Source organism: Jiangella asiatica, assembly GCF_004349065.1.
Classification (GTDB): Bacteria; Actinomycetota; Actinomycetes; order Jiangellales; family Jiangellaceae; genus Jiangella; species Jiangella asiatica.
In genome coordinates, this window is record NZ_SMKZ01000059.1 from 1 (window position 1) to 40,446 (window position 40,446).

Genomic DNA, 40,446 nt, shown 5'->3' on the forward strand with positions numbered 1-40,446 from the left:
GGCCACGACCCACCCACACCACACACAACCCCAGTCAACGGCACCACCGGTGCCCACCGGCGGCCTATGCGGGCACGGCAGCGCGATCCCGCCGACCTGAGTTGGGCCACATAGGTGCGTAACTACCTGGTGGAGGCGGTCGAGTGCGGGTGGCTGGTCTCCGGTCGCGATGTAGCCGTCATCGACGGTGAGCGCAGCCCGGTGACGAAGATGCGCCCCTGACGTGCGGCACCGGCGGCTCAGCGCATTCCAGCCCGGCGGAGGCGTTCATGGGCTTCGTCGTGGGTCAGGACGGTAACTGGTTGTCCGGCAGCGTGCTCCTGCTTGGCGTCGAAGGCCCTCGTCCAGACGCCTGCGGCCCAGCAGCGCTGTAGCTCTCCGGGACTGAAGGGCCGTCCGCGGGCGGTGGCGTAGGCGTCGAGGAACTCGCGGGTCTCGGTCACGGTGGCCAGCGCCGGGTACAGGTAGATGGCCGCAGCCAGGCCGGCGATGACCGCTTCGCTGTCGGCGATCAGGCTGTCCCAGTCGTAGGCCACCAGCAACTGGTTGCCCTGCCAGCGCAGGTTGTCCGTTATCCAGTCACCGTGTCCGATCACGGTCTGGTCCTGTCCTTCCCGCAGCTTCTGCCAAGCAGCCTGACCCGCCGCATCGATCCAGCCCGGCCCATCCACCTGGTTCAGGTCCACGTCCAGGTCCTCGGGCCGAGGCCACAGCCCGCCCTGGCTGTGGTTCCATGCTGCCCACGGTGGCGCGGGCGCTAGGGAGGGCATTCGCCCGGGCCCGGGAGCCAAATCCACCAGTTGCGCGAGCGCTGCGGCAAAAGGCTGGGCGATGCGTCCGGAGTCGGGCAGCACGACCCCACCCGCGACGTGGCTCTCAGCGGTGGCCTCATACTCACCGAGCGGTGCCGGGCCAGCCAGCGGCCGCGGACAGGGATATCCGGAATCGAACAGGAGGCGCTGGACCTCGGTGCAGCCAGTGATCCGCGGCGCGGCCGGGCGGACTCTGACCACGACCTCGCGCCCGTCGGCCAGCCGTGTTCCGATCACGCGGGTGAGGTGACCGGTCCGGAACAGCTCGTTCTCCGCCGGACTGCCTAGATGCAGCTCGCACCACGTGGCCAGGCTCGCCGCATCGACCGCAGGTAGTTCGAATGCCATCTGGCCATTATTGTGAACCGTCGCACCAGGGCCTAACGCGCTCGATGTCCGCACCCCGACCCGTACCGCAGTCGCGCAGCACCGCCGCATTCGGCCCGACGCGATGCCGTCATCATGTTCGCTCGCGGATGTCTCCGATCCCGGCGCGACCGGGACGATCCACGCTGAGCTGCGTGACCGCTTCCGATGGGCACGCTCGGTGACGCCGGCATCGGCACCACCGGGTGCCGGCTGACACCAGTCTCACAGCGTCGGAGAGGGCGGTCTCCGGATGTCTGGCCGCACCACGGACGCTGGCAGCGTGGCGCACGCTGACCGGGGCGCGCAGGCGTCATGCGAGGGTCCGCGATTCCGCGGTGCATGGCGCCATGGTGTCCGGCGATCCGGGTACAGCCCCCACAGCGTCATTCCCGTGGCTGGGGCGGCCCGTGAGAGCCGCCTGCGCTGGACCATGCGCGGCACGTGGCGACACCGCTGCGGCGCTCTGATCGACCGCACGAGAGAATGGTGGCAACGACACGAGGAATGAGGAATCGTTGATGTCTGGTCGTGACCGCCAGGGTGAGCCGGATCCGTCGGAGGACGGCCGAGCTGGACGCGGCGGTGGCCGGGAGGGCGGCACTGGGCGCGGCGCCGGTGGACAACGCGGCACAGGCGGACAGCGAGGCTCTGGTGGGCGCGACGACCGTGCTGGTGGCCGGCGTGGCGGAGGCGATGGTGGCTCGCGAGGGACATCGGGCTCCGGAGGACGGCGCTCGGGCCCGACCGGCGGTGACCGTGACCGCTCGACGGGTGGGCGGTCGACCGGCGGGCGCCCCTCTGGCGGCGACCGGCGCGGCGGTGACCGCCGATCCGGTAGCGAGCGGCGACCCGACGGCGACCGGCGGGGGGTGAGGGGGTCTGGCGATGACCGGCGGGGCGGCCGGCCAGGCGGTGACCGCCGATCCGGCGGCACCGATGGCGAGCGGCCCGGTGCACGACGGTCCGGCCCAGCCGCTGCCGGCCGATCGGGCGGTGAACGACGCGGAGGTCCGCGCTCGGGGCGCACGGACGGCGAGTGGCGCAGCGGCGATCGTGCGCGGGGCGAACGGCCCGGCGGCGCACGACGCGGCGACCGCTCGGCCGACGATCGCGACGGATCGCCTCGCCGTCCGCGTGACGGCGGTGAGCGTGGCCGCGCCGACGGACCGCAACCAGCTGGCGCGCCCGCGCAGTCGCGCGTACCTGACCCCGTCGTGGACGAGGACGTGACCGGTCGCGAGCTCGACCAGGAGATCAGGGACGAGCTCAGCGCGCTGTCCGGTCCGGCAGCGGCCGCAGTGGCCCGCCACCTGGTCATGGCGCAGCGGCTGCTCGAGGACGACCCGCAGCAGGCCTACGAGCACGCCATGGCGGCTCGTCGCCGGGCCGGGCGCATCGGGGTGGTCCGCGAGGCTGCCGGCGTCGCGGCGTACCTCGCCGGCAAGTACGCCGATGCGCTGGCCGAGCTGCGTGCTGCTCGGCGGATCACCGGCTCGGCGGAGTACCTGCCGATGATGGCCGATTGCGAACGCGGGCTGGGCCGGCCGCGTCGCGCGCTGGACCTCTCGCACGACCCCGCCGTCACCGCCCTGGACACCGCGGGTCGCGTGGAGATGCTGATCGTCGCGGCCGGTGCCCGGCGCGACCTCGGCGAGGACGAGGCCGCGGCGGTGTCCCTGCAGGTACCGGAGCTGCGGTCGACGGCGCGGGCGGAATGGGTGGCCCGGTTGCGCTACGCGTACGCGGACGCGCTCCTGGCCGCGGGCCGCGACAAGGAGGCGCTGCGGTGGTTCATGCGAGCCGCCGACGCCGACCTGGAAGGCGAGACCGACGCGGCCGAGCGGGTCGCCGAGTTGAGCCACGACAACGGCTGACGAGCCGGTTGTGCGGCACTCGACCGGATCGGCAAGGACCACTCTGACGACTGTTGTCCACAACCCCTGCGAGCTGGGCCTCGTCATCCACAAATCGGCTCCGCGTGGGTGCGCGGCCCTGGCGTTCGGCCCACCATGGGTGTCAGATCCCGACCCCGTCGAAGGAGCTCTCCCATGAACACGACATCGGTGCCGATCGTCGAGCACTCCAACGAGGTCCGGCTGGTCGGCCGGGTCGCGGCCGAGCCAACCGTAGTGCTGCTGCCCAGCGGCGACCAGCTCGTCACCGCGCGCCTGGTGGTTCAGCGCCCGCGCCCGCCGGCAGGGCTGGGCAGCCGGCGCGGCGTCGACACCATCACCTGCACGGCGTGGTCGCCGCACCAGCGGCGCCGCCTGCGCGTCTGGAACGCCGGCGACACCGTCGAGGTCACTGGCGCGCTCCGGCGCCGGTTCTGGCGCGGCTCCGCCGGCCCGCAGAGCAGGTTCGAGATCGAGGTCGAGAGCGCGAAGCGGCTGGCCAGATGCCCGCCGGAGGAACGAGGAGCACGACTGAGGCTGGAGAGCGTGCCGTGAGCGCGTCACCAGGCCGCTGCGCCGGTGGGCACCGACGGCCCACCGGCCCAGCCGGAGCAGCCCTGAGGGCTCGAGACGGGCGTCGCGGTCCCGCCCGCGCCGCGCAGCTCAGGTGTCGTCGGCTGCGAGGTCGCGCATGAGGAGCCCGGTCCAAGGCTTCGGCCCGAACGACGTCGACTTGCGCGGCATGCGCGCGCCACCGTCGGCCAGCGCCAGCACGTCGGCCAGAGCGGGCGGCCGCACCAGCACGGCCACCCCGCCGGTGCGCTGCGACATCCGCAACGCGTCGCCGATGTCGTGGTGGTAGCTGACGCGTTCGTCGGCGTCGTCGATGTTCCATAGGTGAGCCAGCACCACGTCCACGAGCACGGCGGAGTCCAGGTGTCGCCATCGGTCCGGCCGCCCGGCCGGGATCGCGTCGTCCAGCACGCCCGGACGGGCCGACCGCAGCAGCACTCGCCGGTCTCCGGTGCCGACCAGGAACGCGGTCGAGCCCTCGACGCTCAGCCGGCCCAACGGGTCGTCCGACGCCGCGAGAGGGACCACGTCAAAGCCCTTGGCGGCGCCGGCAACGGCGTCGTCGAAGGACAGCCCGGCGATGCTGCGGTGGACTCCGCGCAGCTCCAGCGGGTGCCGGGTCGCGTCCACCAGCAGCGCGAGGCCATACCCGGACCCGGGCTCGTGCGGATGCGCGGCGTGCACGGCGCGGTATGCGGCGAACCGATGATGTCCGTCGGCGATGAGCGCGCTGCGGTCGGCCAGGTCGGCGGACACGTCGGTCAGCGAGTCCGCATCGCTCACCCGCCAGATGCGGTGCACGTCGGCGCCGACGCTCACCTCGAGGTCGGGAGCGGCCGCCGCCGCGGCGTCCACGACGTCGCTGGCGGCGCCATCGCCGTCGTAGGTCAGCAGGATCGGCTCGAACTGGGCTCGAGTCGCGGTCATGAGTGCGGCCCGGTCGGCGACCGGGCCGGGAAAGGTGTTCTCGTGCGGGAGGATCGGTCCGTCCAGGCCCACGCCGCCCACGAGCCCGATCGCGGCGGCGCCGGTGGCCGTGCGGTGCTCGTAGACGTAGAGCGCGGGCGAGGTGTCCCGGCGAAGCACACCGGCGCGCCGCCAGCGTCGCAGCTGCTCGGCGGCGAACAGGTAGCGATCGCCGTCCGCCGCGCCGGGCCGGGGCAGCGTCAGGTGGACGATGTTGTGCGGGTCCGCGGCCTCGAACTCCTCGAGGGCCCGGCTGCCGATGACGTCGTACGGCGGGCAGATGACGGCGGCGAGGTCGGTGCCCGGCGCGTAGCTGATGGCTCGGAACGGCATCAGCCGCAGCGCTCGCCTGGCATCGCTCACCATGCGCATGCTACGCCGCGGGGCCGGCCCGCCGCGCCGTCGGTGCGGGGCGGGCTGCGAGGATGACACATGTGCAGTCGCTGAGCCAGATCTACGACGTGGCCCTGCTGGACCTCGACGGTGTCGTCTACGTCGGTGCCCATCCGGTGCGGCACGCGCCGCAGGCACTGTGGGCGGCGCGCCACGCGGGCATGCGGTTGGCTTTCGTCACGAACAACGCCTCCCGGCCACCGGACGTCGTGGCCGCGCACCTGGCCGAGATCGGGGTCGAGGCGTTACCCGCGGAGGTCGTCACCTCCGCGCAGGCGGCGGCGCGGATGCTCGCCGAGCGGTTGCCGGACGGCTCGAAGGTGCTCGTCGTCGGCGGCGAAGGGCTCGAGGTCGCGCTGCGCGAGCGCGACCTGGTCCCCGTCGCCACCGCCGACGATGGTCCCGCGGCGGTCGTACAGGGATTCTCGCCGCGGGTGGGTTGGCCGATGCTGGCCGAGGGCACCTACGCGGTCGCGGCTGGCCTGCTGTGGGTGGCCACCAACCTCGATCCGGTGGTACCGACCGACCGCGGCCGGGCTCCCGGCAACGGCACCCTGGTCGACACGATCCGGACCGCCACCGGCCGCGAGCCGCTCGTGGCGGGCAAACCCGAGCCGCCGATGCACCGCGAGGCGATGCTGCGCTCGAACGCGACGCGGCCGCTCGTGGTCGGCGACCGTCTCGACACCGACGTCGAGGGCGCCAACGCCGCGGGGGCCGACAGCCTGCTCGTGCTCACTGGCGTCACCGATCCGGAGGAGGTGGTCCTCGCGGCGGCGCACCTGCGTCCGACGTACGTCGGCACCGACCTGCGGGCGCTGCGCGAGCCGCCCGAGCACCTGACCGTGCGGACGGGGGAGGCCCGGGCCGGCGCATGGCGGGCCGCCGTGGTCGACGGTGCGCTGCGGCTGACGCGCGATGCCGCGCCGGCCGAGTCCGCTATGCGCGACGTAGCGGTGGGCGAGGTCGCGGTGGGCGAGATCGTGACGGAGAGCCAGGCGCCGGCAGACAGTGGTGCCGACGGGCTCGCGCCGCTCGATCCGGCCGACCAGGACGCCCTGGACGCCCTGCGGGCTGCCTGCGGTGCGGTCTGGGCCGCCGCGGACCAGGCAGGCGGCAGAGTTGCGGGCCGGACAGGCGACCGGCCTACGGTGCAGGCAGCCGGCGGCCGCACCGACAAAGCCGTTGGCGGTGCCGACGGGGCCGCAGCCCAGTACGTCGACCCGGCCAGCGTGCGTGCGGCGCTGGACGCGGCCCGAATCGCCCGTGGCCGGGCGTCGTCGTACTAGCGTTGTCGTCATGCGGGAACTGACCGACGAGGGCCAGGACGACACCGGCGACGCGCGAGTCGACGAGGCGCTGCGGGCGCTGGAAACGCTCGACCGGGTGCCGGTGCACCAGCACGCGGACGTGATCGACGACGTTCATCGAGCCCTGCAGGATCGGCTCGCCGCCGACCCGACGGCCGAATCGCCGCCCACCGACGCGGGGCCTGGCGACGTGCCGCCTGGAGACCTGCGCGCCGACGCGGAGGGCTGAGGCCGGTGCCGCCTCGACGCCGCCTGGACGCCGAACTGGTTCGGCGCGGGCTGGCCCGCTCCCGGGACCACGCCGCATCGCTGGTCGCCGACGGACGGGTGCTGGTGAGCGGTCGTGCCGCCACGAAGCCCGCCACGGCGGTCGACCCCGCCGACGCCGTGCTCGTCACCGAGCCGGCCGAGGGCGACGAGTACGTCTCGCGGGGCGGGCACAAGCTGGCCGGCGCACTCGACGTGTTCGAGCCGCGCGGGTTCGGCGTCGCCGGGCGGCGGTGCCTCGACGCGGGCGCTTCCACCGGCGGCTTCACCGACGTGCTGTTACGGCGGGGCGCGGCCGGGGTGGTCGCGGTGGACGTCGGGTACGGGCAGCTGGCGTGGTCGCTGCGGTCCGATGAGCGGGTCCGGGTGCTCGACCGCACGAACGTCCGCGACCTCACGCCGGAACGGGTCGGTGAGCTGGTCGACGTCGTCGTGGGTGACCTGTCGTTCATCTCGCTGCGGCTGGTGTTCGCGCCGCTGCGCGCCGTCAGCAGCCCGCAGGCCGATTTCGCGCTCATGGTGAAGCCGCAGTTCGAGGTCGGGAAGGACCGCGTCGGCAAGGGCGGCGTCGTCCGCGACCCCGAGCTGCGCGCCGAGGCCGTCCTGGAGGTCGCCGACGCGGCCGCCGGGCTCGGGCTGGGCGTCGCCGGTGTCACCGCGAGCCCGTTGCCGGGGCCGTCCGGCAACGTCGAGTACTTCCTGTGGCTGCGGGCCGGCGCGCCCGCGGTCGATCCCCACGAGGTCAGGCGCGCCGTCGCGGAAGGACCGCAATGACCAGGACCGTCCTGCTCGTCACGCACACCGGGCGCGAAGAGGCCCGGCAGGTGGCCGGCGAGGTGGTCCGGCGGCTGGGCGAGGCCGGCATCGGCGTGCGCGTCTTCGCGGACGAGCGGAGCGAGCTCGGGCTGCCCAACCCGCTGGACGGCACCGTCACCGTCGTGCCGGACGGCCTCCAGGACGCCGCGGCGGGCTGCGAGCTCATCGTCGTCATCGGCGGCGACGGGACGATCCTGCGCGGTGCCGAGATGGCCCGGCCGTCGGGCACCCCGATCCTCGGCGTCAACCTGGGGCACGTCGGCTTCCTGGCCGAGGCCGAGGTCGACGACCTCAGCTTCACCGTCGACCACATCGTCACCAGGAGCTACGCGGTCGAGGAACGCATGACCGTCGACGTCACGGTCCGGCACGACGGAACCGTGACCGCGGACAACTGGGCGCTGAACGAGGTGAGCGTCGAGAAGGCCAGCCGCGAGCGGATGCTCGACCTGGTCGCCGAGATCGACGGGCGGGCGCTGTCCCGGTGGGGCTGCGACGGCGTCGTCATGGCCACGCCCACCGGATCGACGGCGTACGCGTTCAGCGCCGGCGGCCCGGTGGTGTGGCCGGAGCTGGAGGCACTGCTCATGGTCCCGATCAGCGCCCACGCGCTGTTCGCCCGGCCGATGGTGGTGGCGCCGTCGTCGGAGCTGGCCGTCACGGTACAGCCCCGCACGCCTGGCGCGGTCCTGTGGTGCGACGGCCGGCGCGCCGTCGAGCTGCCGCCCGGCGCCCGGATCGAGGTACGGCGCGGCGCCAAACCGGTCCGGCTCGCCCGGCTGCACCATGCACCATTCACCGACCGGCTGGTCGCGAAGTTCGCGCTTCCGGTCGAAGGTTGGCGAGGCGCGCGGGCATGACATCCCGGACCACAGCGGCACACCTCGATAGGCTGAGGTCCCGTGCTTGAGGAAATCCGAATCCGTGGTCTGGGCGTCATCGACGACGCCCAGCTCGAGCTGGGCCCGGGGCTGACCGTCGTCACCGGCGAGACCGGCGCGGGCAAGACCATGGTGCTCACCGGCCTCAACCTGCTCATGGGCGGCCGCGCCGACGGCGGCGCCGTCCGCACCGGCGCCGGCAAGGCCCTGGTCGAGGGCCGCGTCAGCCTCCCGGCGGGCAGCCCGGTCGCCGAACGGGCCGCCGACGCCGGTGCCGAGCTCGAACCGGCCGGCGGCGACGACGTCGAGCTGCTGCTCAGCCGGACCGTCATGGCCGAGGGACGGTCGCGAGCGCACGTCGGCGGCCGCAGCGCACCGGTCAGCGTCCTGACCGAGCTGGCCGAGGGCCTGGTCGCGGTGCACGGGCAGAGCGACCAGCAGCGGCTGCTGCGCCCGTCCCGGCAGCTCGGCGCCCTGGACCGGTACGCGGGCGCGGCCGTCGCGGAGCCGCTGGCCGACTACACGACGCGGTACGCGCGGCTGCGCGCCGTCGAGGCGGAGCTCGACGAGGTCACGTCGAAGGCACGGGAACGCGCGCAGGAGGCCGACCTGCTGCGCCTCGGCCTGGCCGAGGTGGAGGCCGTCGACCCGCGGCCGGACGAGGACGAAGCGCTGCGCGCGGAGGAGGGACGGCTGGCGCACGCCGATGCCCTGCGCACCGCCGCCGACGCCGCGCACCAGAGCCTGTCCGCCGACGACACCGTGCCCGACCAGCCCGACGTGCTCAGCCTGCTCGCGCACGCCCGGCAGGCCCTCGAGGGCGAACGCGAGCACGACCCCGAGCTGGCGGCGCTGGCCGACCGGCTCGCCGAGGCCGCCTACCTGGTGGGCGACGTCGCCGCCGACCTCGCCTCGTACGGTGCCGCCATCGACACCGACCCGGAGCGGCTGGCGGAGGTCCAGCAGCGCCGTTCCGCACTCACCGCCCTCACCCGGAAGTACGGCGAAACCATCGCAGCGGTGCTGACCTGGGCGGAGGCCGGCTCGCGCCGGCTGCTCGAGCTCGACGGCGACGACGACCGCGTGACGGCGCTGCGCGAGGAGAAGGAGACGCTGCTCACGCAGCTGGGCGACCTCGCCGCCGCCATCACCAAAGCCCGCACCGAGGCCGCCGCCAGGTTCTCCGACGATGTCAGCGTCGAGCTGACCGCGCTGGCCATGCCGCACGCGCGCATCGTCGTCGAGGTCCGTCCGCGCGACGGATTCGGCCCGACCGGCGTCGACGACGTCGAGATCCTCTTCACCGGGCACAACGGCGCCCAGCCGCGGCCGCTGGACAAGGGCGCCTCCGGCGGCGAGCTGTCCCGGCTGATGCTCGCCATCGAGGTCGTGTTCGCCGGTGCCGACCCGGTGCCCACGTTCGTGTTCGACGAGGTCGACGCCGGTGTCGGCGGCAAGGCGGCGGTCGAGGTCGGTCGCCGGCTGGCGATGCTGGCCAAGCACGCACAGGTGCTCGTGGTGACCCATCTGCCGCAGGTCGCCGCCTTCGCCGACCAACACCTCAAGGTCGTCAAGTCCGACGACGGCCGGGTCACCAGCAGCGGGGTGGAGGCGCTCGACGACGCCGGGCGCGTCGGCGAGCTGTCCCGGATGCTCGCCGGACTGGAGGGGTCCGCGTCGGCGCGGGCGCACGCCGAGGAACTGCTGGAGACGGCTACCAGCTCCAAACGCGACGTCTGACGCCTTCAGGCGAGTCCGCGCCCCGCTCCACGGCCGCGGTCTATCGTGATCACAGGTGGCGTGGGGAACGGCGTGCCAGCGACTGGACCCAGGGGGCGTCCATGGTCTCGGCTCTCATCGCCTACGCGGTGCGCAACGGGTTCGCCGCCCAGGCGGTCATGATGGAGGACCGCGGCGCGAACGACGCGTTCCGGCGAAGCCGCGCGGTGGTCCGTGGCCAGTGGTGGCGGGCGACGGCGGTGGCGGCGCTGGTCGTCGGGCTGGGCGCGATCACCGGGCCGCTGGTCGGTGTGATCCTGCTGCTCGTCTCCGACGGCTCGTTCGACCTGATCAACCTCATCACCGCCGTCGTCTACGTGGCGACGATCCCGTACGTCGCCCTCGTGCTCGGATACCTGTACCTCGACCTGTCGATCCGCGCGGAGGAGGACGACGTGGCGCGCGAGGGCGGCCCGTCGCCGGCGCCGGTGTCGCCGTCACCGCCGCCGGCGGCGGAGGTCACCTCATCCGGGTGATGCCGTCGGCCGGCACCGCGCGCCAGTCTGGCGCGGGGAGGCGAGGTGACGCCGATGCACCCGGACGCGACGGACGCTGCCGCCTGGCCGCTGCCGCTGCGCGCGCTGGACCGCGCCGGCACGGTCCTCAGCGGCGGCGCCGGCCTCCTGCTCCGGGCCGGGCGGGTGGCCCTCCACACCGACGACGACGGCGACGGTGTCGGCTCGCGCTCCCCGCCGCTCCACGGCGCGGCCGGCCGGGCGTTCACGGTCGTCGGCGACGCCGCATGGGGCGTTGGGGCGATGGCACAGCGGCGCACGTTCGACGTCGCCGCGGCGGCGGCGCTCCCCGTCCAGGCAGCCGGGGCCGTGCTGCTCCGGCTGGCCGGCAAGGCCGCGCAGCGGGCCGGAGTCGCGACACCCCTGCGCGAGCTGGCCCAGGGCGGCCGCGAGGTCCGGCGGTACAACGAGGGGGAGGCCGCCCGCGCCGCGCGCGGCGCCGTGCGGCGGATCGTGGCCGCCGCGAGCGCACAGATGGACGTGGACCAGGTGGTCGCCCGGGTGGACCTGGACGCCGTGATCGCGCGGCTCGACGTCGTCGAGATCGTGGACCGGGTCCTCGACGACGTGGACCTCAGCCGGATCGTCCGCGAGTCCAGCACGACGATGACCGCGGAGACCGTCGGAACCGTCCGGGTGCAGAGCCGGCGGGCCGACCAGGCGCTTGGCCGGTTCGTCGACCGGGTGCTGCGGCGGGACGCGGCGTGAGCGCCGTCGCGCCGGCCGTGGACGCCCGGACCGGGCGGGCGGGCCTGGTGTCGCGGCTGCTGGCCGGCCTGCTCGACCTCGCGGTACTGACGACGGCGAGCGCGCTGGTGGTCTTTTTTGTCAGCGGTGCCCGGTACGTGCTGGGCGGGCCGCCCTTCGGCCTGCCGGAGCTCCCCGGCTGGGTGCTGGGAGCGGGGCACTCGCTGCTGGTGGTCGCCTACCTGGTGACCTGGTGGGTGATCACCGGCGCCACGATCGGCCAGCGGGTCCTCGGGCTGCGAGTGGTCCACGCGTCCCAGCTGGGCGAGGCGCCGCGACCGGTCCAGGCGGCGCTGCGGGCCGTGGTCTGCGTGGTGTTCCCGATCGGGCTGGTGTGGGTGGCGGTGAGCCGGCGCGGTGCCGCCGTACACGACCTGGTCGCGCGGACCGCGGTGATCTACGACTGGACCGGCTCGGGGGAGTGACGAGGTCCACCATGGAGCCCAACCGCCGTCGCATCGCCGCCCACGTTTTGCGCAGCGTCGCGACGCTGGCGTGCGCCCTGCTCGTCTACTACGGACTGCCGCTGCGCGGGTTCGACCATCCGTCAGCGGCGGCGGGGCTGATCCTGCTGGCGGCGGGCATCGCCGGGCTGGTGTGCCTGGCCGCCCTCCAGGTCCGGCGCTTCGTTGCCCGGCCGGAGGACACCGGGCTCCGGGTGGCGAGCCTGTTGTCGGTGCTCTACGTCGTCGTGGTGTTCTTCGCCGCGGCCTACTACCTGATCGAGCGGACCGATCCGGCACAGTTCGACGGCCTGGACACCCGGACCGACTCGCTGTACTTCGTCGTGGTCACCCTGGGCACGGTCGGGTACGGCGACGTGCACGCCGCCGGCCAGGTGGCCCGGGCGGCGACGATGATGCAGATCGTGTTCGACCTGGTGGTGATCGGCGCCCTCTTCGCGGTGATGTCGTCGCAGATCGCGCGCCGGCTCGACCGGGCGCGCGTCCAGCGCGACGCGGCCGGCACCGACCGATGACATGTCATGACGTACCGGTTTCACCCGTTCAGGGTGAGGATCCCGGCCCGTCCCGGCGCGATCGTGGTGCTGCGCCGCGACGCGCGGCGTGACGGGCGCGCGGGCCGGTGCGCCGGCGTCGTCGCCAGACCAAAGGAGTCCCGATGGACGACTATCCGCTGCTGGAGCTGTTCTGGACGATGCTGTGGTTCTTCCTCTTCGTCGCCTGGATCTGGCTGCTGATCTCGCTGCTGACCGACATCTTCCGCAGCGACGACCTTTCCGGCTGGGCCAAGGGCCTCTGGACGCTGTTCATCATCGTCCTGCCGATTCTCGGCGCGCTCGTCTACATCATCGCCCGCGGCACCGGCATGACCGAGCGGCAGCTGGCTCACTACCAGCGTCGCGAAGAGGAGTTCCGCGAGTACATCCGCGACACCGCTGGCACGTCGTCGAACTCCGGTGGCGCACCGGGCGGTCCCAGTACCGCGGACGAGTTGACCAAGTTGGCCCGCCTGCGCGACGAGGGCGTCATCAGCGTTGACGAGTTCCAGACGCAGAAGACCAAGCTGTTGGCCTGACAGCGGTGCTCCGGCTGTCAGGGCGGCGACGGTCATCTCGACGGTCGGCCAAAGCCCCCCGACCGCCAACACGCGGCGCACCGATGCGACATTGCGGCGCCGGGCATGGCAGGATTCGGCTAGTGAGGATGCCTGCACTGCGCCGCCGCAAGCCCGATGACCTGCCCGGGGTCAGCGGCGTGGTGCGTCTGGACCACCGCACCAAGAACCTGACGAAACGGCTCAAACCCGGCGAGATCGCCGTCATCGACCACCTCGACCTCGACCGCGTGAGCGCAGAGGCGTTGGTCGCCTGCCAGGCCGGTGCCGTCGTCAACGTCCGCCCGTCGGTCAGCGGGCGCTACCCGAACCTCGGCCCCGACATCGTCGTCCGAGCCGGCATCCCGCTCATCGACGATGTCGGGCCCGACCTGTTCAGCGCGCTACGCGAGGGCGAGCGAGTCCGCGTCGACGGCAACACCATCTACCGCGAGGGCAACGGCGAGGCCACCGGCGTCGGCATCCGCCACGACGAGGAGACCCTCAGCAAGCTGATGGGCGCGGCCCGCGAGGGGCTGTCCGCCCAGCTCGAGGCGTTCGCGGCCAACACCATGGAGTTCCTCAAACGCGAGCGCGAGCTGCTGCTCGACGGCGTCGGCGTGCCGGACATCCGCACCGACCTCGACGGCCGGCACGTGCTCATCGTGGTGCGTGGCTACGACTACAAAGAGGACCTGGCCACGCTGCGGCCCTACATCCGTGAGTACAGCCCGGTCCTGATCGGCGTCGACGGCGGGGCCGACGCGCTGCTCGAGGTCGGCCTGAAGCCGGACATGATCGTCGGCGACATGGATTCCGTCTCCGACGACGCGCTGTCCAGCGGCGCGGAGCTGGTGGTGCACGCCTACCGCGACGGCCGGGCGCCGGGGCTGGGCCGGTTGGAGCGCATGGGCCTGTCCGGTGTGCCGTTCGCCGCCACCGGCACCAGCGAGGACATCGCCATGCTCCTCGCGGACGACAAGGGCGCCAGCCTCATCGTCGCCGTCGGTAGCCACGCCACGCTCGTCGAGTTCCTCGACAAGGGCCGCTCCGGGATGGCCAGTACGTTCCTCACCCGGCTGCGGGTGGGCAGTAAGCTCGTCGACGCCAAGGGTGTGAGCCGGCTCTACCACAGCCGAATCCCGGTCTGGATGCTCGCCGTGCTGGTCATCGCCGGCATCATCGCGGTCGGCGCCGCGATGTACTCCACGCCGACCGGCCGGGCCTACCTCGACATCGTCGGCTCGTGGTGGGACCGCTTCTACTTCTGGGTGCAGGGGCTTTTCTGACGTGATCGACTTTCGATATCACCTGGTCTCGATCATCGCCGTCTTCTTCGCGCTGGCGGCCGGCATCGTGCTGGGCGCTGGGCCGCTCGGCGAGACCGTCGACGACAACCTGGCCGAGCAGACCTCGGCGCTACGCGACGAGAACCGCGAGCTGCGCGAACAGCTCGATGCCGCCCAGACCGACCTCGACTTCCAGGAGCAGTTCATCCAGGAGGTCATGCCGCGGTTGGTGGCCGGCCAGCTGGACGGCGAGCACGTCGGCATCATCGCGATGCCCGGCGCGGACGAGGACACCGTCGCCTCCGTCCGCGAGACGTTGCAGACCGCCGGCGCTACCGCGGACCTCACCGTGCGCATCGAGCCCACCTGGACCGATCCCGACTCCGAGCCGGTCCTCGACGAGCTGGCCAGCGAGCTGGTGACGTCGGGCACCGAGCTGCCGACCGAGGGCGGCGGCTACACGCGCGGCGCGACGGTTCTGGCCGCGGCGCTGCTGGCGCAGCCGAGTGGCGAGCCCGGCGGCGGCGCGCACGAGACCGTCGACACCGCCGCCGTCACCGCGTTCCAGGAGTCCGAGCTCATCGTCCTGGAGCAGGACGCCTCGGTGGCGCCGACGCTGGCGGTCATGGTCGCCGGTTCGGTCTCCGGCGACGACGCCGAGGAGCGGCTGGGCCGGCTGACCGACCTGGCCGCGCAGTTCGACGCTGCCGGCGCCGGCAGCGTCGTGGCCGGGCCTGCTTCCACCGCGGAGGACGGGGTGGTCCAGGCCATCCGCGAGGGCGGCGACATCGCCGACGCCGTGTCCACGGTCGACTCCGCGGACCTGCCCAGCGGCCGCGCCGCCATCGTGTTCGCGCTGAACGAGCAGGAGGAGGGCGGCGCCGGACACTACGGTGTCGTCGGCGAGACCGACGGCGTCCTGCCGCCGGTGCCCGAGACGCCCGGTGCCGACCCGACCGAGGAGGAGAGCTCGTGATGAGCGGACTGGTCGGGAAGCTCGTCGCCGCCGGGGTGGCCGGCGCCGGCGCGGCGCTGGTCGCCCGCCGGATCGGCGCCACGTTGCCCGGCGGCAAGGAGCGCTGGGAGCGCAAGAACTTCCGCGGCTCGACGGTGACGCTCGCCGGCGGTCCCGCGGTCGCCGCCGGTGCCGCTGCCGGCATCGCGCTGGCGCCCGGGCTGCCGGCCCGGGCTCGCACCGCCGGCGTGGCCGCCGCGGTCACCGTCGGCGCCGTCGGACTCTACGACGATTTCGCCCCCGTCCTCGAGGGGACAACGTGTCTCGGCCGGTTCGCTGGCACGACGTCCAGCAAGGGCCTGCGCGGTCACCTCTCGGCGCTGCGCGAGGGCGAGGTCACCAGCGGCGTGGTGAAGATCGGCGTCATCGGCGCGGCCGGCCTGGTCGGCGCCGCGCTGGTCAGCGACAACGCCGTCGACGCCGCCATTGGGGGCGCCGCGGTCGCCGGGCACGCCAACCTGCTGAACCTGCTCGACCTGCGGCCAGGACGGGCCAACAAGGCCGTGCTGCTGCACACGCCCGCGGTGCTGGCCGGCCCGGCGGCGCCACTCGGTGCGGCCGCGGTGGGTGCGGCGCTGGCCAGCCTCCCCGACGACCTCGGCGAGCGCATCATGCTCGGCGACTCCGGCGCCAACGCGCTGGGCGCCCTGCTCGGCCTGGCGCTGATCGCCCGCGAGGGCCGGCTCGGCCGGCTGGCCCACCTCGCCGCTGTCACGGGCCTCACCCTGGCCAGTGAGAAGGTCAGCTTCACGAAGGTCATCGAGAGCACCCCGGTCCTGCGGGAGCTCGACGGCCTCGGCCGGCTGCGCTGAGCCGACCGAGACGACGGTGAACGCACGCCGTGTCGCCACCGGGGCCGCGGCCGGCATCGCCGGGGGAGCGGCGCTCATCGCCGTCGTCGGCGTCCTGTCCCGAGTGGTCGGCTTCGGCCGGCAGCTGGTGTTCCAGTCACAGGTCGGCGAGACGGTCCTGGGCAGCGTCTACGCCACCGCCAACGCCGTTCCCAACGTCGTCTTCGAGATCGTCGCCGGCGGCGCGCTGGCCAGCGTCGTCGTCCCGGTGCTGGCGGCGGCAGCCGGCCGCGGCGACACCGAGCACGTCCGCCAGACCGTCTCCGCTCTGCTCGGCTGGACGCTGACCCTGCTGGTGCCGGTGGCGCTGCTGGGGGTGTTGGTGGCCGGCCCCGCCATGGAGCTGATGCTGCGCGGCACCGGCGGCGACGAGGGCGCCGACGTCGGCCGCGAGATGCTGCTGCTGTTCCTGCCGCAGATCCCGCTGTACGGCATCGCGGTGGTGACCGCCGGCGCCCTGCAGGCGCACCGCCGGTTCCTGGCCGCCGCGCTGGCCCCGGTGCTGTCCAGCATCGTGGTGGCCGGCGCGTACGTGACGTTCGGCCAGGTCTTCACCGGCGACGCCGACGACCTCAGCGCGTTGGACCGCGGCAGCGAGCTGGTGCTGGCCGGCGGCACGACGCTGGGTGTGCTGGCCCTCGCGCTGGCGACACTGCTGCCGATGTTGGCGCGGGTCACCGGCATCCGGGCGACGCTGCGGTTCCCCGACGGGGTCGGGCGGCGGGTCGCGCGGCTGGCCGGTGCCGGCCTGGTGACGCTGGTGGCGCAGCAGCTGGCCTACCTGACGTCGTACCTGATGTCGAACGAGCACGCCGGCAGCGGCGGAGCGGTCACCTACCTGAACAGCTGGATGGTCTTCCTGCTGCCGTACGCGGTGCTGGCGGTCCCGATCGCGACGGCGGCGTTCCCGCGGCTGTCGGAGGTGGCCGGCACCGATCGGGACGCCTACGCGGCCACGCTGGCCCGGTCTACCCGGGCGGTCGTGCTGGTGTCCCTCCTCGGCGCAGCGGTGCTCGTCGCGGTGGCCTGGCCGGTGGCGCGGTTCTTCGGGCTGATCGGAGCGGGGGAGGCGCCGCCGGACCGGATGGCGTGGGCCCTCATCGCGTTCGCACCCGGCCTGGTCGGGTACGGGCTGGTAGCGCACCTGGGCCGGGCGTTGTACGCGCGCGGGCGGGGCCGCGCCGCGGCCGCTGCAACGGCCGGCGGCTGGCTCGTGGTGGTCTTGGTCGCCGTGGTGCTCACCGGCCTGGTGGCGAGGGAGCGGGCGACGGCCGCGCTGGGCCTGGCCCACACCGTCGGGCTGACGCTCGCCGGCGTGCTGTTGGTGACCGGCGTGTTGCGCGACTCCGGCCGGCCCGGGCTGACCGGGGTGGGCCGCGCGACGGTGGTGGGCGCGGCCGGTGCCGGGCTGGGCGGCGCGGCGGGCTGGGCGGTGGCAGCCGCGTTCCCGGCCGACTCGGTGGGTGTGCAGGTGCTCGCCGGGGTGGCGGCCGCGCTGGCGGTCGCGGTGGTGGCGCTGGCGGTGTGCTGGCCGTTCCTCCGCGGCGACCTTCGCGCCTTGGTGCCCCGCCGCTCGGCGGATCCCGATGATCACCAGTTGGGTAGAGAGGACGAGGACTGATGAGGCTGACGATCGTCGTCGGGATGACGGCCGGCGGCGTGGGCGCTCACGTGCGCTCGCTGGTGGAACGGCTCGGCGACCACGGGGTGACGGTGGGCGTCGCCGGGCCGGCCGAGACCCAGGAGCGGTTCGATTTCGTCGGTGCCGGCGCGCGGTTCGCCCCGATCGAGATCGGCAGCGCGCCGAACCCGCCGGCCGACCTGGCCGCGGTCCGCGGCCTGCGCCGCGCGTTCACCGGCACCGACGTGGTTCACGCGCACGGCTTCCGGGCCGCCGCGCTGTCCGGGCTGGCGCTGGGCCGACGCCGTCCGGGCCGGGCACCCCTGCTGGCCACCTGGCACAACGCCGTCCTGGCCGGCGGGGTGAAGCGGGTCCTGCTGTCCGGGCTGGAGCGGCTGGCCGCCCGCCGGGCCGACGTCACCCTGGGCGTGTCGTCGGACCTGGTCGCGCGGGCCCGCGAGCTGGGCGCCCCCGACGTGCGGCTGGCGCCCGTCGCCGCACCGGTCGTCGCCGCGCCGACCCGCGACCGCGACGCCGTCCGCGCGTCGCTGGGCGCGGGCGAGCGCCCGCTGGTGCTCGCGGTGAGCCGGCTGGCCGAGCAGAAGGGCCTGGACACCCTGCTCGCCGCGGCCGCCCGCTGGCGTGCGCGGACGCCGTCGCCGCTGGTCGTGGTGGCCGGTGATGGGCCGGAGCAGGCCCGGCTGCAGCAGGTCATCGACCGCGACGGGCTGCCGGTGCGGTTGCTCGGCCGACGCGCCGACGTGCCCGACCTGCTGGCCGCGGCCGACCTCTACGTGCTGACGTCGGTGTGGGAGGGCCGGCCGCTGGTCATCCAGGAGGCGATGCAGGTCGGGCTCCCGGTGGTGACGACGGCTGCCGGTGGCGTTCCGGAGCTGGTCGGCGACGGCGCCGAGGTGGTCCCCGTCGGCGACGTCGCGGCGATCGCGGACACGGTGAGCCGGCTGCTCGACGATCCGGGACGCCGGGCCGATCTCGCTAAGCGGGCGCTTGCGCAGGCGGCCACCTGGCCGGATGAGGACGACAACGCCCGACTGGTGGCGGAGTTGTGCCGGGAGCTGCTCGGCAGCCGCTGACCGTTCGAAGAAGGTCCGCCCCCGCCAGCCGCGAGTCCGGCGGGGGCGGTGGCCACCACGGGGGAAAGTGGCCGAAGTCAAACGTACCGGATCAAGATCGGCAAGCCACCCCGAATGGAGAAAGATCTCATCAAGGTTCAGCCTCGATCACACGGCGGCGCCCCTCGGACCGATCGCGCGCCGGCCGTGTCCGGCGCGTCGGCACGGCCGGGCTCCCGGAACTGTTAGGCTGGAGGTCCGTGGGAACAGCTTTGGGGCGTCCTCGCGCCAGGGCTGCACAAGCAGACGGTTGGCCCGAAGACGGGTCGAGCCGACCAGAGATTGACCACGGGAGCCCTCCTTGGCCTTGCAGCCGACCACCCATGTGTTCGTGACCGGAGGCGTCGCCTCCTCTCTCGGTAAGGGGCTCACGGCCTCGTCGCTGGGGAGCCTGCTCACAGCGCGTGGCCTCCGGGTCACCATGCAGAAGCTCGATCCGTACCTCAACGTCGACCCCGGGACGATGAACCCGTTCCAGCACGGCGAGGTCTTCGTCACCGAGGACGGCGCCGAGACCGACCTCGACGTCGGCCACTACGAGCGCTTCCTCGACCGCGACCTCAACCAGTCGGCGAACGTCACCACCGGTCAGGTGTACTCCGACGTCATCGCGAAGGAGCGGCGCGGTGAGTACCTCGGCGACACCGTCCAGGTCATCCCGCACATCACCAACGAGATCAAGGACCGCATGGTCGCCATCGGCGACGGCGAGGTCGACGTGGTGATCCACGAGATCGGCGGCACGGTCGGCGACATCGAGTCGCTGCCGTTCCTCGAGGCCGCCCGGCAGGTCCGCCACGACGTCGGCCGCGACCGCTGCTTCTTCCTGCATGTCTCGCTGGTGCCGTACCTCGCGCCGTCGGGTGAGCTGAAGACCAAGCCGACGCAGCACTCCGTCGCCGCGCTGCGTCAAGTGGGTATCACCCCGGACGCCATCGTGTGCCGCTCGGACCGGCCCATCCCGGCCGGCGTCAAGCGCAAGATCTCGCTGATGTGCGACGTCGACGCGGAGGCCGTCGTCGCCGCCGTCGACGCCCCGTCCATCTACGACATCCCGAAGGTGCTGCACGCGGAGGGCCTGGACGCCTACGTCGTCAAGCGGTTGGGCCTGTCCTTCCGCGACGTCGACTGGACCGCGTGGGACGAGCTGCTGCGCCGGGTCCACCACCCGCGGCACGAGGTCACCGTCGCGCTGGTCGGCAAGTACGTCGACCTGCCCGACGCCTATCTGTCGGTCACCGAGGCGCTGCGCGCCGGGGGGTTCGCCAACGACGCCAAGGTGCGCATCCGCTGGGTGCCCTCCGACGAGTGCGAGACGCCCGAAGGCGCGGCCGCGCGGCTGCACGACGTCGACGGCGTCGTCATCCCGGGTGGTTTCGGCATCCGCGGCATCGAGGGCAAGATCGGGGCCATCCGGTACGCTCGCGAGCACCTCGTCCCGGTGCTCGGGCTGTGCCTGGGCCTGCAGTGCATGGTCATCGAGTACGCGAGGTCCGAGGCGGGGCTGCCGGAGGCGAGCTCGGCCGAGTTCGACCCGGACACCCCGGCCCCGGTCATCGCGACCATGGAGGACCAGAAGGGCATCGTGGCCGGTGACGGCGACCTCGGTGGCACCATGCGGCTGGGCTCCTACCCGGCCGCGCTCGCGGAGGGTTCGCTGGCCCGCGAGCTGTACGGCAGCAACCGGGTCACCGAGCGGCACCGGCACCGCTACGAGGTCAACAACGAGCACCGCGACCTTCTGGTCAAGGCCGGTCTCGTGGTGTCGGGCACGTCGCCGGACGGCAACCTCGTGGAGTTCGTCGAGCTGCCGCGCGACGTGCACCCCTACTTCATCGCCACCCAGGCGCACCCGGAGCTGAAGTCGCGACCCACCCGGCCGCACCCGCTGTTCGCCGGGCTGGTCGCCGCGGCCGTCGACCGGCAGCAGGAGACCCAGCTCCCGGTCGACGTCGAGCCGGCGGTCGTCTCCTAGGAGGCTCCGGCGGCGGCCTCGGCGACCAGCCGGACCCGGAGCGCATCGAGCAGCGCCGGGTCTGGCATCGGCAGCCCGGCCAGCGCGCTGAGGTAGAGCCCGTCGCCGACCAGCCGGACCAGTTCGGCGGTCACCGGGTCGGCGACGTGCTCGCGCAGGATCTGCGCCCAGCGCACGAAGCAGTAGATGACGAGGTCGCGCGCTTCGTCGCTGGCGATGTCGTTGCTGCGCAGCGCGGCCAGCAGCGACCAGTAGACGGCGCCGTCGGTGGACGTCGGCACGGACGTGCGCAGGAAGAAGTCGACGACGTCGTCGGATTCGACGGCCTGCTGGAACTCGGCCTCGACGGCGTCGGCCAGGCGCCGGGCGAGCCCGGTGATCAGCGCTTCCTTGGTGGGGAAGTGGTAGAGCAGGCCGCCCTTCGAGACACCCGCGACGCTGGCGACGTGCTCCAGCGTGACCGCGTGCAAGCCGGTGTCGACGAGGACGCGTTCCAGCGCGTCGAGGATGCGGTCGCGCGAGGAGGGGCGTGGCACGGGGAACAACCTTAGTGTGTGAGCCTGTTACTGTACCGTCTGGACGGTCTATTTTAGCGTGAAGGCGGGCGAGATGACGACGATGGAGCAGACGAGGGCGCCGGCCGGGCCGCGCGAGTGGGCGGCGCTCGTCGTACTGATCCTCCCGGTCCTGCTGATCTCCATCGACATGACCGTCCTGAGCTTCGCGGTGCCGCACCTGAGCGAGGACCTGGCGCCCAGCGGCACCGAGCTCCTCTGGATCGTCGATGTCTACGGCTTCATGATCGCTGGGCTGCTGGTGACCATGGGGACGCTCGGCGACCGGATCGGCCGCCGGAAGCTCCTGCTCACGGGCGCGACGGCGTTCGGCGCCGCCTCCGCGCTGGCCGCCTACGCCTCCGACCCGGCGACCCTGATCGTGGCCCGGGCGCTCCTGGGCGTCGCCGGCGCGACCCTGATGCCGTCGACGCTCTCGCTGATCCGCAACATCTTCCACGACGTCCGGCAGCGCACGCTGGCCATCGCGATCTGGGCGACGATGTTCTCCGCCGGTGCCGCGCTCGGCCCGATCGTCGGCGGCTGGTTGCTCGAGCACTTCTGGTGGGGCTCGGTGTTCCTGGTCGCGCTGCCGGTCATGGCGCTGCTGTTGATCCTCGGCCCGTTCCTCGTTCCGGAGTCGCGCAACCCGCACCCGGGCCGGTACGACCTCGCCAGCGCCGCGATGTCGCTGGCCGCCATGCTGCTGATCGTCTACGGGCTCAAGGGGCTCGCGGTTCACGGGCTGTCGTGGACCTATTCGCTGGCACTGCTCGCCGGCATCGGGGTCGGGGTGGCGTTCGTGCGCCGGCAGCGCCAGCTGGAATCGCCACTGCTGGACCTGGCGCTGTTCGCGCGCCCGGCGTTCAGCGCCTCCGTCGTCACCAACCTGATGACGACGTTCGCGATGATCGGCGCGCTGTTCTTCATGACCCAGTACCTGCAGCTGGTGCTCGACCTGAGCCCGCTGCGGGCGGGGTTGGTTCTGGTGCCCGGCCTCGCGCTGGCCATCCTGACCGGCCTGGCCGCCGTTCCGCTGACGCGGCGGCTATCGACACCGTGGCTGCTGTTCGTGTCGCTGTCGACGGTGGCTGCCGGTTACCTGCTGATGACCCGGGCCGGGGCAGACGCCGGCGCCGTGCTCATCGCCGTCGCGTTCGTGCTGGTCGGCGGTGGCGTCGGTCTGGTGCAGACCATCACGAACAACATCATCATGAGCTCGGTCGACCCGAACCGGGCCGGCGCCGCGGCGGCGGTGTCCGAGACCGCGTACGAGGTCGGCGGCGGCATGGGCACGGCCGTCCTCGGCAGCGTGCTGACCGCCGTCTACGCTGCCGGGCTCGGGCCCGTCAACGGGGTCGACGCGGACGCGATGGACCGTGCCCGGGACACCCTCGGCGGCGCGGTCGACATCGCCGCGACGCTCGACCAGTCGTCGGGGCCGGCACTGCTGGCGGCCGCGGAGTCGGCGTTCACCACGGCCGTGCACGTCACCAGCATCATCGGCGCCGTCGTCGTGGCCGCGGCCGCCGTCCAGGCCCTCGTGGTGCTGCGCCGCGCCCCGTCCGAATGATCGCCTCGAGCAGCGGCCCAGCCGCGCCGGGCCCGACTCCGCACGTCGCCCGACGAAAGCGGCGATAGCTCAGGATGCGTCATCCGATCGCCCGGCTTCGAGTCGTGCCCATTGGGCGATCGGCCGCCCGTCCAGACGGTACGGGTGCGGGTGCCCGCCCTTGCTCTCCTCCAGGTTCGGATTCGACCACGTTTGCGGCCACCCGGCCGGGGAGTCCTGCCAGAGTTCCTGGCGGCCGTAGACGGTGAGGTCCAGCAGCCGGTAGCTGTTGTCCATCGCCTCGACGCCTCGACCGCTGGTGGAGTACGTCTCGAACACGCGGTCACCGCTCCGTAGGTAGCAAACCAGGTAGAACATGCCAACGTGACGTCCGGCCAGGAGTTCCCCCACGGACTCCTGCGCCGAGTACCAGGGCACATCCCAACCCATGAAGTCCCGATAGCGGACGCTCTCCTGGTACGGCCCTTGGCAGAGCACGGCGAAGGTCGTATCGCGCGAATGCAGGATGGACAGCTCGCGAACCTGGCCGGTGTAGAACGTGCAGCCCTCGCACACCTCGGCGGTCGTGGCATCCCCATGCCACATGAAGTAGTACGCGATGAGCTGGCGACGCCCTTCGAAGGCATCCAGCAGAGTGGTCGGCCCGTTCGGTCCGACCAGCGCGCTGCCCGCGCCGACCTCGACCATCGGTAGCCGCCGACGGGCCGCGGCGATGGCGTCGCCCTCCCGGCTATGCGCCTTCTCACGAGTCCGCAGCTGCTCCAGTTCAGCCTGGAAGGTTGCCCGGTCGACGATCACCGGCTGGTCGAGGTCTGCAGTTTCGTTCGTCATGACGTGTCTCCTTCTTCAGACTTCCTCGCGCCGCTTGCCGCGGACGAACCCGGCGACGGCGGTCGCCAGACCGAGGGCGGTGAGGACGGCGATGATGGCGAAGGCCGTGTGGAAACCGTGGATGCCGGATCCTGCGACCAGCGCGGTGGATACCCCGGCGACTCCGGCGGCGCCGCCGACCTCGCGCGTGGTCTCGATCAGGCCGGACGCCAGGCCCGAGTCCGATTGAGAGACGCCGGTCAGGGCGCCGATCTGAAGCGCTGGCTCGACCAGTCCGAAGCCGATGCCGGCCAGCAGGAAGGCCGGCAACACATCGGTGACGTAGCTAGCGTCGCCCGGGATCCGGGCCAGCCACAGCGCTGCGACCGCAAACAGCGAAAGCCCTGTGATCAGAAGTCGACGCACGCCCACCTTGGCGGCCAGCCGGCCGCCGGTCATGGCGACCGGGAAGATGGTAGCCGTCGTGGCCAGCCATGCCAGACCGGTCAGGATCGGCGAATAGCCCAGCGCCTGCTGCATCAGCAGTGAGCCGATGAAGATGAACGCGAGGAACGCGCAGCTCGCCAGGAACGCGGTGAGGTTGGCGGCGACGAGCGACCGATTCCGCAGCGTTGCGGGCGGAATGAGCGGGGCCACGGTGCGTGCTTCGATCCGCACCAACGCCGACAGCAGTACGGCAGCCGCTGCGAACAGCGCCAGTGTCGACCCCGCAAGCCAGCCATCGCTGGCGGCATGGTGCAGCGCGTAAACGCACAGCAGCAGACCTCCCGTCACCGTGATCGCGCCGGCGAGGTCGAGTCGTGCGTTACGGTCGCCGGCCCGTTCGGGAGCGAAAACCACCGCGAGTCCGATCAACAGCAGTCCGGCCGGAAGGTTGATGTAGAAGGCCCAGCGCCAACCCGGTCCTGCGGTCAGCAATCCACTGGCGACCACGCCCACCGACGCGGCAATGCCGCCGACGGCGCCGAAGAAGCCCAAGGCCCGGTCACGCTCCGGTCCCTCCGCGAACGTCACGGCGATCAACGACAGGGCCGCCGGGACGATCAGCGCCGCACCGAAACCCTGCACGGCGCGGGCCGCGATCAACACGCTGGCCTGTTGCGCTGCTCCGGCCAGAAACGACGCGCCGGTGAAGACCGCCAGCCCGACGATGAAGATGCGCCGGCGGCCCAGCCGGTCGGCCATTCTTCCGCCGAGGAGGAGGAAACCGCCGAGCAGCAGGCCGTACGCGACGACGACCCACTGCAGGGTGCTGTGTTCGACCCCGAACTCGCGCTGCATCGATGGCAGAGCTACGTTCACGATCGCCATGTCGAGGCCTGCCATCGCCATGGCCGCACAGGCCATGGCCAACACGAGGCTTCGTCTGATCCGCTGTGCCGGTTCGGCCGCGGTGATGATCCTGGGTTGAGTCGCTACCTGTGCCATCGGTCCGTTCCTCGTCTCGCCGGTTTTGACCCACCGACGAAGAAGACGAGTCGGGATCGACATCACGCCGAAAAATTCTCAAAGATCGTGCATGCGGCCCGTCAGATAACGGCGCTCGGCCTCGGTCGGCGCCAGGCTGAGCGCCTCCTCGTATGCCAGCTTGGCCTCGGCCATCCGGCCGTCCCGCCGGAGCAGGTCGGCGCGGGTCGCGGGCAGCAGGTGATATCCGTCGAGGCGGCTGGACTCGGCAAGCTCGTCCACCAGCGCGAGTCCGGCAGGAATGCCGTCGGCCATCGCTATCGCCACAGCGCGGTTGAGCTCGACCACCGGGGACGGCGCCAGGCGGCCCAGCTCGCCATAGAGTGCCGCGATCCGGGGCCAGTCGGTGCTTCCCATATCTGGTGCGGTCGCGTGGCAGGCGGCGATGGCTGCCTGCACCTGATACGGCCCAGTTCCCTGCATGGTCAGCGTCTGATCGAGGATCGCCATCCCCTCCTCGATCACGGAACGATCCCACCTGGCCCGGTCCTGATCTTCGAGCGGTACCAATATGCCGTCCTTGGTACGTGTCGCTCGGCGCGCCTCGTTGAGCAACATCAATGCCAACAGGCCACGCGGCTCGGGTTCGTTGGGCAGCAGGCCGATGAGCACCCTGGCAAGGTGGATCGCCTCAGCCGTGAGCGCCCGGCGACCGTCCTGCTGGTCGTAGCCCTCGTTGTAGATCAAATAGAGTACGGCCAGCACCGCGGCTAGTCGCTCGGGGAGCAGCTCGGCGGGTGGAACGCGGTACGGGATACCGGCGTCGGCGATCTTGCGTTTGGCTCGGACCAGCCGTTGCGCCATCGTGGTTTCGGAGGTGAGGAACGCCTTCGCGATCTCCGGAGTGGTCAACCCGGCGAGGGTGCGCAGCGTGAGCGCGATCCTGGCCTCGAACGGAAGCGCCGGGTGGCAGCAGGTGAAGATCAACCGTAGCCGCTCGTCCGGAATCTCTTCCAGATTCGGCTCGTCCGGAGCATCGCGGGCCAACACCGCCAGCTCGCGAAGCTTTGCCTTGCCGGCCATGTCGCGCCGTAGCCGGTCGGTCGCACGGTTGCGTGCGGCCGTAGTGAGCCAGGCGCCCGGCCGGCTCGGTATGCCGTCGCGGCGCCAGGTCGACAGCGCGGCCGCGAACGCGTCCTGGGCGCAATCCTCGGCCAGATCCCAATCACGGGTCATGCCGATCAGGGTCGCGACCACCTGACCCCATTCATCGCGATACGCCGCGTCGACCGCGGCTCGTACCGCATCGTCGGGAGTCGTGGCGTCGTCGGAAGCGGTCATTCCCAAACCGGGCGGATCTCGACGCTCCCGTGCAGGGCATACGGGTGACCTTTGGCGATCTCGATCGCCTCGTCAAGATCGGCGCACTCGATGAATACGACGCCGCCGACGAAGTCCTTGGTCTCCGCGAATGGGCCGTCGGACACCAAGGTTTCACCGTTGCGCACCCGGACCGTCGTCGCGTTGGCGACCGGCCGCAATCGGGCGCCGTACAACTCGGCGCGGCGCCGGTCCAGATCCGCCGACCAAGCCTGGTGTACCGGATCGGCGTTCAATTCGTCCATGCTCGGTGAGATCGACTCGTCATTGCAGATCAACAGGGCGTATCTCATGCGCGAGAGTCTGGCACGCTCACGACACCGCCTGCGAGCTCAACCGAAGGCTCACACCGCCGCGGAGGCGGCCACGGCGCTGAGCGACCTGCCCGTCGGCAGTGTCGGCACCACGACCGATCGCTGAGCGTCATACCGGTAACCTGGGCGGTCGTGGGTATCCAGATCGCGCCGAGCATCCTGTCCGCCGATTTCGCGAACCTCGAGTCCGAGATCGCCCGCATCGGCGACGCGGACCTGGTGCACGTCGACGTCATGGACAACCATTTCGTGCCCAACTTGACGCTGGGCCTGCCGGTCGTCGAGGCGATCCTGGCCAGCACCACCCTGCCGGTCGACTGCCACTTGATGATCGACGACCCGGACCGCTGGGCGCCCGGGTACGCCGAGGCCGGCGCCCACAACGTCACGTTCCATGCCGAGGCGGCCGCCGCGCCGGTGCGGCTGGCCCGCGAGATCCGCCGGCACGGTGCCCGGGCCGGGGTGGCGCTCAAGCCGGCCACCCCGGTCGAGCCGTTCGAGGTGCTGCTGCCCGAGATCGACATGCTGCTGGTCATGACCGTCGAGCCGGGCTTCGGCGGCCAGGGCTTCCTCGACGTCTGCCTGCCGAAGATCCGCCTGGCCCGGGAGATGGTGTCTCGGTCCGGCCTCGACGTCTGGGTCCAGGTCGACGGGGGCGTGTCCGGCGAGACGATCGAGCGCTGCGCAGACGCCGGCGCCGACGTGTTCGTGGCGGGCTCGGCCGTCTACGGAGCCGACGACGCGGCGAAGGCCATCGCGGACCTCCGCCGCCTCGCCGCCGACGCCGCCGACCGGACCGATCCCGCCTGACCGGGGCCGACGTCTACTTCGTGGTGCCGAAGACGGGGCGGTTGGGCGAGACGTCCTCGTCGTCGGGCACGCCCATGTTCTGGCAGGCGGTCAGGAGCCACCGGCCCTCTTCCTTCGCCAGGATCCACAGCGGGGAGCCGACGTCCACTCCGTCGGGGGTCTGGTACACCTGACGCAGCTTGACGGCGGCGACGTCCGCGCGGATGAACAGCAGGTGCTCCAGTTCGAACGTGACCGTCTGGTCCCGCATCCCGCCGGGAAGCACCTGACGGGTGAACTCGGCGATCGCGTCGAGGCCGAACAGGCGCTTCCCGCCGCCCGTGGTCCAGATCGCGTCGGGTCGGAACAGGGCGAGGAACTCGTCGGGGAGCTCGTTGTTCTGGGCGTGTTCGACGGTGGCGATCACCTGCTTGATCGCTTCGGTGTCGGCGGCGGTGGTCGAGGCGTCGATGTCGGTGCTCATGGGCGACAGTCTTGTACCTCAACCAAACTTGAGGTCAAGCCGGACTCATGCGGAACGCCGGCGACGTAGCACTGTCGGCCGTCGTGACCCGGTCCGGGAATGCGTCGCGAGCGGGACCGGTTTACTCTGGACGAGACACAACGCGTGCTCCGGGGTCGGTGAAAGTCCGAACCGGCGGTGACAGTCCGCGACCCGGCCGTCGTCATCACGAGGCGTCCGGTTGACCCGGTGGAACTCCGGGACCGACGGTGAAAGTCCGGATGGGAGGAAGCACGCGCGGCCGTCTCGGCTGGTCGCGCCCTGATGCGCGCCCGGCCGGCTCGGCCGTACGCGGCGCCTGTCCGCGCCTGCCCCGGAGCTCGCTCGAGACGAGCGAGGAGGGGCCGTGGCCACCGAGGCCGAGCTGACGGCGATGCGCCGGGCCGTGGCGCTGGCGGCGCGCGGCGCCCTCACCACGCCCCCCAACCCCGATGTCGGCTGCGTCGTGCTCGACGCGGCCGGCAGAGTCGTCGGCGAGGGCTGGCACGAGCGCCCCGGCGGCCCACACGCCGAGGTCGTCGCCCTGCGATCCGCCGGCGACGCGGCCCGCGGCGGCACCGCGGTGGTCACCCTGGAACCGTGCGACCACACCGGCCGCACCGGGCCGTGTACGAGCGCGCTGATCGAGGCAGGGGTGCGCCGGGTCGTGATCGCCGTGGCCGACCCGAACCCCGTCGCCGCCGGCGGGGCCGCCACACTGCGCGCGCACGGCATCGATGTCGAGCTCGGAGTCCTCCAGGACGACGCCGAGCGCATGAACGCGCGCTGGCTCACCCCGTTCCGCACCCGCCGGCCGTTCGTGGTCTGGAAGTTCGCCGCGACGCTCGACGGCCGCAGTGCCGCCGCGGACGGCACCAGCCGCTGGATCACCGGTGCACAGGCGCGCGCCGACGTCCACCGGCTGCGGGCGTCCGTCGACACCGTCGTCGCCGGGGTCGGCACGGTGGTCGCCGACGACCCCCAGCTCACGGCCCGCCCCGCGGACGAGCACGTGCCACCAGGCCAGCCGCTGCGCGTCGTCGTCGACAGCGACGGCCGCACGCCCGCCACCGCCCGAGTCCGCGACGGCTCCGCACCCACCTGGATCGCCACCGCCGACGAGGTCGGTGCCGGCGCCGACGGCCGGGTCGACCTCGCCAAGCTGCTCAGCATGCTCGACGAGCGCGGCCAGCGGTACGTGCTGCTCGAAGGCGGACCGACGCTCGCCGGCGCGTTCTGGCGGGCCGGGCTGGTCGACCGGGTCGTCGGCTACGTGGCGCCCGCGCTGCTCGGTGCCGGCGACGCCGTGCTGGCCTGCGCCGGCGTCACCACCATCGGCGAAGCCATCCGCCTCGACGTCAGCGACGTCGCCGTCGTCGGCGGCGACATCAGGATCACCGCAACACCGCGAGAACACAGGAAGGCGTGAGGCATGTTCACCGGGATCGTCGAAGAGCTGGGAGAACTGGTCGCTGTCCGAGGCGACGCGGCCGACGGCACGCTCACCGTCCGCGGCCCGAAGGTCGTCAGCGATGCCGTGCACGGCGCGTCCATCGCGGTCGACGGGGTCTGTCTCACCGTCGTCGACGTCGACGGTGACAGGTTCACCGTCGACGTCATGCGCGAGACGTTCGACCGCACCACCCTCGCGAAGCTCTCGACGGGCGACGTCGTGAACCTGGAGCGGGCGGTGAGAGCGTCGGATCGGCTCGGTGGCCACATCGTCCAGGGCCACGTCGACGGCGTCGGCACCGTCGTGTCGCGCGAGCGCGGCCAGCGCTGGGACGTCGTGCGGGTCCAGGCGCCGCCGGGGTTGATGCCCTACATCGCCGAGAAGGGCTCCATCGCCGTCGACGGGGTGTCGCTGACGGTGTCCGCGCTCGGCCCGGACTGGTTCGAGGTGAGCCTGATCCCGACGACGCTGCAGCTCACGACGCTCGGCCGGCGGCAGCCCGGCGACCAGGTCAACCTCGAGGTCGACGTCGTCGCCAAGTACGTCGAACGGCTGCTCGGCGCGGGAGCGACGGCATGAGCGGGCCGACGAGGGACGTGCGGCTGGACACCGTCGAGCGGGCCATCGCCGACGTCGCGGCCGGCAAGGCCGTGGTCGTGGTCGACGACGAGGACCGCGAGAACGAGGGTGACCTGATCTTCGCCGCGGCGCGGGCCACCCCGGAGCTGATGGGGTTCACCATCCGGCACACTTCGGGCGTGATCTGCGTGCCGATGCTCGGCAGCGAGCTGGACCGGCTGAAGCTGCCGCCCATGACGGCGGTGAACGAGGACCGCAAGGGCACGGCCTTCGCGGTCTCCGTCGACGCCCGCCACGGCATCACCACGGGCATCTCCGCCGCCGAGCGGGCACACACGGCGCGCGTACTGGCCGACTCCGCGACCGAGGCGTACGAGCTCAGCCGGCCCGGCCACGTCTTCCCCCTGCGGGCCAGGGAAGGTGGCGTGCTGCGCCGGCCCGGGCACACCGAGGCCGCGGTCGACCTCGCGCGGCTGGCGGCTCTGTCGCCCGCGGGGGTGCTCTGCGAGATCGTCCACGACGACGGCTCGATGATGCGGGCGCCGGCGCTGCGCGAGTTCGCCGACGAGCACGGCCTGGCGATGATCTCCATCGCCGACCTCATCCGGTACCGGCGGCGCACCGAGCGGCAGGTGGAACGGGTCGCCACCACCCGGCTGCCCACCGCCCACGGCACCTTCGCCGCGCACGCCTACCGCGACGTCCTCGACGGCACCGAGCACGTGGCACTGGTGATGGGCGACGTCAGCTCCGAGACCGTCGGCGACGACGCGGTCCTGGTGCGGCTGCACTCGGAGTGCCTGACCGGAGACGCGCTCGGCTCGCTGCGCTGCGACTGCGGCCAGCAGCTGCGCGCGGCCATGGACCTGGTGGCGCGGGCCGGCCGCGGCATCGTCGTCTACCTGCGCGGGCACGAGGGCCGCGGCATCGGGCTGGTGCACAAGCTGCAGGCCTACGAGCTGCAGGACGGCGGGCTGGACACCGTCGACGCCAACGTCGAGCTGGGACTGCCCGCGGACGCCCGCGACTACGGCACCGGCGCGCAGATCCTCGCCGACCTCGGCGTGCGCACCATCTCGCTCATGACGAACAACCCGGCCAAGCTGACCGGCGTCGAGGGCTACGGGCTCAAGCTGGCCGAGCGGGTGCCGCTGCCGGTCTCGGCGAACCCGGAGAACCTGCGCTACCTGACCACCAAGCGGGACCGGATGGGACACGACCTCGGCGACCTGTCGGGGCCGGACGAGACCGGCGACGCCGGTGACGCGGAAGGGAACCTGGCATGAGCGGTGAGGGCGCGCCGGAGCTGCGCGTGGAGAACGTGGGCGACCTCCGGGTCGCGGTCGTGGCCGCGCTGTGGCATCAGACGGTCATGGACGGGCTGGTCGCCGGTGCTCGCCGGGCTCTGGAGGAGGCCGAGGTCCGCGACGCGCTCGTGCTTCGCGTACCGGGGTCGTTCGAGCTGCCGGTCGCGGCGGCCCGGCTGGCCCGGGCCGGATACGACGCCGTCGTCGCCCTGGGGGTGGTCGTGCGCGGTGAGACGCCGCACTTCGACTACGTCTGCCAGGCCGCCACCGACGGCCTGACCCGGGTCACCGTCGACACCGGGGTCCCCGTCGGATTCGGCGTGCTGACCTGCGACGACGAGGAGCAGGCGCTCGCTCGTGCCGGCCTGCCGGGGTCCAAGGAGGACAAGGGCTACGAGGCGACCCAAGCCGCGCTGGCCACCGTCGTGGCGCTGCGCGACAGCTACGCCTGAGCGTCTCGCGCACCGCTGGGCGGCGTCCAGATGGCGGGCCGGCGTGTCCGGCCCGTGAACATCGTGCGCGGCGCGGCGGCGCGTTTCCGTACCCTTGTGCGACGTGAAGAGTTTCGAGGACCTGTGGGTCGAGCTGTCCGCCAAGGTGGAGTCCGGTGACCCCGGCTCCGGCACGGTCGAGGCGGTCCGCCATGGCGTCCATCACGTCGGGAAGAAGGTCGTGGAGGAAGCCGCCGAAGCCTGGATGGCGGCCGAGCACGAAAGTGCCGAGCGGGCCGCCGAGGAGATCTCGCAGCTGCTCTACCACGTCCAGGTCCTGATGTTGGCACGCGGCGTCACCCTCGACGCCGTGTACGAGAAGCTCTGAGAGGCGTCACTCCCATGTCCACGACCCTGCGCATCGCCGTGCCCAACAAGGGCTCGCTGGCCGGGCCGGCCGCCGAGATGCTGCGCGAGGCGGGCTACCGCCAGCGCACGAACGGCGCCCGCGACCTCGTCCTGCGCGATCCCGACAACAACGTCGAGTTCTTCTACCTGCGTCCCCGCGACATCGCCGTCTACGTCGGCTCCGGCACCGTCGATGTCGGCGTCACCGGTCGCGACCTGCTGCTGGACTCCGGGTCGCCGGCCGAGGAGGTGCTGGCGCTCGGCTTCGGCGGGTCGACGTTCCACTTCGCCGCCCGCCCCGGTACCGCCGAGAAGGTGTCCGACTTCGCCGGCCTGCGCGTCGCCACGTCGTACGCCGGACTGCTCGAGACCTACCTGGCCGAGCGCGGCGTCGACGCCGCGGTGATCCGGCTGGACGGCGCGGTCGAGACCGCCGTTCAGCTCGGTGTCGCCGACGTCATCGCCGACGTCGTCGAGACCGGGACGACGCTGCGGCAGGCCGGCCTGGAGATCGTCGGCGAGCCGATCCTGAAGTCCGAGGCGGTGCTGGTGGCCCGCGCCGACGGCGCTCGCCCGCCTGCCGTCGAGCTGCTGCTGCGCCGGCTGAACGGCGTCATGGTCGCGCGCGAGTACGTAATGATGGACTACGACATCCGCGCCGAGCGGGTCGAGGAGGCCAGCGCGCTCACCCCCGGCCTGGAGTCGCCGACGGTGTCGCCGCTGCACCGCGAGGGCTGGGTGGCCGTGCGGGCCATGGTGCCGCGCGCGGAGGCCCAGCGCGTCATGGACGACCTGTGGGCCATCGGCGCCCGCGCCATTCTCGTCACCGACATCCTCGCCTGCCGCATCTGACGGTCTGCTCCCCGTGATCATCAACGGTTGGCGACGCCATGGCGTCGCCAACCGTTGATGATCACGGGGTCTCTCGCGCATGCAACCCGGAACCGGCCGCCGTCCGTCACTATGGTGAGGTCGGTTGGGGGAGGGCGGGTAGATGCTTGCCATCGACGAGGCGTCGTATCGCGAGTTCGTCACGGTGCGCCGCCGTGCGCTGCTGCGCACGGCGTACCTGCTGACGGGCGACTGGCACGCCGCCGAGGACGTCGTGCAGGAGACGCTGGCCAAGCTCTACGTCTCGTGGCGGCGGGTGCGCCGGCGCGAGGAAGCCATCGGCTACGCCCGCAGGACCCTGCTCACCACCTACATCGACAGCACCCGCCGGCCGTGGCGGCGCGAACATACCGTCGACGCCCTGCCTGACCTGGTCGGCGCCGGCGACCCGGCCGACCTCGGCGCGCCCGACACCCGCCACCGGCTCATGGCCGCGCTGGCCCGGGTGCCCGCACGGCAACGGGCGGTGGTGGTGCTGCGGTTCTGGGAGGACCTCTCCGTCGAGCAGGTCGCGGAGCTGCTGAGCTGCAGCTCCGGCAACGTCAAGAGCCAGACGGCGCGCGGCTTGGAACGGCTGCGCGAGCTGCTGGGCGCCGACGACCTCATGGCACTGAGGGATGCGGTATGACCGACGCGAAGCTGAAGGAACTGTTCACGCAGGCACTCGCCGACGAGCCTCGCGCGCTGCCCGCCGTGGACGACGACATCGCCCGCGGTCGTGCTCTGCGCTCCCGGCGCCGGCGCACCCGCATCGGCGGGGGAGTGGCACTGCTCGCCGTCGTGGGCGCTGGCGTCCTGGTGGTGCCCGGCCTCCTGCCCGACGGCGACGGCGCGCCCGCGGCGTCCGACCCCAGCAACCAGGTGTGGCCCTACGAGACGCCCGCCAAGATTCAGGAGCAGCGGACCAGCGGCCTACTCGAGGAGCTGGCGCAGGCCGAGTCCGGTGGCGACGAGACCGCCGAGGTCTTCACCGACTCCGCGGTCAGCGTGGGATCGGTCATCGAGCAGGAGCTGTGGGCGGCGGTCGAACCGGTCCTGCCCGACGACCTGGTGCTCGAGAGCTCCATCATCGCCCAGGGCGGGATCGGCACCGAACACGCTCTCAACTTCGCGGCCGTGCGCGGGGACACGACCTTCTCCATCGACATCGTCCTCCAGGAGTCCCGGCCGGACCTGCCGGAGTTCCAGCCGTGCCGCGAGCCGGCGGAGATTCCCGACGGCGTCGCGCAGTGGGCCCCGTGCCAGCAGGGTTACGACGACCAAGATCGCTGGCGCATCGTCGGCCAGGCCGGCGATCACACGGGTGTCGCCGTCGCCGAGGGAGGCACTGCCGCCGCTATGGTCGAATGGAGCTCGACGATCCACGACGTCGGCACCGCCACGGACACTGTCGGCGACTTCGCGGACACGCTGACCTTCGAGGAAGCGAACGCCCTGGCCGAGGCGGCCTGGTCGGTGGGTGCCGAGCACGACGAAGCCGAGCTGGTCAGCGGATGGGACATGGCGGCGGCGGCCCGGGATGCCTGGCCGCGGATCAAGTCGGCCGTCGAGCACGGCCTGGGTCTGGGACCGCTGGCTCAGACCGGTTTCTACACAAGCGACCCGTCGACGATCGTCGCCCAGTTCCGCACCGTCGACGATGTCCGGATCGACCTGGCGATCTGGCAGGACGACCGGTTCTACGAGAACCTCTGCACCGCCTCCGCTTCGGGGGTGTGCGAGTCATGGGTCGGGAGCGTGTCCTACTTCCAGCAGATGAACGACGACGAGGCGGCGATGATCGGTGGCGGGGGGCTGGGCCTCGGTCACTACGACCTCATCGTGGGGACGGGCGCGACCCTCGACCCCGATCGCCACCTACCCATCGGGGACGCCATTCCCCAGCATCGTGTGCCCGCAGTTCCGGCGTCGAACGAGGATTGACGCCGGCCAGGCCGTGCAACCGGACAGCCAGGGCACTCCGTGGACGGGGTGAGAACCTGGTGACCGGTGGAGGGCTGACATGCTGGCGAACGACGAGGCGTCGTTCCGCGAGTTCGTCGACGCCCGCAGCACCCGGCTGCTGCGCACGGCGTTCCTGCTGACCGGCGACTGGCACCTGGCCGAGGATCTCGTCCAGGAGACGCTGGTCAAGCTCTATGTCGTGTGGCGGCGGGTCACGCGGCGCGACGACAACGAGCCCTACGCCCGCAAGACGCTCGTCAACACCTACATCGACAGCACTCGCCGGCCGTGGCGGCGCGAGCACGCCGTCGAGGCCGTCCCGGACCGGATCGGTACCGGCGATCCGGCTGACCGCGGTGACCCCGGGACGCGGGACCGGCTGCTCGCGGCGCTGGCCGGGGTGCCGCCCCGGCAGCGGGCGGTTCTGGTGCTGCGATTCTGGGAGGACCTCTCGGTCAACCAGGTCGCCGAGCTGCTCGGCTGCAGCTCCGGCAACGTCAAGAGCCAGACTGTGCGCGGCCTGGAACGGCTGCGCCAGGTCCTCGGCCCGCAGGTACTCGCGACTCTGGAGGAGCAGCGATGACCGACCCGGTGTTGAAGGGGTTGTTCAGGACGGCTCTGTCCGACGACCCGGTGCCCGAGGTGTCAGCGGACGAGATCATCGCCCGCGGGCGGGCGCGTCGTCGGCGCAACCGTCGTGGATGGACCGCTGCTGGAGGTGCACTGGCCGTGGCGGCCACGGCAGCCGCTGTTCTGGTGGCGTCGTACCTGCCCGGTCCGGTCGACGGCCAAGTGGCCCGGCCCCCGGCCGATCCGCGTCCGGACGCGAGCGTGGATCCGTCCGTGAACGCCGACCCACTCCGTGCCGAGCTGTGGGAGGCGGTGGCCGGCGCACTCCCAGAGGAAGCCGACGACATCGCCGTGACCGCGCACCCGGGTGAGTTGGGGCTGCAGCTGAACCTCACGGTGTTCGGTCAGCTGGTGGTCATGGAGGTCTTCCTGCAGGAGGCACGGCCCGACCTGGAGCCGCTTGACTGCGACCAACTGCGGTCCGTCCCATCGGTGGAGGAAGGCTCGTGCGAGGACGGACGTGACTCCGAGGACCGCTGGCGCGTGTCGTTCGACGGGCTGCACCAGTTCACCCTCCTCGAGGGAGGGTCGGCCGCGTCGGGTGTGACCTGGGACGTGATGCCGGCGCCCGACACGATAACCGAGCCGGCCGTCGCGGAATCGGCGGGCGATCCAACGGAGCCGGCCTTCACCAGCGAGCAGGCGGACGCCGTGGCGGACGCCGCCTGGTCTGTCGGCGCACAGCACCCTTCCGAGGAGCTGATCCGAGGCGTCGACCTGGAGGCCACCGCCGCCAACTGGTCGGTCGCCCGGGCGACCCTGGAGGCAGACATCGGCCGGGGACCGCTCACCTACGTGGGTCCCGGCGGCACCGAACCCGCCGTGGAGATCACCGACCCGGAGCACCAGGTCGGGACCGTGTCGGCCACCTACCGTGCCGAGGACGGCACCGAGGTCGAGCTCGTAATCCGCCAGGTGCCGCGCTTCTACGACGAAATCTGCTACGAGGAGATCGCGGTATGCGACCGGCTCACCAACTTGTCCTACGCGACCGGCGACCCGGTGATCGACGAGTCGCGGACCGGGAGGCTGGCGGTCGGCCAACGCTCGGCAGCCTGGCTGTACGTCACCGCGCCTGACGTGCTGGCGATCGAACTCTGGTCAGCGGTGTCCAACGCGGAGGTGTGGATCGGCGAGTGACCGGGTGCCGATCAGCCGGCGAGCAGCTCGACCTCGTCGCCGACACGGATGACGCCGGTGCCGTCGGGGACGAGGTTGAGGCCGAACCAGACCTTGCCGTCCCAGCGCCGGTGCCGGGCCAGGGTGCGCAGCGGCTCCTTGCCCTTGGTCAGTGAGTCGGGGTCGATCGTCGTCAGCACACACCGGTCGCACAGCTTGGCCGCACGGAACGGCACGTCGCCGACGCGCAGCCGCTGCCAGGTGTCCTCCGCGAACGGCTCGGACCCGTCGACCACCACGCTCGGGCGGAACCGGCGCATCGGCAGCGGCTGGTCGGGCGGTGCCTCGCCGCGCAGCAGTGCCTCCTCGACGACCCAGTCGTTGAGCTGCCGCAGCGACGCCGTCGTGGCCATCAGCAGCGGGAAAGCGTCGGCGAAGCTGACGCGGTCGGCCGGAAGGCCGTACCGCGGGTCGACGGGCCGGCGGCCGGGGTCGTCGAGCCACACCAGCCGCACGTCGCGCTCGACCAGGCCGGACAGCCAGGCATCGGCCTCGGGGCTGGGATGCACCGCGTCCAGCTTCGACCGCCACACCTGGACCGGGACGAGCTCGTCGCAGCCGGCCGCGTCCACCGTCAGGTCGTCGGCGTGCGGGTCGGACAGCAGCACCCGGCCGGTGCCCAGCGCCGTTGCCGTCACCGACAGCAGGGCCGGCACGATGCGAGCGGTGACGACGTAGCCGTCGGCGTCGACGACCATCCAGCGCCGGTCGTGCGCGAGGCCCCACGGCTCGACGACGGCCTCGTCCACGGGGCGCAGCCGGGTGGACTTGACGGGGAAGAGGTTCAGCTCGGCGACGCGCACCCGTCAACGCTAGCCCAGGCCCGAGTCCGCGTGCGCCGGCGTATCGGCCACCACGACCTCGAGCTCCGGATCGTGGGGGAGCCGGGACGCGGTCTCCAGCCGCAGGTCGGCCCGGTCGCGGGTGCGCTCGGCGGCGAACAGTGCGTCCTCCTGGCGGGCCCAGCGCTCCCAGTGCGGCCCGAAGCCGTCGCCGTCGCGGGCGATGCCGCGGTCCTTGCGCACGTCGTGCGGCGCCTCCACCCAGATGATCAGCGCCAGGGCAGCCGCTGCGCGGGTGGGCGCGCTGCCGCAGCCTTCGACGAGGACCACCGGGGCCGGCGGGACGTCGACCCACTCCGCGTAGGCGTCGCCGTACCAGTCCCAGCGCCGGTACCGCGCCGGGCGGCCCGCCGCCAGCGGCAGCAGCACCTGGTCGGCGACGGCGTCGGATCCGGCCGCGAGCCCGTCCCAGCCGGGGTAGAGGTCGTCCAGGTGCACCACCGGGGCGTCGTCCAGCCGCGTCGACAGCCGCGCCGCCAGCGTCGTCTTGCCCGAGCCGGCCGGTCCGTCGATGGCCACCACCGTCGTCGGCCCGCGCCGCGGCGGCGTCGCCCGGATGCGGCCGGCCACGGCGTCCAGCGTCACCACGCGCACGGTTCGAGGGTATGGCTCAGAGGAACGTCTTGCCGTCGCCGCGGTAGGTGGCGACGGTGTCGACCAGCCGCTCGCCGCGCACCAGGTAGTAGGAGTCGAACCGCTCGGACAGCTCGCCGGCCTTGCCGTGGCGGAACCAGACGCGGTCGCCGATGGCGAGGTCGTCGGCGGGGGAACCAAGCAGCGGCGTCTGCGCCTCGCCGGCGCCCTCGGAGCGGTCCAGCGTCAGGCCCTCCGGCAGCCACGGCACCGGCAGGCGGTCTTCGCCGGCCGCGCCGCTGGCGATGTAGCCGCCGCCGGCGACCGTGACGATGCCCGGCCCCGGCCGGCGCACCACCGGAACCGCGAAGAACGCGGCCGGCCGCGGCGAGAAGCTCGTATAGCCGTCGAACAGCCGCGGCGCCAGCAGCCCGGACCCGGCGGTGACCTCGGTGATGGACAGGTCGGAGACGGTTCGCTCGATGGAGCCGCTGCCGCCGCCATTGACGAACTCCAGGTCGGCGACCTTGCGGACGGCCTCGACCGCGGCGATGCGCCGCTCGGTCAGCTCCGACCACGAGCGGCGCTGCATGGACCGGATCAGCCGGCCCCGCCAGGCGTGCCCGGGCGGCGCGTCCTGGACGCCGGCGATCTGCGACTCGTACCCCAGGAGCCCCACCAGCCGGAACCCCGGCCGCGAATCCACCACCTGCGCCAACCGCACGATGTCGTCGACGCTGTGCAGCGGGGAGCGCTTCGCGCCGACCCGGACCCGCCCTCCGGCCGGCCGCCAGGACAGGTCCAGCTCGAGACAGACCCGCACCTCCGCGCGGCCGTCGGTCGGCGCCACCGCGTCGACCAGGTCGAGCTGCGCGACGTCGTCGACCATCAGCGTCACGGCCTCGGCCAGCTCCTCGTCGCCGGCCAGCCGGGACAGCCCGCGCCGGTCGGCACTGGGGTACCCGACGACGACGTCCCGGCTCAGCTCGGTGCCAGCCAGCCACAACGCCTCGGCCAGCGTCAGCGCGAGAACGCCGTCGTAGCCGTCGCGGGCCAGCACGTCGCGCAGCAGCGACCGGCTGCGCAGCGACTTGCTGGCGACCCGGATCGGCTTGCCGGCGGCCCGGCGCACCAGGTCGGCGGCGTTGACCTCCCAAGCGTCAATGTCGATGGCGGCGAGTGGAGCCTCGAAGCCGGCCGTAGCGGTGTTGAGCCGGTGGCGCAGGTCAGCCCGGGAGCTCGCCGGCGGCGGCGCGGGCGTGGACTCCGTCGGCGGGGGCGGTAGGTCTGGCACGGTGGCTTCAGGCACGGTGATCTCCACAGCGAATCCTTACCAGATCAGGGCGATCGTGGCCATGGGGGCAACGCCGACAATCGGCGGGTGAACCCCATCCTGCCGCAGGTTACTGGAGCCCTTAGTCTGACGTAGATGGCGAGGACCCTGGTATTGATCCGGCACGCCAAGGCGGCGTCGCCCGGCGGGCTGCCCGACCACGAGCGTCCCCTGGCCGGTCAGGGCCGTCGCGACGCACCCGTGGCCGGCCGATGGCTGCGGTCGCAAGGCGTGTCGCCGCAGGTCGCGATCGTGTCCGGGGCGGTGCGCACCCGTCAGACGTATCGGCTGCTGGCCGCCGAGCTGGCCGACCCGCCGGAGCCGGTCGTCACCGACGACGTCTACTACGCCGGCGCCGGCGACCTGCTCGAGCTCGTGCGCGCGCTACCGGTCGAGGCCTCGAGTGCGATGGTCGTGGCGCACAATCCGGGCATCGGCATGCTGGCCGGCGCCCTCGACGACGGCACGTCGCAGGTTCCCGCCGGCGATCGCCCGCGCGGCGGCTTCCCGACCTCGTCGGTCGCGGTCTTCTCCGTCGACGGCGACTGGGCGGCGGTCGACCCCGGTGCGGCCCGCCTCGTCGCCTTCACCGTCGCCCGCGGCTGACCTGCCACCGTCGGCCTCGCTGGTCCCGCCGTCGCGCCAGGCCTCCAGCCGTCTCATCACCAGGCCTGCCCGACCCTCATGAGGCTTGCAAGCATGGTGCGACACGAGATTTCGTGCTGAACGTGATCATTTCGGGACCACTGGGGGAGTCAGCGGACG

44 protein-coding genes and 1 riboswitch are annotated in these 40,446 nt (G+C 72.5%); of the genes, 33 read left to right on the top strand and 11 right to left on the bottom strand.

Annotation, left to right across the window (positions count from 1 at the left end; translation table 11 throughout):
* Window positions 1–239: 239 nt before the first annotated feature.
* Window positions 240–1,160 carry a phosphotransferase gene (locus E1269_RS27225; protein WP_131900538.1) on the bottom strand — a complete coding sequence of 307 codons (921 nt, stop codon included), beginning with the start codon at window positions 1,158–1,160 and terminating at the stop codon, window positions 240–242.
* A gap of 549 nt (window positions 1,161–1,709) precedes the next feature.
* Here E1269_RS27225 and E1269_RS33100 point away from each other — a divergent pair.
* From E1269_RS33100 to E1269_RS27235, 4 genes are all read left to right on the top strand, one after another.
* The gene (locus E1269_RS33100; protein WP_203434127.1) at window positions 1,710–2,054 is read left to right on the top strand and encodes a hypothetical protein; all 345 of its coding nucleotides are present in this window, start codon (window positions 1,710–1,712) and stop codon (window positions 2,052–2,054) included.
* A gap of 12 nt (window positions 2,055–2,066) precedes the next feature.
* Window positions 2,067–2,411 carry a hypothetical protein gene (locus tag E1269_RS33105; protein WP_203434128.1) on the top strand — a complete coding sequence of 115 codons (345 nt, stop codon included), beginning with the start codon at window positions 2,067–2,069 and terminating at the stop codon, window positions 2,409–2,411.
* On the top strand, window positions 2,408–3,055 hold the full coding sequence (locus E1269_RS33110) for a hypothetical protein (RefSeq protein ID WP_203434129.1): 648 nt from the start codon (window positions 2,408–2,410) through the stop codon (window positions 3,053–3,055). The genes E1269_RS33105 and E1269_RS33110 overlap by 4 nt, the downstream gene beginning before the upstream one ends.
* Window positions 3,056–3,229: 174 nt before the next feature.
* Complete coding sequence (locus tag E1269_RS27235; RefSeq protein WP_162606654.1) at window positions 3,230–3,628, top strand: single-stranded DNA-binding protein; 399 nt, start codon at window positions 3,230–3,232, stop codon at window positions 3,626–3,628.
* A gap of 108 nt (window positions 3,629–3,736) precedes the next feature.
* Here the strand turns inward: E1269_RS27235 and E1269_RS27240 are convergent, their stop codons facing one another.
* Window positions 3,737–4,975, bottom strand: a complete 1,239-nt coding sequence (locus tag E1269_RS27240) for a DUF1015 family protein (RefSeq protein WP_162606655.1) — start codon at window positions 4,973–4,975, stop codon at window positions 3,737–3,739.
* A gap of 62 nt (window positions 4,976–5,037) precedes the next feature.
* Here E1269_RS27240 and E1269_RS27245 point away from each other — a divergent pair, with 62 nt between their 5' ends.
* The 16 genes from E1269_RS27245 to E1269_RS27320 all read left to right on the top strand — a co-directional run bounded on the left by E1269_RS27245 (window position 5,038) and on the right by E1269_RS27320 (window position 20,761).
* Window positions 5,038–6,294 (top strand): HAD-IIA family hydrolase, encoded by a 1,257-nt coding sequence (locus tag E1269_RS27245; RefSeq protein WP_131900546.1) that lies wholly within the window; start codon window positions 5,038–5,040, stop codon window positions 6,292–6,294.
* A 10-nt stretch (window positions 6,295–6,304) separates the two neighbouring features.
* Window positions 6,305–6,544 carry a hypothetical protein gene (locus tag E1269_RS27250; protein ID WP_131900548.1) on the top strand — a complete coding sequence of 80 codons (240 nt, stop codon included), beginning with the start codon at window positions 6,305–6,307 and terminating at the stop codon, window positions 6,542–6,544.
* Between the two features lie 5 nt (window positions 6,545–6,549).
* A complete protein-coding gene (locus E1269_RS27255; RefSeq protein WP_131900550.1) occupies window positions 6,550–7,356 on the top strand; it encodes a TlyA family RNA methyltransferase in 807 nt (268 codons plus the stop codon).
* Window positions 7,353–8,258, top strand: a complete 906-nt coding sequence (locus tag E1269_RS27260; RefSeq protein WP_131900552.1) for an NAD kinase — start codon at window positions 7,353–7,355, stop codon at window positions 8,256–8,258. Before E1269_RS27255 ends, E1269_RS27260 begins: the two co-directional genes overlap by 4 nt.
* 42 nt (window positions 8,259–8,300) lie before the next feature.
* Complete coding sequence (recN, locus tag E1269_RS27265) at window positions 8,301–10,019, top strand: DNA repair protein RecN (protein WP_203434130.1); 1,719 nt, start codon at window positions 8,301–8,303, stop codon at window positions 10,017–10,019.
* A 101-nt stretch (window positions 10,020–10,120) separates the two neighbouring features.
* Window positions 10,121–10,534 carry a DUF7847 domain-containing protein gene (locus E1269_RS27270; RefSeq protein WP_131900554.1) on the top strand — a complete coding sequence of 138 codons (414 nt, stop codon included), beginning with the start codon at window positions 10,121–10,123 and terminating at the stop codon, window positions 10,532–10,534.
* Window positions 10,535–10,579: 45 nt separating this feature from the next.
* The gene (locus E1269_RS27275) at window positions 10,580–11,281 is read left to right on the top strand and encodes a hypothetical protein (protein ID WP_131900556.1); all 702 of its coding nucleotides are present in this window, start codon (window positions 10,580–10,582) and stop codon (window positions 11,279–11,281) included.
* Window positions 11,278–11,745, top strand: coding sequence for an RDD family protein (locus E1269_RS27280; RefSeq protein ID WP_131900558.1), 468 nt, complete (start codon window positions 11,278–11,280; stop codon window positions 11,743–11,745). Before E1269_RS27275 ends, E1269_RS27280 begins: the two co-directional genes overlap by 4 nt.
* 11 nt (window positions 11,746–11,756) lie before the next feature.
* A complete protein-coding gene (locus E1269_RS27285; protein WP_131900560.1) occupies window positions 11,757–12,299 on the top strand; it encodes a potassium channel family protein in 543 nt (180 codons plus the stop codon).
* Window positions 12,300–12,442: 143 nt separating this feature from the next.
* Window positions 12,443–12,859 (top strand): SHOCT domain-containing protein, encoded by a 417-nt coding sequence (locus E1269_RS27290; RefSeq protein WP_131900562.1) that lies wholly within the window; start codon window positions 12,443–12,445, stop codon window positions 12,857–12,859.
* A 128-nt stretch (window positions 12,860–12,987) separates the two neighbouring features.
* Window positions 12,988–14,166: a putative cytokinetic ring protein SteA gene (gene steA, locus E1269_RS27295; RefSeq protein ID WP_203434131.1), complete on the top strand. Its 1,179-nt coding sequence runs from the start codon at window positions 12,988–12,990 to the stop codon at window positions 14,164–14,166.
* 1 nt (window position 14,167) lies between these two features.
* Window positions 14,168–15,142, top strand: coding sequence for a copper transporter (locus tag E1269_RS27300; RefSeq protein WP_131900566.1), 975 nt, complete (start codon window positions 14,168–14,170; stop codon window positions 15,140–15,142).
* Window positions 15,142–15,993: a hypothetical protein gene (locus E1269_RS27305; protein WP_131900568.1), complete on the top strand. Its 852-nt coding sequence runs from the start codon at window positions 15,142–15,144 to the stop codon at window positions 15,991–15,993. Before E1269_RS27300 ends, E1269_RS27305 begins: the two co-directional genes overlap by 1 nt.
* Before the next feature lie 16 nt (window positions 15,994–16,009).
* Window positions 16,010–17,653, top strand: a complete 1,644-nt coding sequence (gene murJ / locus E1269_RS27310; protein ID WP_203434132.1) for a murein biosynthesis integral membrane protein MurJ — start codon at window positions 16,010–16,012, stop codon at window positions 17,651–17,653.
* Entirely contained in the window at window positions 17,653–18,747 is a 1,095-nt protein-coding gene (locus tag E1269_RS27315; protein ID WP_131900572.1) for a glycosyltransferase family 4 protein, read from the top strand. The genes murJ and E1269_RS27315 overlap by 1 nt, the downstream gene beginning before the upstream one ends.
* A 340-nt stretch (window positions 18,748–19,087) precedes the next feature.
* Entirely contained in the window at window positions 19,088–20,761 is a 1,674-nt protein-coding gene (locus E1269_RS27320; RefSeq protein WP_203434133.1) for a CTP synthase, read from the top strand.
* Here E1269_RS27320 and E1269_RS27325 read toward each other — a convergent pair.
* On the bottom strand, window positions 20,758–21,297 hold the full coding sequence (locus tag E1269_RS27325) for a TetR/AcrR family transcriptional regulator (protein WP_131900574.1): 540 nt from the start codon (window positions 21,295–21,297) through the stop codon (window positions 20,758–20,760). The two genes, E1269_RS27320 and E1269_RS27325, sit on opposite strands and share 4 nt — an antisense overlap.
* Window positions 21,298–21,370: 73 nt before the next feature.
* Between E1269_RS27325 and E1269_RS27330 the strand changes: the two genes are divergently transcribed.
* A complete protein-coding gene (locus tag E1269_RS27330) occupies window positions 21,371–22,888 on the top strand; it encodes an MFS transporter (protein ID WP_131900576.1) in 1,518 nt (505 codons plus the stop codon).
* A gap of 69 nt (window positions 22,889–22,957) precedes the next feature.
* Here the strand turns inward: E1269_RS27330 and E1269_RS27335 are convergent, their stop codons facing one another.
* The 4 genes from E1269_RS27335 to E1269_RS27350 all read right to left on the bottom strand — a co-directional run bounded on the left by E1269_RS27335 (window position 22,958) and on the right by E1269_RS27350 (window position 26,799).
* Window positions 22,958–23,719, bottom strand: coding sequence for a DUF899 family protein (locus tag E1269_RS27335; RefSeq protein WP_131900578.1), 762 nt, complete (start codon window positions 23,717–23,719; stop codon window positions 22,958–22,960).
* A 15-nt stretch (window positions 23,720–23,734) separates the two neighbouring features.
* Window positions 23,735–25,147, bottom strand: coding sequence for an MFS transporter (locus E1269_RS27340; RefSeq protein WP_131900580.1), 1,413 nt, complete (start codon window positions 25,145–25,147; stop codon window positions 23,735–23,737).
* Between the two features lie 78 nt (window positions 25,148–25,225).
* Window positions 25,226–26,467, bottom strand: a complete 1,242-nt coding sequence (locus tag E1269_RS27345) for an RNA polymerase sigma factor (protein WP_131900582.1) — start codon at window positions 26,465–26,467, stop codon at window positions 25,226–25,228.
* Window positions 26,464–26,799 carry a YciI family protein gene (locus tag E1269_RS27350; protein ID WP_131900584.1) on the bottom strand — a complete coding sequence of 112 codons (336 nt, stop codon included), beginning with the start codon at window positions 26,797–26,799 and terminating at the stop codon, window positions 26,464–26,466. Before E1269_RS27350 ends, E1269_RS27345 begins: the two co-directional genes overlap by 4 nt.
* 153 nt (window positions 26,800–26,952) lie before the next feature.
* Here E1269_RS27350 and rpe point away from each other — a divergent pair, with 153 nt between their 5' ends.
* Window positions 26,953–27,630: a ribulose-phosphate 3-epimerase gene (gene rpe, locus E1269_RS27355; protein WP_131900586.1), complete on the top strand. Its 678-nt coding sequence runs from the start codon at window positions 26,953–26,955 to the stop codon at window positions 27,628–27,630.
* A 13-nt stretch (window positions 27,631–27,643) separates the two neighbouring features.
* On the opposite strand, the gene E1269_RS27360 is transcribed toward rpe, so the two are convergent.
* Window positions 27,644–28,093, bottom strand: coding sequence for an SgcJ/EcaC family oxidoreductase (locus tag E1269_RS27360; protein ID WP_131900588.1), 450 nt, complete (start codon window positions 28,091–28,093; stop codon window positions 27,644–27,646).
* Between the two features lie 140 nt (window positions 28,094–28,233).
* Window positions 28,234–28,371: riboswitch (FMN riboswitch) on the top strand.
* A 134-nt stretch (window positions 28,372–28,505) separates the two neighbouring features.
* Here E1269_RS27360 and ribD point away from each other — a divergent pair.
* From ribD to E1269_RS27410, 10 genes are all read left to right on the top strand, one after another.
* On the top strand, window positions 28,506–29,540 hold the full coding sequence (gene ribD, locus E1269_RS27365) for a bifunctional diaminohydroxyphosphoribosylaminopyrimidine deaminase/5-amino-6-(5-phosphoribosylamino)uracil reductase RibD (protein WP_420810679.1): 1,035 nt from the start codon (window positions 28,506–28,508) through the stop codon (window positions 29,538–29,540).
* Between the two features lie 3 nt (window positions 29,541–29,543).
* Entirely contained in the window at window positions 29,544–30,143 is a 600-nt protein-coding gene (locus E1269_RS27370; protein ID WP_131900592.1) for a riboflavin synthase, read from the top strand.
* Window positions 30,140–31,429: a bifunctional 3,4-dihydroxy-2-butanone-4-phosphate synthase/GTP cyclohydrolase II gene (locus E1269_RS27375; protein WP_131900594.1), complete on the top strand. Its 1,290-nt coding sequence runs from the start codon at window positions 30,140–30,142 to the stop codon at window positions 31,427–31,429. The genes E1269_RS27370 and E1269_RS27375 overlap by 4 nt, the downstream gene beginning before the upstream one ends.
* On the top strand, window positions 31,426–31,902 hold the full coding sequence (gene ribH / locus E1269_RS27380; RefSeq protein ID WP_131900596.1) for a 6,7-dimethyl-8-ribityllumazine synthase: 477 nt from the start codon (window positions 31,426–31,428) through the stop codon (window positions 31,900–31,902). The genes E1269_RS27375 and ribH overlap by 4 nt, the downstream gene beginning before the upstream one ends.
* Before the next feature lie 103 nt (window positions 31,903–32,005).
* On the top strand, window positions 32,006–32,269 hold the full coding sequence (locus tag E1269_RS27385) for a phosphoribosyl-ATP diphosphatase (protein ID WP_131900598.1): 264 nt from the start codon (window positions 32,006–32,008) through the stop codon (window positions 32,267–32,269).
* Window positions 32,270–32,283: 14 nt separating this feature from the next.
* Window positions 32,284–33,141: an ATP phosphoribosyltransferase gene (hisG, locus tag E1269_RS27390; RefSeq protein WP_131900600.1), complete on the top strand. Its 858-nt coding sequence runs from the start codon at window positions 32,284–32,286 to the stop codon at window positions 33,139–33,141.
* Window positions 33,142–33,283: 142 nt separating this feature from the next.
* Window positions 33,284–33,808: a SigE family RNA polymerase sigma factor gene (locus tag E1269_RS27395; protein ID WP_131900602.1), complete on the top strand. Its 525-nt coding sequence runs from the start codon at window positions 33,284–33,286 to the stop codon at window positions 33,806–33,808.
* Complete coding sequence (locus E1269_RS27400; RefSeq protein ID WP_131900604.1) at window positions 33,805–35,103, top strand: hypothetical protein; 1,299 nt, start codon at window positions 33,805–33,807, stop codon at window positions 35,101–35,103. Before E1269_RS27395 ends, E1269_RS27400 begins: the two co-directional genes overlap by 4 nt.
* Before the next feature lie 79 nt (window positions 35,104–35,182).
* Window positions 35,183–35,707: a SigE family RNA polymerase sigma factor gene (locus tag E1269_RS27405; RefSeq protein ID WP_131900606.1), complete on the top strand. Its 525-nt coding sequence runs from the start codon at window positions 35,183–35,185 to the stop codon at window positions 35,705–35,707.
* The gene (locus E1269_RS27410; protein ID WP_131900608.1) at window positions 35,704–36,894 is read left to right on the top strand and encodes a hypothetical protein; all 1,191 of its coding nucleotides are present in this window, start codon (window positions 35,704–35,706) and stop codon (window positions 36,892–36,894) included. The genes E1269_RS27405 and E1269_RS27410 overlap by 4 nt, the downstream gene beginning before the upstream one ends.
* A gap of 11 nt (window positions 36,895–36,905) precedes the next feature.
* Here the strand turns inward: E1269_RS27410 and E1269_RS27415 are convergent, their stop codons facing one another.
* From E1269_RS27415 to E1269_RS27425, 3 genes are read right to left on the bottom strand one after another with little or no spacing between them, the layout of a single operon-like run.
* Window positions 36,906–37,736 carry an MOSC domain-containing protein gene (locus E1269_RS27415; RefSeq protein WP_131900610.1) on the bottom strand — a complete coding sequence of 277 codons (831 nt, stop codon included), beginning with the start codon at window positions 37,734–37,736 and terminating at the stop codon, window positions 36,906–36,908.
* A 9-nt stretch (window positions 37,737–37,745) separates the two neighbouring features.
* A complete protein-coding gene (locus tag E1269_RS27420; protein WP_131900612.1) occupies window positions 37,746–38,369 on the bottom strand; it encodes a nucleoside/nucleotide kinase family protein in 624 nt (207 codons plus the stop codon).
* 16 nt (window positions 38,370–38,385) lie between these two features.
* Window positions 38,386–39,573, bottom strand: a complete 1,188-nt coding sequence (locus tag E1269_RS27425; protein WP_131900620.1) for an amino acid deaminase/aldolase — start codon at window positions 39,571–39,573, stop codon at window positions 38,386–38,388.
* Window positions 39,574–39,777: 204 nt separating this feature from the next.
* Between E1269_RS27425 and E1269_RS27430 the strand changes: the two genes are divergently transcribed.
* The gene (locus E1269_RS27430) at window positions 39,778–40,287 is read left to right on the top strand and encodes a SixA phosphatase family protein (protein ID WP_131900614.1); all 510 of its coding nucleotides are present in this window, start codon (window positions 39,778–39,780) and stop codon (window positions 40,285–40,287) included.
* The last annotated feature ends 159 nt before the right edge of the window (window positions 40,288–40,446 follow it).

Coding starts and splice junctions, on each gene's coding strand:
- E1269_RS27225 (WP_131900538.1), bottom strand. CDS start 1,160: ATGGCATTCGAACTACCTGCGGTCGATGCGGCGAGCCTGGCCACGTGG.
- E1269_RS33105 (WP_203434128.1), top strand. CDS start 2,067: ATGACCGGCGGGGCGGCCGGCCAGGCGGTGACCGCCGATCCGGCGGCA.
- E1269_RS27235 (WP_162606654.1), top strand. CDS start 3,230: ATGAACACGACATCGGTGCCGATCGTCGAGCACTCCAACGAGGTCCGG.
- E1269_RS27245 (WP_131900546.1), top strand. CDS start 5,038: ATGACACATGTGCAGTCGCTGAGCCAGATCTACGACGTGGCCCTGCTG.
- E1269_RS27250 (WP_131900548.1), top strand. CDS start 6,305: ATGCGGGAACTGACCGACGAGGGCCAGGACGACACCGGCGACGCGCGA.
- E1269_RS27260 (WP_131900552.1), top strand. CDS start 7,353: ATGACCAGGACCGTCCTGCTCGTCACGCACACCGGGCGCGAAGAGGCC.
- E1269_RS27270 (WP_131900554.1), top strand. CDS start 10,121: ATGGTCTCGGCTCTCATCGCCTACGCGGTGCGCAACGGGTTCGCCGCC.
- E1269_RS27285 (WP_131900560.1), top strand. CDS start 11,757: ATGGAGCCCAACCGCCGTCGCATCGCCGCCCACGTTTTGCGCAGCGTC.
- E1269_RS27290 (WP_131900562.1), top strand. CDS start 12,443: ATGGACGACTATCCGCTGCTGGAGCTGTTCTGGACGATGCTGTGGTTC.
- steA (WP_203434131.1), top strand. CDS start 12,988: ATGCCTGCACTGCGCCGCCGCAAGCCCGATGACCTGCCCGGGGTCAGC.
- E1269_RS27305 (WP_131900568.1), top strand. CDS start 15,142: ATGAGCGGACTGGTCGGGAAGCTCGTCGCCGCCGGGGTGGCCGGCGCC.
- E1269_RS27315 (WP_131900572.1), top strand. CDS start 17,653: ATGAGGCTGACGATCGTCGTCGGGATGACGGCCGGCGGCGTGGGCGCT.
- E1269_RS27330 (WP_131900576.1), top strand. CDS start 21,371: ATGACGACGATGGAGCAGACGAGGGCGCCGGCCGGGCCGCGCGAGTGG.
- E1269_RS27335 (WP_131900578.1), bottom strand. CDS start 23,719: ATGACGAACGAAACTGCAGACCTCGACCAGCCGGTGATCGTCGACCGG.
- E1269_RS27340 (WP_131900580.1), bottom strand. CDS start 25,147: ATGGCACAGGTAGCGACTCAACCCAGGATCATCACCGCGGCCGAACCG.
- E1269_RS27345 (WP_131900582.1), bottom strand. CDS start 26,467: ATGACCGCTTCCGACGACGCCACGACTCCCGACGATGCGGTACGAGCC.
- E1269_RS27350 (WP_131900584.1), bottom strand. CDS start 26,799: ATGAGATACGCCCTGTTGATCTGCAATGACGAGTCGATCTCACCGAGC.
- E1269_RS27360 (WP_131900588.1), bottom strand. CDS start 28,093: ATGAGCACCGACATCGACGCCTCGACCACCGCCGCCGACACCGAAGCG.
- ribD (WP_420810679.1), top strand. CDS start 28,506: ATGCGCCGGGCCGTGGCGCTGGCGGCGCGCGGCGCCCTCACCACGCCC.
- E1269_RS27370 (WP_131900592.1), top strand. CDS start 29,544: ATGTTCACCGGGATCGTCGAAGAGCTGGGAGAACTGGTCGCTGTCCGA.
- E1269_RS27375 (WP_131900594.1), top strand. CDS start 30,140: ATGAGCGGGCCGACGAGGGACGTGCGGCTGGACACCGTCGAGCGGGCC.
- ribH (WP_131900596.1), top strand. CDS start 31,426: ATGAGCGGTGAGGGCGCGCCGGAGCTGCGCGTGGAGAACGTGGGCGAC.
- hisG (WP_131900600.1), top strand. CDS start 32,284: ATGTCCACGACCCTGCGCATCGCCGTGCCCAACAAGGGCTCGCTGGCC.
- E1269_RS27395 (WP_131900602.1), top strand. CDS start 33,284: ATGCTTGCCATCGACGAGGCGTCGTATCGCGAGTTCGTCACGGTGCGC.
- E1269_RS27400 (WP_131900604.1), top strand. CDS start 33,805: ATGACCGACGCGAAGCTGAAGGAACTGTTCACGCAGGCACTCGCCGAC.
- E1269_RS27405 (WP_131900606.1), top strand. CDS start 35,183: ATGCTGGCGAACGACGAGGCGTCGTTCCGCGAGTTCGTCGACGCCCGC.
- E1269_RS27410 (WP_131900608.1), top strand. CDS start 35,704: ATGACCGACCCGGTGTTGAAGGGGTTGTTCAGGACGGCTCTGTCCGAC.
- E1269_RS27430 (WP_131900614.1), top strand. CDS start 39,778: ATGGCGAGGACCCTGGTATTGATCCGGCACGCCAAGGCGGCGTCGCCC.